The sequence below is a fragment of the Longimicrobiales bacterium genome (genome assembly GCA_029245345.1).
Lineage (GTDB): Bacteria > Gemmatimonadota > Gemmatimonadetes > Longimicrobiales > Gaopeijiaceae > CALFPJ01.
Genome location: JAQWPM010000021.1, coordinates 515,796 through 573,466, shown reverse-complemented (window position 1 = coordinate 573,466; position 57,671 = coordinate 515,796). Strand labels below are relative to the sequence as shown.

The 57,671-nt window shown below is 62.2% G+C and carries 46 protein-coding genes (2 of these 46 cut by a window edge); 28 read left to right on the top strand and 18 right to left on the bottom strand.

Annotated features, from left to right (window positions below; translation table 11 throughout):
• Together P8L30_13610 and P8L30_13605 are read left to right on the top strand one after the other, a co-directional pair.
• Positions 1–1,434: the 3' portion of a DUF5916 domain-containing protein gene (locus P8L30_13610; protein ID MDG2241234.1), read on the top strand. It extends 942 nt beyond the left edge of the window; 1,434 of the gene's 2,376 nt are visible here — the last part of the coding sequence; its start codon lies beyond the left edge, outside the window; the stop codon is at positions 1,432–1,434.
• Between the two features lie 206 nt (positions 1,435–1,640).
• Positions 1,641–1,850: a hypothetical protein gene (locus P8L30_13605; GenBank protein ID MDG2241233.1), complete on the top strand. Its 210-nt coding sequence runs from the start codon at positions 1,641–1,643 to the stop codon at positions 1,848–1,850.
• 18 nt (positions 1,851–1,868) lie between these two features.
• Here the strand turns inward: P8L30_13605 and P8L30_13600 are convergent, their stop codons facing one another.
• Positions 1,869–4,133, bottom strand: coding sequence for a DUF5916 domain-containing protein (locus P8L30_13600; protein MDG2241232.1), 2,265 nt, complete (start codon positions 4,131–4,133; stop codon positions 1,869–1,871).
• 286 nt (positions 4,134–4,419) lie between these two features.
• On the opposite strand from P8L30_13600, the gene P8L30_13595 reads away from it, so the two are divergent.
• Both P8L30_13595 and P8L30_13590 read left to right on the top strand, forming a co-directional pair.
• Positions 4,420–7,689, top strand: a complete 3,270-nt coding sequence (locus P8L30_13595; protein MDG2241231.1) for a hypothetical protein — start codon at positions 4,420–4,422, stop codon at positions 7,687–7,689.
• Positions 7,653–9,326, top strand: coding sequence for a DUF885 family protein (locus P8L30_13590; protein ID MDG2241230.1), 1,674 nt, complete (start codon positions 7,653–7,655; stop codon positions 9,324–9,326). The genes P8L30_13595 and P8L30_13590 overlap by 37 nt, the downstream gene beginning before the upstream one ends.
• Before the next feature lie 90 nt (positions 9,327–9,416).
• Here P8L30_13590 and P8L30_13585 read toward each other — a convergent pair whose 3' ends face one another.
• Positions 9,417–11,678 carry a transferrin receptor-like dimerization domain-containing protein gene (locus tag P8L30_13585; protein MDG2241229.1) on the bottom strand — a complete coding sequence of 754 codons (2,262 nt, stop codon included), beginning with the start codon at positions 11,676–11,678 and terminating at the stop codon, positions 9,417–9,419.
• Positions 11,679–11,880: 202 nt separating this feature from the next.
• On the opposite strand from P8L30_13585, the gene P8L30_13580 reads away from it, so the two are divergent.
• On the top strand, positions 11,881–13,491 hold the full coding sequence (locus P8L30_13580) for a sodium-dependent transporter (GenBank protein MDG2241228.1): 1,611 nt from the start codon (positions 11,881–11,883) through the stop codon (positions 13,489–13,491).
• A gap of 218 nt (positions 13,492–13,709) precedes the next feature.
• Here the strand turns inward: P8L30_13580 and P8L30_13575 are convergent, their stop codons facing one another.
• Positions 13,710–14,021 carry a hypothetical protein gene (locus P8L30_13575; protein MDG2241227.1) on the bottom strand — a complete coding sequence of 104 codons (312 nt, stop codon included), beginning with the start codon at positions 14,019–14,021 and terminating at the stop codon, positions 13,710–13,712.
• Positions 14,022–14,197: 176 nt separating this feature from the next.
• Between P8L30_13575 and P8L30_13570 the strand changes: the two genes are divergently transcribed.
• A complete protein-coding gene (locus tag P8L30_13570) occupies positions 14,198–15,988 on the top strand; it encodes a creatininase family protein (GenBank protein ID MDG2241226.1) in 1,791 nt (596 codons plus the stop codon).
• Positions 15,989–16,006: 18 nt separating this feature from the next.
• On the opposite strand, the gene P8L30_13565 is transcribed toward P8L30_13570, so the two are convergent.
• The 4 genes from P8L30_13565 to P8L30_13550 all read right to left on the bottom strand — a co-directional run bounded on the left by P8L30_13565 (position 16,007) and on the right by P8L30_13550 (position 23,054).
• On the bottom strand, positions 16,007–17,551 hold the full coding sequence (locus tag P8L30_13565) for an amidohydrolase family protein (GenBank protein MDG2241225.1): 1,545 nt from the start codon (positions 17,549–17,551) through the stop codon (positions 16,007–16,009).
• 73 nt (positions 17,552–17,624) lie between these two features.
• Positions 17,625–18,311: a sugar transferase gene (locus P8L30_13560; GenBank protein ID MDG2241224.1), complete on the bottom strand. Its 687-nt coding sequence runs from the start codon at positions 18,309–18,311 to the stop codon at positions 17,625–17,627.
• Positions 18,312–18,321: 10 nt separating this feature from the next.
• Complete coding sequence (locus tag P8L30_13555) at positions 18,322–21,474, bottom strand: hypothetical protein (GenBank protein MDG2241223.1); 3,153 nt, start codon at positions 21,472–21,474, stop codon at positions 18,322–18,324.
• 155 nt (positions 21,475–21,629) lie between these two features.
• Positions 21,630–23,054: an amidase gene (locus P8L30_13550; GenBank protein ID MDG2241222.1), complete on the bottom strand. Its 1,425-nt coding sequence runs from the start codon at positions 23,052–23,054 to the stop codon at positions 21,630–21,632.
• A 152-nt stretch (positions 23,055–23,206) separates the two neighbouring features.
• Between P8L30_13550 and P8L30_13545 the strand changes: the two genes are divergently transcribed.
• Together P8L30_13545 and P8L30_13540 are read left to right on the top strand one after the other, a co-directional pair.
• Positions 23,207–26,446 carry a carboxypeptidase regulatory-like domain-containing protein gene (locus P8L30_13545; GenBank protein MDG2241221.1) on the top strand — a complete coding sequence of 1,080 codons (3,240 nt, stop codon included), beginning with the start codon at positions 23,207–23,209 and terminating at the stop codon, positions 26,444–26,446.
• 1 nt (position 26,447) lies between these two features.
• Complete coding sequence (locus P8L30_13540; GenBank protein ID MDG2241220.1) at positions 26,448–27,125, top strand: Ig-like domain-containing protein; 678 nt, start codon at positions 26,448–26,450, stop codon at positions 27,123–27,125.
• Between the two features lie 21 nt (positions 27,126–27,146).
• Here the strand turns inward: P8L30_13540 and P8L30_13535 are convergent, their stop codons facing one another.
• Positions 27,147–27,692: a DUF411 domain-containing protein gene (locus P8L30_13535; protein MDG2241219.1), complete on the bottom strand. Its 546-nt coding sequence runs from the start codon at positions 27,690–27,692 to the stop codon at positions 27,147–27,149.
• Positions 27,693–27,814: 122 nt separating this feature from the next.
• On the opposite strand from P8L30_13535, the gene P8L30_13530 reads away from it, so the two are divergent.
• Positions 27,815–28,057, top strand: a complete 243-nt coding sequence (locus P8L30_13530; protein MDG2241218.1) for a hypothetical protein — start codon at positions 27,815–27,817, stop codon at positions 28,055–28,057.
• A gap of 45 nt (positions 28,058–28,102) precedes the next feature.
• Here P8L30_13530 and P8L30_13525 read toward each other — a convergent pair whose 3' ends face one another.
• Positions 28,103–29,497 carry an amidohydrolase family protein gene (locus P8L30_13525; GenBank protein MDG2241217.1) on the bottom strand — a complete coding sequence of 465 codons (1,395 nt, stop codon included), beginning with the start codon at positions 29,495–29,497 and terminating at the stop codon, positions 28,103–28,105.
• A 128-nt stretch (positions 29,498–29,625) separates the two neighbouring features.
• Between P8L30_13525 and P8L30_13520 the strand changes: the two genes are divergently transcribed.
• On the top strand, positions 29,626–29,919 hold the full coding sequence (locus P8L30_13520) for an AIM24 family protein (GenBank protein ID MDG2241216.1): 294 nt from the start codon (positions 29,626–29,628) through the stop codon (positions 29,917–29,919).
• A gap of 21 nt (positions 29,920–29,940) precedes the next feature.
• Positions 29,941–30,147, top strand: coding sequence for a hypothetical protein (locus P8L30_13515; GenBank protein ID MDG2241215.1), 207 nt, complete (start codon positions 29,941–29,943; stop codon positions 30,145–30,147).
• Between the two features lie 14 nt (positions 30,148–30,161).
• Here P8L30_13515 and P8L30_13510 read toward each other — a convergent pair whose 3' ends face one another.
• Positions 30,162–30,386 carry a hypothetical protein gene (locus tag P8L30_13510; protein ID MDG2241214.1) on the bottom strand — a complete coding sequence of 75 codons (225 nt, stop codon included), beginning with the start codon at positions 30,384–30,386 and terminating at the stop codon, positions 30,162–30,164.
• 93 nt (positions 30,387–30,479) lie between these two features.
• Between P8L30_13510 and P8L30_13505 the strand changes: the two genes are divergently transcribed.
• From P8L30_13505 to P8L30_13475, 7 genes are read left to right on the top strand one after another with little or no spacing between them, the layout of a single operon-like run.
• A complete protein-coding gene (locus P8L30_13505) occupies positions 30,480–32,084 on the top strand; it encodes a hypothetical protein (GenBank protein MDG2241213.1) in 1,605 nt (534 codons plus the stop codon).
• Positions 32,084–33,289: a dicarboxylate/amino acid:cation symporter gene (locus P8L30_13500; protein MDG2241212.1), complete on the top strand. Its 1,206-nt coding sequence runs from the start codon at positions 32,084–32,086 to the stop codon at positions 33,287–33,289. Before P8L30_13505 ends, P8L30_13500 begins: the two co-directional genes overlap by 1 nt.
• Complete coding sequence (locus P8L30_13495; GenBank protein MDG2241211.1) at positions 33,286–34,476, top strand: aminotransferase class V-fold PLP-dependent enzyme; 1,191 nt, start codon at positions 33,286–33,288, stop codon at positions 34,474–34,476. Before P8L30_13500 ends, P8L30_13495 begins: the two co-directional genes overlap by 4 nt.
• Positions 34,473–35,639: a serine hydrolase gene (locus P8L30_13490; protein ID MDG2241210.1), complete on the top strand. Its 1,167-nt coding sequence runs from the start codon at positions 34,473–34,475 to the stop codon at positions 35,637–35,639. Before P8L30_13495 ends, P8L30_13490 begins: the two co-directional genes overlap by 4 nt.
• A 31-nt stretch (positions 35,640–35,670) precedes the next feature.
• Positions 35,671–36,786, top strand: coding sequence for a membrane dipeptidase (locus P8L30_13485; protein MDG2241209.1), 1,116 nt, complete (start codon positions 35,671–35,673; stop codon positions 36,784–36,786).
• Positions 36,786–37,685 carry a hypothetical protein gene (locus P8L30_13480; GenBank protein MDG2241208.1) on the top strand — a complete coding sequence of 300 codons (900 nt, stop codon included), beginning with the start codon at positions 36,786–36,788 and terminating at the stop codon, positions 37,683–37,685. The genes P8L30_13485 and P8L30_13480 overlap by 1 nt, the downstream gene beginning before the upstream one ends.
• Before the next feature lie 59 nt (positions 37,686–37,744).
• Entirely contained in the window at positions 37,745–39,052 is a 1,308-nt protein-coding gene (locus P8L30_13475; GenBank protein MDG2241207.1) for a M24 family metallopeptidase, read from the top strand.
• A 1-nt stretch (position 39,053) separates the two neighbouring features.
• Here the strand turns inward: P8L30_13475 and P8L30_13470 are convergent, their stop codons facing one another.
• The gene (locus tag P8L30_13470; protein MDG2241206.1) at positions 39,054–40,046 is read right to left on the bottom strand and encodes a DUF72 domain-containing protein; all 993 of its coding nucleotides are present in this window, start codon (positions 40,044–40,046) and stop codon (positions 39,054–39,056) included.
• A gap of 94 nt (positions 40,047–40,140) precedes the next feature.
• On the opposite strand from P8L30_13470, the gene P8L30_13465 reads away from it, so the two are divergent.
• From P8L30_13465 to P8L30_13455, 3 genes are all read left to right on the top strand, one after another.
• The gene (locus P8L30_13465) at positions 40,141–40,473 is read left to right on the top strand and encodes a PadR family transcriptional regulator (GenBank protein ID MDG2241205.1); all 333 of its coding nucleotides are present in this window, start codon (positions 40,141–40,143) and stop codon (positions 40,471–40,473) included.
• Positions 40,474–40,613: 140 nt separating this feature from the next.
• Positions 40,614–40,958 (top strand): ArsC/Spx/MgsR family protein, encoded by a 345-nt coding sequence (locus tag P8L30_13460; protein ID MDG2241204.1) that lies wholly within the window; start codon positions 40,614–40,616, stop codon positions 40,956–40,958.
• Positions 40,959–41,019: 61 nt separating this feature from the next.
• Positions 41,020–42,519 (top strand): sulfatase-like hydrolase/transferase, encoded by a 1,500-nt coding sequence (locus P8L30_13455; GenBank protein MDG2241203.1) that lies wholly within the window; start codon positions 41,020–41,022, stop codon positions 42,517–42,519.
• 91 nt (positions 42,520–42,610) lie between these two features.
• Here P8L30_13455 and P8L30_13450 read toward each other — a convergent pair whose 3' ends face one another.
• From P8L30_13450 to P8L30_13420, 7 genes are all read right to left on the bottom strand, one after another.
• A complete protein-coding gene (locus tag P8L30_13450; protein ID MDG2241202.1) occupies positions 42,611–43,006 on the bottom strand; it encodes a MotA/TolQ/ExbB proton channel family protein in 396 nt (131 codons plus the stop codon).
• A 1-nt stretch (position 43,007) separates the two neighbouring features.
• On the bottom strand, positions 43,008–43,787 hold the full coding sequence (locus tag P8L30_13445) for a hypothetical protein (protein ID MDG2241201.1): 780 nt from the start codon (positions 43,785–43,787) through the stop codon (positions 43,008–43,010).
• A complete protein-coding gene (locus P8L30_13440; protein MDG2241200.1) occupies positions 43,784–44,137 on the bottom strand; it encodes a helix-turn-helix transcriptional regulator in 354 nt (117 codons plus the stop codon). Before P8L30_13440 ends, P8L30_13445 begins: the two co-directional genes overlap by 4 nt.
• A 115-nt stretch (positions 44,138–44,252) precedes the next feature.
• Positions 44,253–45,056, bottom strand: a complete 804-nt coding sequence (locus P8L30_13435; protein MDG2241199.1) for a hypothetical protein — start codon at positions 45,054–45,056, stop codon at positions 44,253–44,255.
• Positions 45,057–45,065: 9 nt separating this feature from the next.
• A complete protein-coding gene (locus P8L30_13430; protein MDG2241198.1) occupies positions 45,066–47,111 on the bottom strand; it encodes an Ig-like domain-containing protein in 2,046 nt (681 codons plus the stop codon).
• Between the two features lie 23 nt (positions 47,112–47,134).
• Complete coding sequence (locus tag P8L30_13425) at positions 47,135–48,055, bottom strand: hypothetical protein (protein MDG2241197.1); 921 nt, start codon at positions 48,053–48,055, stop codon at positions 47,135–47,137.
• Positions 48,055–50,010: a hypothetical protein gene (locus P8L30_13420; protein MDG2241196.1), complete on the bottom strand. Its 1,956-nt coding sequence runs from the start codon at positions 50,008–50,010 to the stop codon at positions 48,055–48,057. Before P8L30_13420 ends, P8L30_13425 begins: the two co-directional genes overlap by 1 nt.
• Before the next feature lie 167 nt (positions 50,011–50,177).
• Here P8L30_13420 and P8L30_13415 point away from each other — a divergent pair, with 167 nt between their 5' ends.
• From P8L30_13415 to P8L30_13385, 7 genes are all read left to right on the top strand, one after another.
• Complete coding sequence (locus P8L30_13415; protein MDG2241195.1) at positions 50,178–50,732, top strand: DUF6174 domain-containing protein; 555 nt, start codon at positions 50,178–50,180, stop codon at positions 50,730–50,732.
• Positions 50,733–50,988: 256 nt separating this feature from the next.
• On the top strand, positions 50,989–52,407 hold the full coding sequence (locus P8L30_13410; GenBank protein MDG2241194.1) for an isochorismate synthase: 1,419 nt from the start codon (positions 50,989–50,991) through the stop codon (positions 52,405–52,407).
• Positions 52,400–54,181 (top strand): 2-succinyl-5-enolpyruvyl-6-hydroxy-3-cyclohexene-1-carboxylic-acid synthase, encoded by a 1,782-nt coding sequence (gene menD, locus P8L30_13405; protein MDG2241193.1) that lies wholly within the window; start codon positions 52,400–52,402, stop codon positions 54,179–54,181. The genes P8L30_13410 and menD overlap by 8 nt, the downstream gene beginning before the upstream one ends.
• Positions 54,174–55,013, top strand: a complete 840-nt coding sequence (gene menB / locus P8L30_13400) for a 1,4-dihydroxy-2-naphthoyl-CoA synthase (protein MDG2241192.1) — start codon at positions 54,174–54,176, stop codon at positions 55,011–55,013. The genes menD and menB overlap by 8 nt, the downstream gene beginning before the upstream one ends.
• A 113-nt stretch (positions 55,014–55,126) precedes the next feature.
• Complete coding sequence (locus tag P8L30_13395) at positions 55,127–55,690, top strand: peptidylprolyl isomerase (protein ID MDG2241191.1); 564 nt, start codon at positions 55,127–55,129, stop codon at positions 55,688–55,690.
• A complete protein-coding gene (locus tag P8L30_13390) occupies positions 55,681–56,577 on the top strand; it encodes a 1,4-dihydroxy-2-naphthoate polyprenyltransferase (GenBank protein MDG2241190.1) in 897 nt (298 codons plus the stop codon). Before P8L30_13395 ends, P8L30_13390 begins: the two co-directional genes overlap by 10 nt.
• Positions 56,577–57,671: the 5' portion of an AMP-binding protein gene (locus tag P8L30_13385; GenBank protein ID MDG2241189.1), read on the top strand. Its footprint extends 243 nt past the window's final position; the window shows 1,095 of its 1,338 coding nt (coding positions 1–1,095); the start codon lies at positions 56,577–56,579; the stop codon falls past the right edge of the window. The genes P8L30_13390 and P8L30_13385 overlap by 1 nt, the downstream gene beginning before the upstream one ends.

Below are 57,671 nucleotides of genomic sequence, written 5' to 3'. Positions count from 1 at the left end.
GAAGCGGATGCAGGGCAGATCGTGGTGAATGAGCGCTTCGCGCTCTTCCTGCGAGAGCAGCGCCCCTTCTTTCTGGAAGGTGCGGATATCTTCTCGATGCCGAAGCAGTTGGTCTACACGCGTTCGATTGTAAATCCAGTGGGCGCAGTGAAAGTCTCGGGCAAGGTCGGGGCGTTCAACGTGGCCTACCTCGGCGCAGTCGATGAGGTGAACGCCGGGACGTCGAACCCCATGGTGAACCTGCTGCGGGTCAAACGGGACATGGGACAGAGCTCGACCATCGGCGCGGTCTATACGGACCGGACCGAGAGGGGCATCGACTTCAACCGCGTGTTCGGAGCGGATGCACGGCTCGTCCTCGGTGGCCGCTACACGGTCAATCTTCTGGCTGCGGGTAGCGCGGACGGAGCGAGTGGGGCCGCTACAGATTGGGGCTCGATGGTCACCGCGAGTGTGAGCCGTGCGAGTCGCAAAGTCTCCATGAGCGCATCGTTCGAGGATGTCGACAAAGACTTCCGAGCCGGCAGTGGGTTCATTCGCCGCACAGGCATCACGCAGCTCCAGGCGCGCACGGGATACACGTATCGTGGTAAGCGCGGCGCGTTCGTCGAGAGCCTGAGCTCCTCGGTGGAATTACAGGGCTACTGGGACCGTGAGGACTTCTGGGCGGGTCGTGCCACTCAAGAGAATCAGATGACGGCCACCTTGAGTGGGTCGCTCCGCGGTAACATCGGTGGCTTCCTGAATTATCGGCGCACCAACTTCGACTTCGCGCCGTCGTACTACGATGGATTCTTCAGCGGCCCTTCCGAGTCAGCCCTCGTACCGGTCTCCTCAGACCAGTCGCGTTACTCGGGCCTTCAGTCCTTCAGCGTGCGCTCCTGGGTCAGCACGTGGGAGCGGGTGCGTCCCTCCTTCGGCGGTTCGTGGGGGGAGACACCGATCTTCTCGAGCGGGGTCCCGGTGGGCCTCGGTACGAGTTGGAGTGGTGACGCGTCGCTGACACTCGCTCCGAACGGCTCCATGCAGGCCGTGCTCGGCATGCGACATGTGAAGATCTTCCGTCAGCGTGACGGCTCCGAGTACTCCTCGGCGACCATCCCGCGGCTCCAGCTTAGGTATCAGATGACGCGATCGATGTTCATTCGCGGCATTGGTGAGTACTCGAGCCAGGAGCGCGGCGACGTGCTCGACCCAGTGACAGGCGCTCCGGTGTACCGATGTTCCTCCGCGGATTCGTGTTCGCTCCGGCAGGGTTCGGACTCGCACGATTTCCGCGTGGAGACGCTGCTGGCCTACGAGCCGTCTCCCGGGACGGTGTTCTTCCTGGGATACACGCGGCAGTGGGCAGACACGTCGGGCTTCCGCTTCGAGGACGCGCGCACGGAGGCCGATGGGGTCTTCGTGAAGCTGAGTTACCGCTTCCGGATGTAGGCACATGTCAGTCATGGTTTAAATCCGAAATGTCCCCGAGGCGCTCCATCGGGAGTTGGTCCGCCGTGCTGAGGCGCGCGGCTTGACGCTGACCGCCTACATCCAGTCTGTACTCGAACGTAACGTGGCCCGAACGTCCCGAGAGGAGGTGTTGCGGCGTGTCGGTGCCGAGTTGCTCCGGATGGACAGAGGGCCGCTGCCAGGAGATGAGTAGCGCCGTAGTCGTGGATGCGTCGGCGGTCGTAGGGTACCTGCAGTCTGCCCAGGCGCGGACCGGGCTGGACTCGATCTTCGACGACAGGAATCGCCTCCTCTTCCTTCCGCTGCTGGGCCGCATCTTCGAGTTGCGCCACAATGTCTCGCCCTACGATGCCGCGTACGTCGCGCTAGCGGACGCGGAGACGCGAGTCGCCTGATCGGTCGGCTGTGCGCGCCTACCGCCCCATGTTGAACAGTCGGCTGTACTTGATCACGAGCTGCCGCTGCTTGGGTCCCGCCAGAATCCCGGTACGCTCGAACATTCCGTGGTGGTTCGTGTCGTTCCACACGATGAAGAGCCCGGTGCCCGCTGTATCCAGCCAACCCAAGCGGATGTTTGTACCCACGTCTTCCGTGTCGTCGTTGTACTGGACGTTGGCCTGCAGGTAGATGCGCGGAGTAAACGAGTAGGAAGCGTTCATGCCCACGACGGCGGTCTTGAAGCTGCCTTCATCCAGACGCACGTCGAAGTAGTTGAGCCGCAGCGTGGCGGCGATCTTGTCCCCGTATCGGTACGCGATGTTCGCGTTTGGTGTGAACCGAGTCCCGGTGTAGAAACTACCCACGGTCCAACCACCGGAGATCGACAACGGTGCTCCGCGGTTCGTGTTGTAGCGGAAGGACCACTCGGCGTTGTTGTACGACCCGGCGGGGATGACGATTCCGTCTCGGATCTCAAAGGGCTCTTCGAGACCTTCACCCGTGAGATTGAATCCTGGAAACTGGAAGAACGCCCCGTTCTCGAACGCGAAGTGCGAGTCGAAGTGAACGAGGTAGTTCTCGCTGAACCCGCCCAGCGTGAAGAATTGGTTGTACGAGATGTGCGGCCTGAACTCGCGGAACCAAGGTGTGCCTTCGGTACGGATGTGACGCATGACGCGAGCGGTCACTTGCCGATACCCGCGCCGGTTCACGAACCCGACCTCAGGGTTGAAGTCCTCGCCGATCTGGCGGTAACCCGTCGTGATCTGCCAGTCGCGGGTGATGTACGTCCCGGTACCCTCGAAGCCATATTCGCCGTTGTTGAAGCCGGCGCGCGTATCGGCCTCGCCAGCCTCCAGCGGGGTGGTCGTGAGCCCGGCCCAGCCATCCAGGGTGAGTGCCTCGCCAATGCCGAGTCGGCCATCGACGCCATAAGTCATGTTGTAGTCGTCGGTATCGCTGGTGTTGAGCCTCGACACCAGGATGGCCCCGAGCTGTGTGCGGTTGCCCATCTCTTTGTAGGCCCGCACCACGCCGAAGTTGTTCGACGGCGCCAATTGTTCCTCGAGCCCTGTGTCTTCGTCTACTTCGAAGACGTCACCCGTCTGGATGTTGAGCAGCCCGATTTGGAAATCGCCGACCTTTCCGGAAAGACGGGCACCGGCCTGGATCGGTACCTCCTGTCCGCCGGAGAGCCCGATGCGTCGACTGAAGAACAGTTCAGCATTCTGGCTGGTCCCGACCGCAAAAGTGCCGGCGTTCTCTAGGAAGAAGGCACGCTTCTCCGGGAAGAACAGGCTGAAACGTGTCAGATTCACCTGCTGGTCATCGACTTCGACCTGAGCGAAGTCCGTGTTGACCGTGAGGTCTAGGGTCATGCTCTGGTTCAGCCCGATCTTGGCGTCACCGCCGACCTGCCGACCGTAGTCGACCTGGGGACTGCCGACCTGGTAGTCCTTGAATCCGTCAGCTAGAACATACGGGCTGACCGTGAACGTGCGGCGCGCGGGTGCATCGACGGAGACCGTGCCCGCCATCGAAATCCGGTAGAGATCGTATTGCCGCGGGATGGGGGCCCACATGGCCTCCTCACTGTTCCGGCGGATCTTCCGTTCGAAGTTCACACCCCAGTCCTGCGTCCCGTTCGATCCGTACCGGAGGGTGGAGAAGGGGATGCGCATCTCGGCATACCATCCCTCGCCGTCGGTGGACGTCGCGACTTCCCAGCTTCCGTCCCAATTCAGATTGAAGCCACCGGTCGATCCGCGCTGCTGGCGGCCGCCGCCGGGGCCACCTGCCTGACCTTCACCCGCGACCTGACCGTCGTACTCGATGCCCGCGGGGCTCGTACCGAACACGAAGCCATTCTGCCGATCCAGGTATGTGTCGAATACCACCACGAAGGCGTCCGACTCGTTCAGCGATGCATCGCGTAGAGTCTGCCCAAATACGATGCCCGAAGCCTCCGTGTCATAGAGCCACGCGGCGATGTAGATGGCTTCGCCGTCTTGGGCCATGCGGACTTCGGTGCGCTGGGAGACGGGCTGCCCTTCACTCGGCTCGCTCTGCACGAACCCTGTGAGCGCGATAAGGCCACGCCATGTTGCGTCGTCGAGGCGACCGTCGATGACGGGAGCTGACGAGATCTGAGCGGCGGTGGTGGTGGGAACCTGCTGTGCCGCGATGGCGACAGGCAGGGCGAACGCGAATGCTGTAAGAAACGTCGAACGAGGGCGCATGAGCCTCGGGATAGGTAACGAGTCCAATGGGCGCCTCGGGGAAGGCCGAGGCCGAGATCCAACAAGATATCGACAACCGGACGCCTCTGTGTGTTGGCGTGGTGTCGGGCCGGGTGGCGACGCGGTGGAAGAGCACAACCATGTGTGGAGGGGGAGTCCCTACGCGATCTCTTGGATCGAGAGAAGCAGCTCCCGGTCCCTATTCTGGCTGCGGACTTCCCTTGCAGCCGCGAAGCCTGGGCGGCATCCTGAGCGAGCTTTTCATCGCTCATGCCACAGGTGTCCCATGCGTTTCGTCTCGAGAGGTCTTCTGGCGCTCGTCGCGCTTGTCTCGTTCTCCGCGTCAGCCCCGGCGGCTGCTCAGTCCGTCTCTCAAGCCCTTTCGGCCATTCCGCTCCGTGAAGTCGGCCCAGCCGCGGTCGGCGGCCGTATCGCGGACATCGCGGTCAACCCGCTCGACAAGTCGACCTGGTACGTCGCGGTCGGTTCTGGTGGGCTGTGGAAGACGACGAACGCCGGTACCACGTGGGCACCGGTTTTCGACGAGCAGAAGTCGTTCTCCATTGGGACCGTGGCTCTCGACCCAAGCAACCCGGACGTGGTCTGGGTCGGCACGGGTGAAAACGTCAGCGGCAGGCACGTTGGCTGGGGCTCAGGCATCTATGTGAGCCGCGACGCCGGGAAGACGTGGGAACACAAAGGACTCGAGCGCTCCGAGCACATCGGGAAGATCCTCATGCACAGGGACTACCCGGGCTCTCTGATCGTGGCAGCCGAAGGGCCGCTTTGGTCCGCGGGTGGGCAGCGCGGCCTCTTCCGCACGAGCGACGGCGGCGACACCTGGGAGCAGATCCTCGAGATCGATGAACACACGGGTGTGACCGACGTCGAAATCGATCCAAGCGATCCGAAGACGCTTTACGCCGCGGCCTTCCAGCGTCGCCGGCACGTGTGGGGCTACATGGGCGGCGGCTCAGGCTCCGGCATCTACAAGTCTACGGATGGTGGCGATTCTTGGCGTGAAATCACGACCGGCCTGCCGTCGGGTGACATCGGCAAGATCGGTATTGCCGTAACCCCTGCGAACGCTGAGCTCGTCTATGCGACGATCGAAGCCGCGGATGGTCAGCAGGGCTTCTATCGATCGACCGACAAAGGTGAGAGCTGGGAGCGCCGCAACGGATACATCTCCGGCGGAACCGGCCCGCACTACTACCAGGAGATCGAAGCGTCACCGACCGAAGAAGACATCGTGATCCAGATGGACGTCTTCTATCAGATCACGACGGACGGCGGTGCGTCGTTTGACAACCTGGGCACGGGTCGTGAGAAGCACTCGGACAACCATGCATTGTGGATCGATCCAGACAACACGCTCCACATGCTCTCGGGCACGGACGCGGGGCTGTACGAAACGTTCGATCGCGGCACGACGTGGCGGCATTTCCCGAACATGCCCATTTCGCAGTTTTATAAGGTCGCCGTGTCGAACCGAGAGCCCTTCTACGACATCCTGGGAGGGGCGCAGGACCTCGGTACGTTGTGGGGCCCGGCCCGTACCCTGAACACGGAAGGCGTCCGGAACTCCGATTGGCTCATCCCCATGGGCGCAGACGGATACGGCGTTCAGATCGATCCGAGCGATCCGGACATCATGTACCTCATGACGCAGCAGGGGAATCTGTTCCGGACCGATGCCAAGTCATGGGAGTCGCTGCAGATCCAGCCGCAGCCGGCGCCAGGCGATGCGCCTGAACGATGGAACTGGGACTCGCCGATTCTGATCAGCCCGCACGACTCGGATCGCCTCTACTTCGCATCGCAGCGCTTGTGGCGCAGTGAAGATCGTGGCGACAACTGGAACGCCATCAGTGAGGATCTGACCACCAACACCAATCGATACGAACTTCCCTATATGGGCCGCGTGTGGGAGCTCGATGCGCTGCACGACAACGGAGCCATGTCCAAGTATTCGACGGTGACATCGATCACCGAGAGCTCGGTCCAGGAAGACCTGCTCTACACAGGGTCGGATGATGGCCTCATCCATTTCACCTCCGATGCGGGACAAACATGGACGCGCGCCGGGGTGTTCCCAGGTGTGCCCGAGCGGGCGTTTATCAACGACGTCGAGGCGAGCCAGCACGACGCGAACACCGTCTTCGCTGCGGCCGACGCGCATAAGATCGGCAACTACACGCCGTACCTCTTTCGCTCGGACGACAACGGGCAGAACTGGACGAACATCACGGGCGACCTGCCGGATGAGACGATCGTGTGGGCCGTGCAGCAGGATCACGTAGATCCGAATCTGCTCGTGATCGCAGCGGAGTGGGGCATCTACTTCAGCCCGAACGGTGGGACCAACTGGCACAAGCTGGCTGGCTCCCCGACGATCGCGTTCCGCGACGTGAAACTGCACCGCCGCGACAACGACATCATTGGTGCGACGTTCGGGCGTGGCTTCTACATCCTAGACGACTACTCGCCGCTCCGTGAGATCGCTTCGGGCGCACTCGATGGCCTGGGTGGAGTAGCTCCGGTGCGTGACGCATGGTGGTATGTGCCGCATCCGACGAACCAGGCCGTCGGCCGGCCGACGTTGGGCAGCAGTGCTTACGCCGCGCCGAACCCGGACTTCGGGGCGTTGCTCACGTACCTGGTTCCGGAGATGCCGGAGACCGCCCAGGACGCGCGAGAAGGCCGCGAGGCCGAGGTCAGAGAGCAGGGTGGAGACGCGCAGTTCCCCGGGTACGAAGCTCTCTTCGATGAGTTGACCGAGAGCGGCCCTCAGGCGCTCATCCGGATCGACGACGTGTCAGGGACCCCGATCCGCTGGATTGAAGGATCCCCCCGGGCTGGTCTTCACCGTGTGGCGTGGGATCTGCGTCGTGCGGCACCGAACCCCATGAATCTCTCCACCCCGGGGTTCCGGCCGCCGTGGGTGAGTGACCCACAGGGTCCGCTCGCACCTCCAGGAGAGTATTCGGCTCAGTTGGTGGTCGTGAGCTCGGCCGGCGCCGAGGAGATTGGACAGGCGCAGAGCTTCGAGGTGAAGCCGGTCGCGAGTGCACCGGGCGTCGATTTCATCGCGGTCGCCGAGTTTCAGTACGACGTGAGTGAACTCCAGCGGCGCGTTGGCGTCGCCGGGGCCGAGATGGGCAGGCAGCGCGACCGGCTCCCCTTCATGCGTGCCGCGCTTCTACGGACCCCACGGGCGGATCCAGCGCTCTTCAACGAGATGGACGCGGTTGAGCGGGCCTTCAACGAGATCTCGGTCCGGCTTCAGGGAGACCGCGTGCGTGGCTCGCTAAACGAGTCGACGTCACCGGCTATTTCGAGCCGGGTTGGCAACGTGGTGGGCGGACACTGGTCCACGCGTCAGAATCCGACGGGGACGCAGAGGCGTAACATCGAGATCGCGCAGCAGGGTCTGGGTGCTGTGGAGGCTGATCTGGCTGGATTGATCGGTGGGCGGTTGATGCAGCTGGAAGAGGCGCTCGCGGCCGCGGGTGCCCCGTGGACGCCCGGAAGACGGATTGGGGGAAGGCCGTGATCGTGCAGCTGAGACGGGCCCTCGCCGCCGTTGCGGTAGCCCTAGCGACCACCGGCGCGGATTCCGCGGCCCAGACGACCCACGCAGAGCTCGTCGACTTCTACGACGCGTGGCGCGCGTTCGAGATGCCGGCGTTCGAAGGCGGCGTGCCGGACTACACGCAACGCGCCATGGATCGGCAGCACGCCGAGCTCGAGGACTGGATGGACCGGCTGTACGCCATGAATGTGGACGGCTGGCCCATCGCGCAGCAGATCGATTGGCACCTGATTCGTGCCGAGATGAACGGACTGGACTTCGATCATCGTGTAAGGCGACCCTGGGCCAGAGATCCGGCGTTCTACGCGACGGTGTTCATGGCCGAAAGCGACGTGCCGGCGCATGAGGGAATGTCCGTGCACGGATTCGTCGACACCTGGAAGTACGACTATCCGTTGTCGGCTGCAGACGCGGCAGAAATCACCGAGAAGATCGGTGCGATTCCTGGGTTGCTCGAGCAGGCCAGGGGCAACCTGGATGACTCCAACGCTCGCGACCTGTGGCTCGCGGGTGATCGTTCGTTCGGCGGGCAGGCACGCGACCTCGAGGCGTACGGTCGGCAGGTCGCCGGAACGAGCCGCGAGTTGGATGCCTCGATCTCGGCCGCCGCGGACGCGTCTGAATCGTTCAGGACGTGGCTGGAGGCAGAAGCTCCGTCAAAGACCGGGCCATCCGGAGTAGGAGAGGAGAACTACACCTGGTACATGCAGAACGTCCATCTCGTCCCCTACACGTGGTCGGACCAGGTCATGATCATGCGCAGGGAGTTGGCGCGCTCACATTCGTCCATGCGACTCGAAGAGAATCGGAATCGGCATCTTCCGGAGCTCCCACGTATCGACAACGCGAAGGACTACGACGACCTGCTCAACATGTCCGTGACGCGGTATATGAAATTTCTGCGTGACGAAGAGGTTGAGACGCTTGAGCCGTGGATGGACGCAGCGCTTCGAGCCGTGAACGGTTCCTTCTCCGCTGCGGAGCCGGGCGAGGTGCGCAATTTCTTCCTCGAGGTGATCTACCGCAGCCCCGATGCATTCCGTCCGCATATGCACCACTGGATCGAGCTGGCTCGTATGCGTGAGGATCCGCACTCGAGCCCGATCCGTGCGACCCCTCTGCTCTACAACATCTTCGACGCCCGCTCAGAGGGACTCGCGACCGGCGTAGAAGAGATGTTCATGCACCTTGGCCTTCTAGAAGGCCAACCGCGGGCGCGTGAGCTGACCTGGGTCATGCTCGCTCAGCGGTCAGCTCGGGCGCTGAGCGGCTTGAGGCTTCACGGCGGTGTGTACGATATGGAGGATGCGGTGGCGAACGCGATGAAGTGGACGCCGCGCGGGTGGCTCACAGAAGGTGAGCTGGTCCGCTTCGAGCAGCATCTGTACCTACGACAGCCGGGGTACGGAACGAGCTATGTGAGCGGAAAGGTCCAGATCGAGGAGCTGCTGGCGGAGTACGCCATGGCCGAGGGCGACGGCTTCACGGTGAAGCGGTTCTTCGACGCGTATTATGCCGAAGGTGTGATCCCGACGGTCCTCGCTCGCTGGGCGATGACAGGTGAAAAGGACCCGATCCTGGATCTGGGGAGACGCTAAGACGCTGCTGGCTGAATCAGGACACACAAAAGGCCCGGGCGGTGCTGCCCGGGCCTTTTGTGTCTTGGTTGCTCCAAATGCCAAGGCTCGTTAGCCCGGCTCAGCGGCTGAAAGCAGTGCGGCCGCTTGGTCCAATCCGTCACTCACACGGTTGAGCGCCGCCGCGACTTCGTCGACGAACATGTCCACCTCGTCCCAGGCCCGTTCCTCTAGGCCTTCCCGAATACCCGGGAGCGTCTTCACGCCGTACCCGGTCCAGAAGCCCGGCGCGTAGATCATGTGCCGGAACCAAGGGCGGCGAGGTAGACCCTCTTCGCGCGTCATCCGCTGCTCCATGCCCTGCAGCAGGTTGTTCAGTCTTTCGCCTGTGCCGCCGCCTAGAAGACCCTGCGACACAGCCGAGGCCATGAGTTCGTCATACCGGGCCGCTGCGGCTTCGAGCCGCGCCACCGCGTTCTCGACGGGAGCGAAGTTGATGTGCGGCACCGGCTCCTTGGCCTCCGGCGGTACGTACGTCTTCGTCGGGTCCGAGGCGATCTCGTAGGAGTCGTTTTCGACGAGTCGGTTGTGTAGCTCCGTCTCCGTTCGCATGGACGCCGCGAGCTGTTTCACCTCGCCCAAGTACATCTGGACGTTGTCCGCGAAGTTGCCGAAGCGGAACGGAAGCACGTCAGCGTTCGCCATGCGTAGCGTCGCCCGCCCCGCTGTCTTGGCGAGCGTAATTCCGTATGCGAAGCCCGGGTCGCCAAAGCGGGAGTAGTGGTCGTACGAATCGAAGATGGAGTGGTACGATCCGCCTCCGTTCTCACCGCCGAACCCGATGTTCAGAGAGGCGATGCCGAGGTGCTGCAAGAAGGGCGTGTAGTCCGACCCCGACCCGAGCGGGCCGATACGGCGGTCGCGCCTCGTGTACACATCGGCTGCTCCATCGACGGCGCGGGCGTGCTTCAGGCGGTCATTTACCGAGATGCCCGTCTGGGGATCGATGACTTCGTCCCCCAGTTCGTTGGCGAGACGCTCCAGCGTATGCGAGCCGCCCACACCAACAAAGCCACGACCGTTCCCGTCCGAGTTGATGTAAACCACGGCCTTGTCTTGCAGCTCCGCAGCGTGATCCTCGGCCCATTCCGTGGAGCCGAGCAGGCCGGGCTCCTCAGCATCCCATCCGGCATAAACGATCGTGCGCTTTGGCCGCCATCCGTTCTTCACCATCTCGCCAACAGCACGAGCTTCTTCCATGAGCGCGACCATCCCGCTCAAAGGATCTCCTGCACCGAACGCCCACCCGTCCATGTGGTTGCCACGAACGACCCATTCGTCCGGGAATTCAGAACCAGGCAGCATCGCGATCACGTCATAGGCCGGCGTCAGGTCCCAGTTGAACTCGAGTTTCATGTGCACGCGGGCGGGTCCCGGTCCGAGGTGGTACGTGAGTGGGAGCGCTCCACGCCATGCGGCCGGTGCGACTGGGCCGCCCATCGCCGCTAGGATCGGCTGAGCGTCTTCGTAGGAGATGGGAAGCACCGGGATCTTCATGATCGTCGGCGATTCCTCGACGGTGTAGCGCTCCGCGTCGAGCGTGGCGCCGACGCCTGGAGTGAGCGGATCGCCGGGGTACTGCGGCATGTCTTCCACGGAGCCGCGTTGGGCGCCCTGGGCCATGCGATACGGACCGTCCGGGTACACATCACCCTGGAAGTAGCCGTCGTCTCGCGGATCCGAGTAGATCAGTGTGGCGATCGCGCCGTGCTGGGCCGCGACTTTCGGCTTGATGCCGCGCCAGGAACCGCCGTACCGAGCCAGTGCGATCTTGCCCTCGACGCTGATCCCGTGCCGTGCCAGTTCGTCGTAGTCCGCCGGGATGCCGTAGTTCACATAGACGACCTCACCTTCTACGTCGCCGTCCGCCGAGTACGCGTTGTACGTCGGGAGCAGATCCTGGGTGATGCCTGACGTCCGATCTCCCTCGACCTCGGGCTCCTCCAGCTTCAGCACGTACCGATTGGGCGAGACGAGCTCGACCATGCGCTCACGTGGGGTCGGGAACATCACGTGGTAGGTGTCGATGCGGGTTTCAAAACCCCAAGAGCGGAATTTGTCTGCGATCCACTCGGCGTTGGCCTTACCGCCGGGAGAGCCGACGTGAGTTGGGTGCCGCGTGAGGTACTGCAGCCATTCGTCCAGGTTGTCCGCGTTGAGCTGACTGTCGTAGTCGGCCTCGAGGTCGCGCTGCATCGCGCTGCTCTCGTCCGAGAAGCCGAGGAGCTGCGCGTGTGTCGACGCCGGGACGAATAAGATCGCCAAGACGACGCATGCAGCGGAGAACCTGAATCGGGTAATGAGTCGTGACATGAGTTGCTGTCTGGGTTGATCGGAACGATGTCGGCCGTGCAAGTGCCGGCTCGGCACGATCGTACATCGAAGGGCGGGAGACGGCGAGGCGTAGCTGTCGTCCTCCGGTAGATGCCTCGAAGCCGTCTACGTGATACAATGGCGCCCTCAATCGTCCCACTGACAGAACGACCGAATTTACTGCCCACGACTGGAGCACTGAATGTCCGGACAGAAGGAGCAATGGGGATCAAGGCTAGGAGTTATCCTGGCGGTCTCCGGATCTGCCGTAGGACTCGGGAACTTCCTTCGCTTTCCCGGCCAAGCGGCCGCGAACGGCGGCGGCGCGTTCCTGATCCCTTACTTCATCGCGCTGGTTCTGCTTGGGATTCCCATTTGTTGGGCCGAGTGGGCCATGGGACGCTACGGTGGCCGGAAAGGTTTCCACTCCGCGCCAGCCATCATGGGCGTGATCGGGAAGGGGTCCTTTTGGCGGTATTCGGGTGTGATTGGCGTCCTGATCCCACTCGCGGTCTCCTTCTACTACACGTTTATCGCGTCGTGGTGCTTGGGTTACTTCTACGCCTACTTGACCGGCGGCATGACGATCGATCCGTCGACCGCGATTGCGACCCAGACGGCCGCGTCGACTTCGTTCTACAACGACTTCACCGGAACCGCTGGAAACGGGATTTTCTTCGGCGGGCTGGGAATACCGACCATCGCGTTTTGGGCGATCGCGTTCGGGATGAACATCTTCCTGATCATGCGCGGGATCTCGAAAGGCATCGAGAAGTTCGTTTCCTTTGCCATGCCCCTCATGGCTGTCTGTGCGCTCATCGTGCTGATCCGCGTGCTGACGCTGGGAACGCCGGATCCATCGCTGCCCGATCAGAACGTGATGGGTGGCCTGGCGTACATGTGGAACCCCGACTACTCGGCACTGAGGAACCCACAGACGTGGCTCGCCGCGGCTGGGCAGATCTTCTTCAGTATCTCGGTCGGCTTCGGCATCATCTTGAACTACGCTTCCTACGTGAAGCAGGATGATGACGTAGCGCTGTCGGGTCTCACGGCCGCGGCAACGAACGAGGTCTTCGAAGTCGGCTTCGGTGGGCTGATTACGCTGACCGCATCGTTCGTCTTCCTGGGCCTGAGCGGCACGATCGCCGCCGCAGCTGGTGGTACGTTCGGTCTCGGCTTCCAGACGCTGCCGGTCGTGTTCGCTCAAATGGGCGTGTTCGGCCCCGTAGTCGGCGCGGTTTGGTTCTTCATGCTCTTCCTCGCTGCGGTCACGAGCTCGATCTCGATGTACCAGCCAGCGGTGGCGTTCATGCAGGAAGCCCTAGGCGTCGACCGCATACGCGGCACATGGTTTGTGGTCGCAATCTGCCTGGTCGGTTCCTTCATGGTGATCTACTTCACCGAGGGTGCGGTCTTCTGGAGCACGATCGACTTCTGGATCGGGACCTTCTTGATTCTGGTGCTGGCCATGCTCGAGATCATCGCCTTCAGCTGGATCTTCGGGATCGATACCGGATGGAAGGAGATCCACCACGGATCTGACATCAAGATCCCGACCATCTTCCGCTTCATCATGAAGTGGGTGGCTCCGGGGTACCTGTTGATCGTTCTGGGCGCGTTCGCCTGGACGAACCTACCGGCGTCGATCGCACAGATTGGACAGCAGCCGATGGCTCAATTGGCGCTTGGCCTGCTAGCGGCAGTGCTGCTCGTGCTGATGTGGATCGTTCGCCTCGGCGAGAAACGGTGGCGTGACCTGGGGATGGACCTCGACGGTAAAGAACATGTCAGCAGCGGAGGTGCATCATGACGATCGGCGGATGGATTCTACTGGTTGGCTCGCTGAGCTTTGTGTGGGGACTCGCAGGATGGTGCTACTACAAGATCCTGACTGGGCCCGACAAGTAGCGTAGAACGCTGAGCTCGTTGGGGCTCGTGTGAACAAGTGGGGCGGTTCGTCTTCGGGCGGGCCGCCCCGCGTGCGTTTTGGGGCATGGAACCGCGAGGGCTACGTGGGCCCCCCAATAATCAGCAGCCATGAAATGTGTCTATGAGCCACTGCGCGACCGAGGGATTCGCGTGCGCGTATGTGAAAGCGATGTGGGCTTCATCGTCCGAACCCGAAGCGACCCGCAATTCGTGTCCGATAACAAACCAGCGACCCTCCAAGCCGGCGTGTTTCGCATGAGGTAGGTCGAGCTGTAGCGTGCCCCATTTGGACCAGCGCGTCGGGTCCGACATGTCTACGCCCACCTCGTAGAGAGAGCCACATTCCACGAGCCGCCATCCACTGAGGATCGCTCCCAACACCATCACTGCACTCTCCGCGCGCCATCCCATCGGTCACCTCCTCGCCCCGTGTGTTTCTCTGTTCGACGTGCTTTGGCTTCCCACGCTGACTGGAGGTAAAGCAAGTCGATTGCCCGAACCCGTTGCCGGTTTCGTCAGATGGCTGAATAATCAGCAGCCTACGGGGTCACCCAAGCGCCCCGCGACTGTCTTTTGGAGAGATGACCTTGAAGAAGCTCCATGCCTCGACTGTTGTGTTTGCCGGTATGCTCGCCGGACTCGCGCTGACCGCTTCCCCGGCGGCCGCTCAGGGGCGTTCGTGTGGCCCCCAACCCTTGAATCCGTTGAATCCGGTTGAGAATGAGGGCAGCGTCTACAACTGCAAAGACACCCCGAACCCGCTTCCACCCAACACGTCCATCTGGACAGAAGAGATGACGTGGATGGACGTTCGGGATGCCCTCGATGCAGGGAAGACCACGGTCATCATCTCGACCGGTGGCATAGAGCCCAACGGTCCCTGGCTCGTCTTGGGCAAGCACAACTATGTGCTCACCGCCAACTGTGAGGCGATTGCCCGAAAGCTGGGGAATGCCCTTTGCGCCCCGGTTCTGCCTTACGTGCCCGAGGGGAACATTGATCCCCCGTCGAGTCACATGCTGAGTCCGGGTACGATCAGCGCGAGTGGTGAGACGTTCCAGGCGGTTCTCACCGATATCGCGACTTCATACAAAGCCCACGGCTTCGAGAACATCCTGTTCATCGGTGACTCGGGATCGAATCAGGGTCACCAGCGAGCTGTCGCGGAGCGGCTGACTGCTGCGTGGGGCGGGAGTCCGGTCGTGGCTCACATTGGTGAGTACTACGACAACACGGCTATGAGGAACTTCTTCGAAGAGAACCTCATGCCATGGGGTGAGCGGGATGGCTTGCACGACGAGCCGGATATCGCGGTCAACATGTTCGTGGATGACCCATCTTCGATTCGATGGCAGGAGCGAGTCGATGCCGGACTGGCCACGATCGACGGCGTCGACCTTTCCAACCGCGTGCAGACCCTCGAATGGGGCAGGGCTGTGGTCGAGTTCCGCGCGACGAACGCCGTGGAGGCGATCCAGTCCGCCATCAGCAACGGTGGGACGTTACCCGAGCCCCCTCAGCCGCCACGTACCGGTGGTGGCGGTGGCCGTGGGGAGCGTCCAGCCCCTGACCCTCGTACGATGGGCGGAGGCGACTGTCGTGCGAACACGTACAACTGTTCGGACACGCCGAACCCACTCCCAGAAGCGCAGTCCGTATGGCTGGAAGAACTGACGTGGATGGACGTGCGGGATGCCCTCGCGGCTGGGAAGCGGACAGCGATCGTCGCGACCGGCGGAGTCGAGGAGAACGGTCCTTGGCTCACGACCGGAAAACACAACTATGTGCTGGACGCCAACTGCGAATCGCTCGCTCGTGAGCTCGGCGACGCGTTGTGCGCACCCATCGTGAAGTGGGTCCCGGAGGGAGATCCGGAAACGCTCGATGACCCGGGTACGATCAGCCTCCGACAGGAGACGTTCCAAATGCTCCTCACAGACATCGCGATGTCTCTCAAGACACATGGATTCGAGAGCATCGTGTTCATTGGGGACTCCGGTGGGAACCGCCGAGGTATGATCGCGGTTGCCGAGCGCCTCGATGCCGAATGGGCGGGCGAAGCCCGGGCGATCCACGCGGGGGAGTACTACCCGGCGAGCCCCGATCCGGCCAAGAACGTTCTCGTCATGAAGGGCCTCATGAGAGAGGACCAAGAGGGTACAGAGGGGTTGCACGACAACCCGACCATCACACTCAACATGATGGCGTCCGATCCCGAGTCTGTGAGGTGGAGGGACCGAGTCCGCTACGGCCACGCCTCGATTGACGGCTTCGACATTTCGGATCTCGCTCAGTCGCTCCAGCTCGGACGAGAAATTTCACAGGCTCGCGCGGAGCGCACGGCCGCGGCGATCCGGGAGCAGTTGTCCGGGCGGTAGTCTCGGCTGGCTGAGGCCCTAGAAGACCACGCGGGTACCCACGATCGCCCGGCCTGGCCGTGCGCCATCAACGAGGGCGCCGTCTTTTACCACGAATTCGCCGTTCACGAGCACGAACTGCACGCCTTCCGAGTATGAGAGTGTGCCCTCGAAGGTTGCCGTATCGATGATCTTCGAAGGATCGAAGATGGTGACGTCCGCGTCGCTGCCGATCTGGATGCGGCCCTTCCGAGCCATTTGAGCGGAGACCGCGCCAAGCCGCTGAGCGGGCATGATCGTGATCTTCCTCAGTCCTTCCATGAGGCTCGAAATCCCTTCTTCCCGGACGTACCGGCCCAAGAAGCGCGCGAAGGTGCCGGCGCTTCTTGGATGCGCGCCTGGGTCGTAAGGCATTCCGTCTGAAGCAACCATTACCGCCGGGTCCGACATCGCGGCGGTGATCCACTCGGGCTTCATAATGTGGATAATGATGACCCCGCCTCGTTCACGGTATTCGTTGAAGGTCGCTTCGGTCAGTCGCTCTCCGGTTTCCTGCCACTGCAGGTCACCGTAAGAGATCTGGAGCCGCTCCTGCCAACCTTCATCGAAGATGGCGGACTCGATTGAGGTAGAGGCCGCCGTATAGGGGTACGCCTCGGTCGTGACATTCACCCCGGCCCTCCGTGCACCGCGGATGAGGTCGAGATTGGTTTCGATGTCCCATAGACTCGAACTGTTGAGATGCACGATGTGCAGCGGAGCCTGTGTGGCGACCGAGTTCGCGATGACTTCTTGGATCGGGTCAATGCCCATGGACCGTACATGAGTGTAGATCGTGATCGCGTTGTCACCCGCGAATTCCATGACCCGGTAGATCTCGTCGCGGTTGGCACCCGGGTAGTACTGGTGTGGCATACCGATTCCGAGCCCGCCCGCCGTTATCTCCGACTGCAGCCGCTCCCGGAGCGCCCCGTACTGCTCTTTTTGGAGAGGCTCATATGCGGCCGCGCCAATGAGCTCCATGATCTGAGCGTTCTCTTCCGTCGTCAGGTCTCTTGTCCCGGCGGCGTCTACAATGTCCCTCACCTGCCGGTACTGGTCCGCGAAGTCGGGCATGACCGAGATCCTCGCAGAACCGTGCGATACGCTCGCTCCGAAGTTCAGGACTGACCCTCCGCGACGGGGATCCAGGAAGTCCGTCATGGAGGGGACGCCACCCTCCAATTCGAGGGCGGTGGTCACGCCGTCCATGGCCTGGAACTCGTTGGCCCGCACCGTCTGCCCGTGCGCGTGCATGTCGATGAAGCCCGGAGCCACGACGAGGCCCGTCGCATCGATGACGGTGGTGCCTCGCAGCGCCCCTTCACTGATCGAGACGATGGTCTGCCCGCGAATGCCGACGTTACGAATTGCATCGAGGCCCGTCTCTGGGTCCATGACGCGGCCGCCCATCAGTACGACGTCGTAGACTTCTTGGGCCTCCACCGCTTCCGCCCCAATCGGTCCGGGCGTTGGAGCCAGGGTGCCGACCAACATGAGACAGGTTGCTGCTGCGGTCCGGACTAAGCGCGTACGCGTGTGCATATTGAGTTCCGTTCGGGGTCCCTGAGCTACGCCGTCGAAAGTAGGCCGGATGGTAGGCTCCCACCAGAAAAGACTAGAGGCCCTTCCCCTCGGAAACCGTTTTTGTCGACCGCGTCAGCACCTGGAGATCGAACGCGAGCTTTTTCCACCCGCTGGGCTCGTCGTGCATGAAGCCGATGTAGGCGAAGTCGAGTTGCCACTCGCTGGGGCCGTCCTTGATGCCCTTGTTGGCCTGGACTAGTCCGGTCAGCCCGGGCCGTATCAAGCGCTTTCGAAAGACGCCCTCCTCGAGCTCCTCGTAGTACGGCTCGAGCGGCCAGGGGCGAGGGCCGACGAAGCTCATTTCACCCACGAGGATTGTGAACAGTTGGGGCAGCTCATCCAAATAGAAGTCTTTTAGAATCTTCCCCACCTTGGTGACGTTGGCGGGATCCCGTTCCATGGGTTTGATGTGTTGGTACTTCTGAGTCGCCCGGATCTCATGGAATACATCCATGCGAACGATGCGGAACTTGAGGAGGTGGAAGACACGCCCCTCCGAGCCACGCTCTTCGGTCAAGAAGAACGGCCCCCGGTGCCGCGGAATGAAGAGGCCTTCAAGCACGAGCGCGACGAGGATGGCCAGAAAGAGGGGCGAGAAGAGCAGAAGCAGCGCGAAGGACAGGAGAATGTCCAACGCGCGCTTCTGCCAACACACCGGCACGAGCCCATCGAGGCTGCGCCCGATTTTATCGTATCGCTCGAGTTCCTGGGGCGTCACGGGGCGGCCCTCAGCTGATGGTCCTTCTGCGTTCCGGTGGACGGATGATCGCCCCGAAGCCGTGCTCGGCGAGGAGTCGGTTGAACTCATCCAGCCGAGGCCCGAGCAACTGACGTACCGTGGCGTCGTGGCTAGTCCAGCGGACTCTCAGGTCACTCAGTACGTCTTCCGAGCCGCGAGACACACCGGTCTCGGCGCCCTCGGCGTTCCCGTGGAGCACGACGTATTGGAACTTGAGACGAGATGGGAAGTTGATCACGGTCTGCCCATCCACCACGCGTGCCTGATAGAGTGAATCCGCGACGGTGGTGAGCTCTTCCATGAGCGCGTCGGCTGCTTCCCCAACCACGTCGGCTCCGTCACGGCCCTCGATGCGCCCCATGAGCGTCTCGACCTGGTCGTCCACATCATTGACGTCGATGGCCGCGTGATGGATGTCGGTCAGTTCGCGCGCTACTTGGGCTACGAACTGATCCTGCTCGACGTACTCCGCCATTGTCGCGTCAACACGTGGATCCTTACGGACCTCGAGAGACTGCGTCTGCGTGAAGTCACCGGCGGTCAGACGCACCTGGTACGTGCCTGGAATGACACGCCGACCGGCGAGTGAACCGAAGACGTAGGCGCCCGGGATGTTGGGGATCTGCTCGTGGCGCAGGTTCCAAGCCAGACGATTGTGCCCGGCTTCCACAGTTATGGGTTGCGCCCCAGGACTGACGTCTTCATCTGGATGTGTCGAGTACGTGCGGATGATCTCACCCGCCGTTGACATGATTTCGACGGTTACGGAGTCACCCTCCGCGGGTTCTTCTGCCATGTAGTACTGTACGATCGCGCCCGACGGGGGATTCTGACCCACATTCTCAGCGAAGCCCCCAAAGCCACCGCTGGCCAGCCGGTACGCATGGCGGGGGGGCAGCAGGTAGCTCTCGCTTCCCTCAACGTTCGTTGCGTTCTGCATGGGGGTGAGGTCGTCCAAGATCCAGAACGATCGACCCGATGTCGCGGCTACGAGATCGTTCTCGCGACGCTGCACGATGAGGTCGTTTATGGGGGTGTTGGGCAGGTTCAGCTGCATGGGCTGCCAGTTCTCGCCTTGGTCCCACGAAGCGAAGATCCCCGTCTCGGTACCCATGTAGAGCAGGCCGGGCCGGACCGGGTCCTCCCGGACGACTTTCACCCAAGCCTCTTCCGGGATGCCGGTGGTCCGGTCTTCCCAGTTCTCGCCGTAGTCGTTGCTGACCAGCAAGTGTGGGGTGAAGTCGTTGAACTTGTAGCGCGTATAAGCGGCGTACACGGTCGCCGGATCGTGAGGTGAGACCTCCATCGAGTTGATCTGGCCTTCCTCGAGGTCGCCCGGCGTGACGTTGGTCCAGGTCTGCCCTGAATCGCGTGTGACATGAATAAGACCGTCGTCTGAGCCTGTGTAGATCGTCCCGGCCTCGTGTTCCGATTCCACCACGTAGTAGATGGTGCCATAGATCTCACCCCCGGCACCCTCATTTGTGATCGGTCCGCCACCGTAGCCCTGGTGCTCGTCGTCGTCACGTGTGAGATCCGGGCTAATCTCCTGCCACGTCATGCCGCGGTCCTCGGTGACGACCAGGTGATTCGAGGCGTGGTAGATCCTCTCGTAGTTGTGGGGAGAGGCGATGATGGGCGCGTTCCAGTTGTAGCGGTACTTCATCTCGCGGCCCTGAAGCGCAGCTGGCATCACCGGGTAGACACCTACGTCGCGCTGGCCCTTCGTCTGGTGATCGTACTCGCTGATGATGCCCATGTAACAACCGGCATACACGAAGCGTGGGTCGTCCGGATCGAAGGCTGTGTAGGCGCTTTCACAACCGCCCACGGCGTACCAGTCTTTCCACGTCACACCGCCAATCCCCGCGCTCGCGATCGCCACGGAACTGTTGTCCTGCTGGCCGCCGTAGATGTAGTAGGGGAAGCGATTGTCCACGTTCACCCGGTAGAACTGAGAGGTCGGCTGGTTGTCGAGCTGCGACCAGCTGTCTCCAGCGTTGAACGAGACGTGTGCTCCGCCGTCGTTCGCGTTGATCATTGTCTCGTTGTCGTCCGGGCTGATCCACAGATCGTGGGTGTCACCGTGGCGAACCTGGACCCGGTTGAACGTCCGCCCACCATCGATCGACTTCATCATAGGCGCGTTCAGGACGTAGACCGTCTCGTCGTCCTGAGGGTCCGCGAAGATCTCGATGTAGTACCAGGCACGTGCGCGGGCCGACCAGTTGTCACTCGTGAGCTCCCACGAGGCGCCACCGTCGTCCGAGCGGAAGATGCCACCACCGGGATCGGCTTCGACGATCGCGAAGACACGGTCCGAGTTAGCCCGAGACACGTCGATGGAGGTCTTGCCCATCTCGTCGGGCAGTCCGTTCTCCAACTTGTTCCAGCTGTCACCCCCGTCCGTGGACTTCCAGAGCCCGCTGCCTTCTCCGCCGCTCTGGACCTGCCAGGGAAGGCGTCGGTTGTGCCAAAACGCTGCGTACAGAATGCGTGGGTTGTTCATGTCCATAGAAAGATCGGACGCACCTGCGTCCTCACTCACGTAGAGGATATGCTCCCACGTCTCGCCGCCGTCCGCGGAGCGGTAGAGCCCACGCTCGGGGTTGGCCCCGTATGCTGCACCCTGGACTGCCACGTAGACGAGGTCCGGGTTTTTGGGATGGATGCGCACCCGTGAGATGTGCCGACTGCGGGGCAGTCCCATGTTCGTCCAGGTGCGGCCCGCGTCCGTCGACTTATAGACGCCGTCCCCGTGTGAGGTCATCACACCACGTGTGGCGTGCTCACCCATGCCCACATAGATGACGTTCGGGTCCGATTCGGAGACCGCGATCGCACCCACAGACGATGTGCCCAGCTGCCCGTCCGAGATGTTGTTCCATGTGATGCCGGCGTCGGTGGTCTTCCAAATGCCGCCGCCGACGGTGCCCATGTAGTACATCTGGGGGTCACCCACGACTCCGGTACTCGCGACGGAACGGCCGCCTCGATAGGGGCCGATCGAACGCCATGCCATCGACTGGAACGTGGCCGGGTCTACGGCTGGGGTGTCGTCTTGGGCGGTCGCTGGCGCGGGCAGGGAGATGGCCGCACAGGCGACCAATAAGAACAGGCCGGAACGGGACAAACGGGACATATCGGCTCCAGGGGAGTCTGGCTCAGCCGTGGCGGGCGCGAACGAGGGCGCCACGCCGAATCGGCGCAGTGATATCAGGGGATCAGCTTCCGCGCGCGCGCGGGCCGGCGCAAGGGTTTGGCGCGCGCCGGAGCCGTGAGCCGCTACGGCGATCCCTATAGGCCCGGGGGTCTTCCTAGCAAGTCGGTCGCCGGACCCAAGGCGCGTTCCACGGCTAGAGCCGCACCCAAAAGCGCCTCGTCGTGCCCCCGTGGCGCGACGAACTGGAGCCCGACTGGCATGCCTGAGGCATCGAGCCCGACTGGGAGCGTGATCGCACACAGGCCGAGCATGCTCGCGGGGCAGGTGGGCCGGAGCGCGGTGACGTTGGCTGCGCCGTAGGCGTCAAGATCTGCCAGTTCGGCCAGCGGCGCGGGTGTGGCCATGGAGGCAGGAAGGGCCAGGACGTCAGCCTCGGCAAACAGAGCCTCGGTTCGGCTCATGAGTTGAGCCCGTCGTGCCACAGACGATCTGTACTGATCGCCGCCCAGTTCGGGAGCATGGGCAAGGCGAGATCCCACGATCGGGTCCAGAATATCGATCCACTCCGGCAGGTCCCGTTTCAGAAAAGCCATGCACTCTGCGCCCGCGATCCCGCCGTTCATATAGAGGTGTTGGGCCTCATCGAGGAGTGTGCCGTCTACCGCTCCGACACCCCAGCCGGCGGCCCCCAGCCTTCCGATCGCTCCGTGAAGGACGTCAGCGATGTCTGTCTGACAGTCATCCCAGATCGTACACGTCGGCATCGCGACACGCAGCCCGGCAGCGGGGAGGGTGGCGAGTTGGAGCCGGAGTTGCTGTGGATCTCCCCATTCAGGATCGAGTGAGCCGAAAAAATAGATGGCGTCTTCGACGGTCCGGGTCAGTCCCCCAACCGTGTCGAGCGTGGTGCTGAGGGGCACGACTCCTTCAACGCTCCATCGGGCATGCGTGATCTTGTGACCCACGGTGCCGGTCATCGCGGCGGGGATTCGGATGGAACCCCCTGTGTCGGATCCGAGCGCCAGAAGCGCTGATCCCTCCCAGAGACTCACCCCCGCTCCGGACGAGGAGCCTCCGGTGATACGGTGCACATCTGCATCCCAGGGATTCCGAGGGGCACCCCAGTGCGGGTTTGCCCCAATCGCGCCGTAGGCAAACTCGACGGTATGCGTCTTCCCCATGATGACGGCGCCCTGTTCACGCAGCCGTGCGACGAGCCACGCGTCCTGGGTCCACGGCGCTGGAAGTGCTCTGGCACTTCCGGCGAAGGTGTCGAAGCCGCTTACCCCGTATAGATCCTTCACCGAGACTGGGATGCCGCAGAACGGAGGAGCATCCCCTCGCTGGAGACGCTCGTCTGCGGTGCGAGCCGCCCTGCGAGCCGACTCGCTGTCGAAAGCCCTGTAGGCGTGGAGCCGTTGTCCGTGTTGGCCGTGACTGGCGATGGCTGATTCCGCGAGTTCGACGGCGGAAAGATTTCCTGAACGAAGCGCCGCAGCGACTCGTTCGATGGACTGATCGATGGGCTCTTTGGCCACCTTCGCATCGCTCGAATTCATGCCTCATCATCACCATGAACCGTGAATCGCGCCAGCGTTTTGCGGGGCTGCCTTGTCTTAGTGTTTGTAGGTATTACAACAGTCTTGCGGTGATCCGCAGGAGCACCGTAGGTCCGCCGTCCGCCACGACCCACCCGGCCACTCGAGGTCTCATGCAATTCTGTTTGCGCACCTTCGCCGTGGTCGCGGCATTGGCGCTCGCCATTCCTTCGGCCGCTCACGCCCAATCGCGCACGACGTCTGCCATTCGCGGCTTCGTCACTGCTCAAGACGGTTCGATCCTCGTCGGTGGGACGGTCGTCATCCGTCACGACGAGACGGGCGCGTCGCGGTCGGGTCTGACGAACGCGAACGGGGCTTTCCTTGTTCTGCTCCTTCAGCCGGGGGGCCCGTACTCGGTCTCCATCCAGCACCTCGGGTATTCTGAGGGGCGAGTCGAAGGGATTCGACTCGCCGTGGGCGAGACGTTCACCATGGAATATGTCATGCAGGAGCAGGCAGTGGAGCTGCAGGGGATCGACGTCGCGGTCGAGCGCGCCACGATCTTCACGCCGACACAGATTGGTCCGGCGACGCGGCTGACCGAGCGGGTGCTCGACGCGACCCCCATCATGTCGCGTGACGTGATGGAGTTGGCTGTCTTGTCGCCTTTGGTGAAGACCACGGAAGGCGGTGGTTTCTCCGTAGCGGGGCAGAACGATCGCTACAACGCCATCTTGGTGGATGGCCTGGCCAGTAAGGACATGTTCGGCCTGACCTCAGGCGGGGTGCCGGGGGGGCAGGCTGGTGCAAAGCTGATCCCCATTGATGCTGTCGCTCAATACGAAGTGCTGGTGGCCCCGTTCGATGTTCGCCTGTCCGGCTTCACCGGTGGTGTGATGAATGCGGTGACCCGTTCCGGGACGAACGACTGGCGCGTGCGGATCGGCGGTGTTCACCGAGCCGAGCAGCTTATGGGAGACCTTCAGCTTCCGACCGGCCCGGTAGCGGCCTCCGGCGTGGACCGGAGCCTCCTTTCGTTCTCCGTGGGTGGTCCGGTCGTGCTGGACAAGGGCCACTTCTTCGTTGCGGCTGAGTTCGAGCGGCGGAATCAGCCACCGTCGGGTTACAACCTCTTCCGTGATCCCGAGTCACTCGTGCGTATCTCCGGAGAGTCGATGGACGAGTTTGCGTCCCTCATGCAGACGGATCATGGGGTGGATGTTGGGAATGCCGCCGCTTACCCACTCAGCCAACAGCTCTCGAACGTGTTTGTGCGCTCCGACTGGAATTTCGACAACGGGACACGACTGACACTGCGAAACGTGTTCTCACACGCTACGAACGACGAGTCACCCAACCGCTCGGCCTTCCTTCCGTACGAGCTGTCGTCCAACACGGTCCAGCGGACGTCGATGAACAACATCACGTCCCTGCAGCTCTTTTCACCGCTCGGTGATCGGTTCTCGAACGAGTTCGACATGACGGTGCAGATCAGCTCTGACGAGTCTGCGCCGACGACGGACTGGCCGCAGGTCGAGGTGGACGTGAGAAGTTCGATCGGCGATGTATCGCTGAATCGGCCGGTACGCGTCGGGGGGCAGTTCTTCGCCCAGGACAATGGCCTGGACCAGACGAGTATCAGGGCCACGAACAGTCTGGATATTCGCAGTGAGGGTGACGACGTCGTCACCCTCGGAATCACGGGGTCGTACTACGACATCGCACATCGCTTCCTGCCCGGTGCGGCCGGTGAGTACTACTTCCCGTCGATGGCGGACCTTCGGGCCAACGCGCCGGAGCGCTACCAACGCGCTGAGTTGGCGCCCGGCCAGGATCCAGCCGCAAAGTTCGAGGTCGTCGAGGTCGGGGCGTTCGTTCAGCACCTCATGAACGCTGGGAAGGGCCTCACGATGCGGTTCGGCATTCGAATGGACGCGCCTTACGTCCTCTCGTCTCCGGAGCAGAACACCGATGTACTCGATTTCTTCGGATACGACACGTCTAAGCTACCCAGCGGTAATTTCTTGTTCTCCCCGCGCTTCGGCTTCAACTGGCAGAGCGACGGTCTGCGTGTGACGCAGGTACGCGGTGGCTTCGGCTGGTTCGCCGGCCAGGTGCCCTACGTCTGGCTCTCCAATGCCTTCCACAACAACGGCATTCGTTCGACAACACTGACCTGCAGCGGAAGGCATTACGTCGAACCGCTGCCGGCGCGTCCTGCACCGCCCTTGAACGTCGGCTCTCAACCCGCGGGTTGTTACGACCCAGACGGCGGGACGATCCCGTTCAACCGCGTGAGCAGCGTGGTCATGTTCGAAGACGGCTTCAAGTATCCGCAGGACTTGAAGTTCTCAGCTTCGGTCGATCACGAGTTGAGCGACCGCACGAGCTTCACGATCGGCTTCCTGTTTAACAAAGCGCTGAACCAGGTGGGAATCGAAGAACGCAACCTCGAGGGCGGCAACACGTCGCTCTCGCAGCTGGGTGGCACCGAGCGGAAGTATTACTCAGACATCACAAGCGAATTCGACCAGGTCCTCCTCGTCACCAATGAGGGTGAGGACTGGGCCACGTCACTGAGCTTGGAACTTCGCGGCCAACTCACGGACCGAATCGGAATCCAGTCCGGCTATGCCTTCGCGCGTTCTTGGGACCGTACGAGCCTGACCTTCGCGGATATGGCATCGAACTTCGGGTTCAATCCGAGTGAGTTCGATGTGAATCAGCCGCCGTTGCGGACCTCGAATTTCGACCGTCCACACAAGATCGTCCTGGCCATGTACGGGGCTCCCTTCGAGTCTCTCCCGGATACGGAACTGTCGCTCCTCTACACCGGACAGTCGGGCCTCCCGTTCTCCTACGTCTACGACGGAGATGTGAACGGGGACGGCTACCCCGGCGTTGGTGGAGCCCTCGATCGATTCAACGATCTCGTGCATGTGCCAGCGACGCTCAGTGGGCTCGGGGAAGGCGCTCCGTACTCGCTGGTGACGCAGATTCTGTTGGCGGATGCGATCAAGAACAACGATTGCCTCAAGAAGTACGCGGGGACGCTTGTGGCTCGGAACGGCTGTCGGGCTCCGTGGGAGAACCGGTTGGATCTGAGGTTGGCCCACACGGTTCACATGGGTGATCGCGACATTCGCTTCGAGGGTGACCTGATCAACGTGCTCAACATGGTCAACGGAAGCTGGGGCAAGATCGAGACGACCAGCCCTGTCGTTCCGCTGCTAGAGCTGTGTCAACTCGGTTGCGAGAGTCCTCTTCCCGCCAGGTGGGGTGGGGCGGTGCTCCCTCAACGCAACGAGGACGGTCAGCTGACGTCTCCGGACCCGTGGACGGTGATCACACCAGATTCCCAATGGCAGATGCAGTTCGGGGTTCGCGTGACGTTCGGCGGAGGGCGATAAGATGACGAAGCGCATGAACCGAGTCCTCGGACTCCGGATGATCGTTGGTGCCTCAGTCACGCTCATGGTGGCCGTGGCGTGTCAGGAAGTCACCGGCCCGATCTGGGTCGACTCTCTCCAGCTTGAGCCGGATTCGATCTTCTTGATCCCAGGTGAAACGGCTCAGTTCACTTCAGTGCCGTTGGATCAGCGGGACAACGAACTGCCGGAACGCGCGGAGCGCACAGAATGGATTGTGAGCAACTCGACGATCGCGACCCTTGAGCCGCAGGGCGGGGTCGCTACGGTCACCGCAGTGAAGGTCGGCTCAACCAACGTGCGCGTGTCGCTTGGGCGTGGTACCGGGACGGGCCGCGTCTACGTCGAGCCGTTCGAGTTGCGGGAGATCAGGATCGACCCAGTACCGGGTGGTGGCCCCATTGAACTGAGTCAGACGAGCACCTTCGGAACGCGAACGACGGTGCGGCCGATCCTGATCGGTATGGATGGCCAACAGGTCTCTACCGAGGGTTATCGGATCTCTTGGCGGACGTCCAGCACCCAGATCTTCATCATGGTCGGAAACCAGGAAGTCGTCACAGGTACTTCGATCAGCATCCGCGGACGGAACGCAGGGTCGGCGACGCTCACGTTGGTTGTAGGGGATAAGTCGATCTCAGTCCCCGTGATCGTCAGCTAAAGGGCGCCTGACAACGGACTCTTACCGCGGGTCGATGTCGGCGAAGACAGCCGCGTTCCCCTGACGGTCCCATGAGATGACCTGGTACGGCTTTGCACCGGGGCCTTCCATGCCTGGCGAACCAGTCGGCATGCCTGGCACTCCGATGCCGGTGATCGCGGGACGACTGGCGAGCATCGCCTTGATTTGTTCTGCTGGCACGTGGCCTTCGACTACGTATCCGTCGATGAGCGCCGTGTGACACGACATAACGGCTCCCGGAACGCCCGCGTCTCTTTTCACCACCATCAGGTCCTGGACGTTACGTGCATCGACGTCGAAGCCCGCAGCACGAAGGTGGTCGACCCAGCCCTCACAGCATCCGCAGGTCGCGGCCTTGTAGACTAGGATCGAGGGAAGATCCGCATCGGCTATTGCAAACATGACAGGTGTCGCTTCGCCCGCGGCATTGGCTTCGGCGGCATCGCCTGAGCCACATCCCGTGAGAGCGACGGTCAGAAGGGTCAGGGCAGTGGTCGAGTACTTCATCTGAGCAGCCTCTTCGAGCGTGACGTGTAAACGGCCCATGGGAGCCGGCACCTAAAATATACGGCATCAACGCCAAGGGGTGCACAGTTGGACGCGCATGAAGCAGGATTGTGTTGCCGCTCGTAGGTGCATGCGAGCACCAAACACAACAGGACCGCCCGATGGAATGGGAAATTATTGCGCCGATGATCGTTTCGATCGTCTTCATTCTCACCGTCGGGGGAGTTCTCGTCATCCGGCCCATCGCGAAACGGATCTCGGGATTGTTGGAGCTCTACGCCCGTGACAAGACGACAGGCATCGAGAACGATGTGCACCAAGTGCGGGAACTACTGGAGACGATGAATACTCGGCTTCAGTTGATGGAGGAGCGGCGGGACTTTACGGAAAAGCTGCGGCATTGAGGGGTGGATAGAGCGAAGGGCGAGACAACCGAAGGGTAGTTCGCCCTAATCGTTCCCGACTGCGGACTCGAGCATTCGGTCGAGCGCGTCGCGGCTGAACCACCGTCCTCGCACCATCACACCGGTTGGGTGGCGGAGTCGGTCCAAGTCAGCGAGCGGGTCCTCTTCAACCAACACCAAGTCGGCGCGGGCTCCAGTCGTGATGGTTCCAAAACTGGCGGTCGGGTCCACGTGCTGCTGCACGAAGCGGCCTGCGTTCCGGGTGGCAGCTGCGAGCGCCTCGTATCGACTCAGTCCGGCGTTTCTGAGTACTTCGATTTCGTTGTGCAGCGAGAAGCCCGGCACGAGCACGGGCAGCGGAGTATCCGTGCCGGTGAGCATGGGGATGCCCGCTTGGTTGAAGGTGCGAATCATGGGGTGCTGGAATTCGTACATGGCTTCGATCCGATCCCGTCCCGTGGGATCGCGTCCCATGTAGGGGTTGTCGTCCAGCCAGTCCTCGCGGAGGGACTCAGGGAGGTAGCGGGCCATATCCGATCCTAGCCCGGCGTGTACGCCATCCGCGGAGCCCCACTGCGTCACGATGTTGCCGAACGTAGACAGGGTAGGTGTGAGCCACGTACCCGCCCGAGCCATGTCGGCTGCGACGCCGTCCAGGTCTCGGGTGTCCAGCGAATTGAAGTGCGTGTAGATCAACTCTTCGGCGTGCGCGACGCCCGCCTGACCACTCTCGATCACCGCAGAGAACGGGAGGTTACGCGGGGCGTGTCCGAGCACCGCGATGCCCTCGTCACGGCCGGCTTGAACGAGCGCGTTGTACGTCTCTGCTGAGAGATCTCCGTGGATCTTCACGAAGTCGTAGCCGCTACGGACATGGGCCTGGACCGCATCGACCGCGTCCTCAGGGGTGTGGACACCGGGCTCATTCGTGAAGGGGCCGGACGTATACACGGTCGGACCGATCACTTCGCCGGACCGGATGCGGTCTCGGAGTTCAAGATGGCGCTCTTCTCCGCGCAGATTGAACACGGTTGTCACGCCGTTCGCCAGGAAGACGGGCAGCCAATTTTCGGCTCCGTCCGGGAGGTGCACGTGGGCGTCGGTCAGGCCGGGCACGAGGTACCGAGTGCCGTCACCGTTCACGATCAGTGCGCCTGCGGGCGGCTCAAGAACTCCGAGCGGGCCGATTTGGCGGATGAAGCCGTCTTGCGCGATTACCACTTGCCGGTGCAGCACTGCGTCGCCTTCCATGGGCACGACGTTGACGTCCACGAAGGCGACGGGCGTGCTCGCTGCGGCGCTTGTCATCGCACTGCCGGCATCCGCCACGGACGTGGGATGCCGAGCCTCATGCCCCGACGGTCCGATGTGGACCACCAAGGCACCGAGGGTGCCGGCTACCAACGCCAGCCCGACCGAATCTTTGATGCTGAGCTTCATGCGGGAAGATACCCTCGGAGGTGAGAAGGTGCCCAATACATGATTTCCGACTTCTGGAGGTTGATCTGATCGAAGAGTTTTACGCAGAGTTGTAGAGGATTCATCGACTGCGAAAGCAGGAACACCTCATGTCAGGTGTTCTCGGCCACGGCATCCACGGCGACGACATGCAGTTGGTTGAAATCGAGCTCGATCCGGGCGAAGGCGTCCGTGCCGAGGCGGGTGCCATGATGTTTATGCAACCCGGCATCGAGATGCAGACCAGCACGGGCGGTGGGATATTCAAGGGATGCGAGCGGATGGTGACCGGAGAGTCGTTCTTCCTCACCAACTTCATCTACCAAAGGGGCGGGGCGGGGCAAGGTGGCGTTCCGAGCATCCTACTCCTGACAAAGTCATTCCGCTCAACCTGCGTGCGTTGAACAGAGAGTTCATCTGCCAGCGTGACTCGTTCCTACTGCGCTGTCCAAGGCGTTGAGATCGAGGTCGCCTTCACGGAGAAGCTCGGGGCCGGTCTCTTTCCGGGCCAATCGCTTCGTGTAGACACGGGATGTATAATCGGAATGAGCGGCAGCGTGAACTATGACCTTCAAGGTGCGGCAGGCCTCGGTGCCGGCATCATTGGTGGGCTCACTAGCGGAGACCGTTAAGCGCGCAGCCGACCCTACCGAATCGTGTCGTGCTGCTCCACGCGTGCGTTGGCGCGGTCCACAGCCTCCATGGCCCCAGCAATACCGTGCGCGCCAGGGATGGGCAGATTGGATACGATGCTGTCCTTCTGACGCCGTGTGAGGGTGTCGGTGGCTGCGGCGGCGTCTGAGCCACCCTCGCCAGCTCCACATGCCCACACGCCGACCAAGGCGACCATAACGACGAGGAATTTCTTCATTTGATTTGTGCCTCGTGGATCGATGCCGCCGGGGAGTCCCACGGCCGCCTAGCTCACTCTTGCGTGCCTGAGAGGGCCGCGCAAGTTGCGCGAATGAAGATTAAGAAATGGTTCCGGCCCGTTGTCCTCGTCGCGGTAACGTCACTAGGTGCCTGCAGCGAGGCGCCTTCGGGAAAAGTCGGCACGCCAGAGCTGCGTGCGGCCCTATTCGACACGATCATGGCCCGCACAGAGCGGCGCGAAGCGTGGTCACCCGTGAAGAACGAGAATCTCGGCTTCGACCCCGTAGCGGCCATGCGCGGTGTGCGTGACAAGGTGGTAGCGGCTGAGACCGAGGAAGACCTCTACTACGCCATAGCGGAGTTGAGCCACGCGCGCCGGGACCGCCACCTCGACCTATACCTCGTCGAGGGCGGACTCGAATTGGTGGACAGTGCGGGCCTCGACGTTATGGACGGAGATTCTCCCGAGCCTGGACGAGCTCCGGTGCGCGTCTTCCCGGACTATTCGGTGGACGGACCCTCCTACTTCGTGGGTGATTTGGCTCCCCTCGCTGGTATGGGTGAGCTCCCCCAGATCGGCGACCGCATCGTTGCGGTAAACGGAATCCCGATCGCCGAGTGGGAGACCATGGCGACTGCCTTCACACGTCACTCGACGGTCGCCGGACTCAAGTGGAAGATCGCGGACATGATGACTCTGGCGACCGCGTCGTATCCTCCCGCGATGAGGGGTGAGAAGATCTTTCTGACTGTCGCATCAGATGATGGTGGAGAAGCCGTCTTCGACCTCGCGACGCAGCCCGAGGCGTCCTTGGTGTGGCAGGGCACCGCAGGACCCGCCTACGATGGCTTCGAAGTCGTACACGAGACCGTCACCTACGACCTCCTTGTAGATGATTCCCGTCGGATCGCGATTCTGATTTGGACCGGCTTCCGGGAGACGATGGTGGAGGATGTCGACGCGCTCATGGTGTTGGCCCAGGAACGCGGGCTCCTCGACTACACGATGATTGTGGATGTCACTCGGAGCGGCGGCGGCTCCCGGGGCGCTTACGCGGTTCGGCGGCTCCAAGGGAAGCCGTTCAAGACCACCTTCGGCAACCTGCGCATTAGCGATATCATCGAGCCGTTCGTCGAGGCGCGGCGCGAAGGTTATGCCCGCCGCCAGCAGGCAACGGACGGCGGCGTCCGCGAGCTGGACGATGACGGCTCATGGCTCATGGAGTGGTTCGACGAAGACGTAATGCCGGCGCTCGAGCGAGGGGACGCCTACACGACGAGCGTGCCTTTCAAGTCGGCTCATGCCTCCAAGGACTCGGACGGTGTGCTTCAGCCGGCGCCGGTGCACTTCACGGGGCCTTTCGCCGTGATCTCTGGCCCGGACGGTGGCTCGCACCTGGACCAGTTCATCCACCAGGTCATCGACAACGATCTGGGCCCCGTAGTGGGGATGCCGCCGGGCGGCTACTCCAACACCTGGGAGTGGGAAGAGGTGTTGTACTTCCCGGGCACGGATCAGCCGGTGGTCGCGTTCATGTGGGATGTGGGGCATACGATTACGCCCGCTGGTGAGATCGCGGAGGGCAACCCGGCTGAGATCGATGTGTGGGTGCCGTTGTCTGCGGAGAACGTCCAGACGTACTACGCCTCCTTGCTGGAGGCCGCCCTGCGAAGCCTCGAGGACTCGCGACGCTGATGGGCGATACGACCACCCGTAAGCGGTGGGGGTTAGGGACCCAAATTTTGATTGGGATGATGGTCGGGAGTGCGCTGGGTGCGGTTTTTGGAGAGAGCGTGACGATCGTGCAGCCCCTCGGGGACTTGTTCATTCGTCTGCTCGTCCTCGCCGCAGTGCCGTTGATTTTCTTCAACCTGTTGGCAGGCCTTACCACTCTGTCGGACGTCCGTACCTTCGGGCGTTTGGCCACAAAGACGATGAGCTATTTCGTCGTGACCGACCTGGTCGCGCTCTCGCTGGGGATGGGCGCCATGCTGCTGCTCAAGCCAGGTGTGGGTATGCAGCTCACAGAGGAGGTCGGCGAAACCGTGGGAGAAGTGCCGGCGATCGCCGACGTACTGCTTGGCATGGTGCCCACCAACATCTTCGAGGCGTTCGCTGCCGGGAACGTGGTCCAATTGGTGGTCGTGTCGGTGTTTCTGGGCGTCGCGACGCTCATGCTCAGGGGCCCCGTGAAGAATCGCTTGAGTCAGGGGTACCAAGATTTAGCTGCGCTGTTTAGACGTCTCGTGGATCTGATCCTGCTGATTGCTCCAGTCGGAATCGCGGCGCTCATGGCCGTCACGGTCGGTCGATACGGGACGCAGCTCATTGGACCGATGACCAAATTCCTCGTCGGCGTCTGGGCCTGTCAGTTCATTGTTGTCTGCGGGTACATGATCCTTCTGCGTGTCTTCACCGACCGACGGCCTCTAGCTTTCCTCCGCGACACCGGCCTGCTCTGGGCCACAACTGCCGCGACCACGTCGAGCCTTGCTTCGCTCTCCGTGGGACTCGAGATGGCAGAGAAGATCAATCTGCCGCGCCAGATCTATTCGTTCACTCTGCCTCTGGGCGCTCAGCTCAACAAAGACGGCACCGCCGTGATGCTCGGTGCGGTACTGATCTTCACGGCCCAAGCTGCCGGGGTGTCGTTCTCGCCAGCTGCCTTTGTCACGATTCTGCTCGTAGGTTTGCTTTTGTCCGAAGGCTCGGGCGGGATTCCAGGCGGAGGCTTTGTGATCGCGCTCATTTTCGTACAGGCTTTTAATTTGCCGATCGAGATCGCCGCCATCGTGGGCGGCATTTATCGGCTCGTCGATATGGGAAATACAACTGTCAACATTATGGGTGATATGGTCGGCACATCTCTGGTGGCTCAGTCCGAAGTAGGTCGGGCATGAACCCCGACATTCGAGCGTTGTTTCCGGGCGCAGACGAGCGCGTCTACCTGGACACTTCGGCGCGCTCGCTAGTACCTGACCCGGTTCGTGAGGCGGTCGAGGCCCACCTGCGCGTCAGGCAGTTCGAGGGGGGCGACAAAGACACTCTTTGGGCCATGGTGAATCGAACTCGTGAAGCCTTCGCTAAGCTCATCAACGCAGATGCCGACGAGGTCGCGATCACGAAGAATGTGTCCGAAGGCCTGAATCTTTTCGGTGCGAGTCTGCCCTGGCAGGCCGGGGACAACGTCGTCCTCTGTCCTGACTTAGAGCATCCCAACAACATCTATTTGTGGTACAACCTGAAGGAGCTCCACGGGATCGAGGTGCGGAGTGTCGCAGCGGAAAGCGGGCACCTCTCGGTGGCGGGTATGGCGGCTGCCATGGACGATCGGACCCGTCTGGTCACACTCCCGACGATCTCGTTCGCCCCTGGATTCGTTTCGGATGTGCGAGGTGTCGTACAGGCCGCGAAGCGCGTGGGGGCGCTCACGATGGTGGATGCCGCCCAGTCCATTGGCGCGATTCAAACGGATGTGCGGCAATTGGGACTGGATGCGCTCACCGTGGCCACACAGAAGTGCATGATGGGTCTGTACGGCAGTGGCTTTCTCTACATCCGCCGTGAGGTCGCGAACCAACTCGTCCCCGTGCACGTCGCCCGATATGGCATCGACCTGGACGGCGCGCACGAAACGGCCTTCTCGGAGGGAGAACTGACGTACAAGTCCGGCGCGCTGCGCTTCGATCTAGGGAACTATAACTACTTGGGCATGGCCGCCGCTGGGGCAGCGATCGACCTCCTGGAAGAGTGGGGAATGGACGCTGTGGAGGGGCACCTGCGCCGGTTGTCAGCTGGGTTCGCGCAAGCGCTCATCGAGCGAGGACTGCCTGTGGCGGGCGGTACTCCGGGCCCGCATCTCGCGCACATCGTCTCAGTAGGGCAGAGCGGTGGTGGGCGGCATTATTCGGCGGATGATCCAGCGATGAACTCTCTTCACCAGTCTCTGTTGTCGCAAGGAATTCAGCACTCCATCCGAAGCGGCGTGCTGCGCTTCTCCGTTGGCATGCACAACAATCAGTCGGACATCGATCGCGCGCTCGAAGCGGTGGATCGGTGGATCCTCGAAACAGGGTATGCACCATGAGATGTCTTGCGCGTCGGATCGTGACCTCGGCGTTGGCCATACTGGTCCTGGGCGTGTTCCTCGCCGCTCCGGCGAGCGCCCAGGTCGGGTCGGCCGATTGGGAGCGTGCGATCTCGAACTGGGCCGAGAGCGTCACGGATCAAGTATCCACGGATGCGGTCGGCGGGATCGCCGCGGGTGTGGTCGTCGATGGCGATCTCGTTTGGGCGAGGGGCTTCGGTCTCGCGGACCGTGCTTCCCGCGCCACGATGGAACCCTCTGCGATCTCCCGGACAGGGTCGATCTCGAAATCGGTCACGGCTGTTCTGATGATGCGACTCGTGGATCAGGGCGTGGTGGATCTGGACGTGCCGGTGGAACGGTACCTGCCTGAGTTTGGCCAGCTGACAGATCGCAGGCCGGGAGCGGATGCCGTCACGCTTCGTCACCTCGCGAGCCACACGGCGGGGATCATTCGCGAGCCCAGGAATCTTCCGGCGGCCGTTTCTGGCCCCCTTGAAGCGTGGGAGGAGAGGATCTTGAGCGCCCTGCCGGAGACTGCATACGACAGTGTACCGGGCGCGCGCTATCAGTACTCGAACATCGGCTTCGGCACGCTCGGTCTGGCACTGTCGAGAGCAGCTGGGCGTCCGTTCATGGAGATGGTCCGCGAGGAGGTCTTCACACCCCTCGGAATGATTGGGTCGAGCTTCGTGGTGGAGGGGACCGAGTTAGAAGCGCGTCTCGCGAGCGGGTATACCAACGGACGAGACGGAACGATCGACGGATCGATGCCGGCACGGGAGCATTCCGGCCGGGGCTATAAAGTGCCCAACGGCGGAGTGTATTCGACGGTGGCCGATCTCGGACGGTTCCTTGGCGCGGTAGCTGGGGTGCCGGGGCTTCGTATTCTCTCCGAAGAGAGCCGCCTTGAGATGATCTCCGTGCAGACACCTGAGAATCCGGACCGCGGATATGGCCTCGGCTTCTCAGTCCAGAGGACGGAAGGCGGGTCGCAGATCGTGAGCCACGGAGGCTCCGTGGCGGGGTACACGGCCTATATGGCGGTGGACACCGAGACGGGTGTGGGAGTCGTACTCCTGCGGAACTACAACCAAGGCGAGACGAACCTAGCCCGGGCAGCTCAGAGTTTGATTCAAGAGCTCGCGCCGGTGCTGAGGTAGTCCTCTCCAATGTCTTTTAGGAGCATCAACCATGGATAGACGCACATTCATTCGTGGCACGGCGGCCGCAGCAGCGCTTCCCGGGCTCCTTCCAGGGCTCGCGAGCGGCGCGCACATTCCAGCGGCAGCTCTGAACGGAGACCGACCGGGGCCATTGCGAGACCCCCGCGCTCTCATCATCGATGCAATGGGTGAGCTCCGTCCCATCTACGAGCCGCCCCTCGTCCGGCAGATGCTGCAGAGTGGCACCGACTCGATCACCGTCACCTTGTGTGATCCCAAGTTTGTCGGTGCCGAGGCCCTCGACACTGCGGTTGACGGCCTGATGGAATACGACCGGTATCTCGCGGCACATCCAGACCTATTCGTGAAGGCGACCAAGGTCGCGGACATCGACGAAGCACGTCGGTCCGGGCGCATGGCGGTCTTCTATCTCTTCCAGAACGCGACCCAGTTCGACGACGACCTCGATCGGGTCCAGATGTTCCACAAACTCGGTCTGACGAGCTGCCAGGTGACGTACAACGAGCGGAACCTGGCGGGAGTTGGGTGCCGCGCTGAGGGAGACGAGGGCGGGCTGACCGAATTCGGCCGAGAGATGATCGATCGAATGAATGGGACCGGGGTGTTGGTGGATCTAGCACATGCAAACGAACAGACGATGGCAGACACCATCGAGCATTCGCGCATGCCGGTCATCAATTCCCATACGGGCTGTGATGCGGTGCACGCGCACGAACGGAACATGTCCGATGCGAATCTCAGAGCCATGGCAGAACGCGGTGGCGTCGTAGGGGTGTGTCAGCTCCGGCCGTTCCTGACAGAGAAGAAGCAAGACAATCTGCACGCCTATTTCGACCACATCGATCATGCCGTTCAGGTCTGCGGCACGGATCATGTAGGGATCGGTAGTGACAGAGATCACCGAGTGATCGAGATGACGCCTGAATACGAAGCCGAACTCCGCGCGGAGGAAGGCAGTCAGGTGAGCAGCAGCGAATTGCCCTACTACATCGACGAGCTCAACGGGCCCACACGGATGACTGTGGTCTGGGACGGATTGGTGCAGCGAGGGTACTCGGCTGAGGCCATCGAGAAGATCATGGGTGGCAACGTGTACCGCATATATGAAGAGGTCATCGGTTGATGAGAGCTGCAGCGAAGCACGGTGCTTGGATTTGCACGTTGGCCGCAGTCGCCGCATGTGGCGGGCAGGCTGAAGCTCCTCCCGCGGACGAGGCGGAAGCTCAAGATGAAGTTGTCGCCGACTTCATTCACGAGGGCGTGTGGTCACCTCGGGGCCATCGCCTCATGGTGACGTGGGAGCAGGGTGGCAGATCGCGGCTCTATGGTGTGCTCAGCCCTGACACGACTGACTCGGCTCAGGAGCCGGGATCGGGCCTGCGTGTTTCTGACGGGCCCGACGGCGGCGCCACGTGGTCCCCGAACGCAGACTGGGTAGCGTTCGCTTCGATGCGGGACGGACAGAGTGAGATCTATCGCATGCGGCCTGACGGTATGGGATTGGTCCGCCTCACCAATGATGAAGCGTACGATGCCGACCCGACATACTCACCCGACGGGCGCAGGATCGCGTTCGTATCCACTCGGACGGACGGCGCGGCTCGCCTCCACCTGATGGACGCGGATGGTGGCAACGTCGAGATGGTGTCGGGCGGTCCGGGGATTGCCCACTCGAAGCCAGAATGGGAGCCCGGAGGGGGTCGCATTGCGGTTCAGGTGACCATGGACGACGGCGAATACGTGTTTGTGGCGACTCCTGGGGGTGGTTGGGGACGTGTGAAGGGTGGGGCGTCCCCGAGTTGGGGCTTCAATGGAGACGACATCTATTTGGAGCGGAACGACTCCGTTTTGGTGGTGCGTGTGAGCACGGGGTCTCTGCGCTTCTTACTCGCGAACGGGTCCGCACCGCGAGCCTCGAAAGACGGCCGGTGGATCTCATTCGTCCGAGGCCAATATCCGACTTCTTCGCTGTTTGCCCTAGATCTCGTGACTGGGGCTGAGCACCCGATCACGCGGGAGTAGTTCTCGCCGCACGGACCGGACCCCGCCATCTTGTAGGACCACCCAACTGTGAGGAATCCATGCGTCGTCTAGTCCTGTGCCTGCTCGCCCTACTGCTCGTCGCGCCTCTCGATGCACAGACGCGTAACTCTCGTGATCGTGACCTCCGTGAATGGCGCGTGAAGGCGGACAAGATGCGCACCCATCTGTTACCGACCATGCGCGAGCACGGCGTCGACATGTGGATCATCATGAGCCGGGAGAACAACGTGGATCCGGCGCTGGCACTGTTCGGGGGGTACGGAATCAGCGGGTGGTATGGCCACCGGAACGCCTATCTGTTCTACGACAACGGGACCCGCCTCGAGACGACGGTTATTGGCACACATCTGTCGGGCCATCTCGAGCTCTTTTACGACGACATCCAGAGCTACGGCGAAGAAGGGCTCGCACCGCACTTACGCCGCTATGTCATGGAGCGGAACCCTGATGCTATCGCGATCAATCAGTCTTATTCGATCTCGATGGCGGACGGCATTTCCGCTGAACTCGCGGACTACCTCTTCAATGTGTTGGGTGATCAGTTCGGTCCGCGGGTCGTCAGCTCAGAGCCGATGTTCATCGACTATGTGAGCACGCGCACTGCAGCCGAGACCGAGATCGCGATCGAGGCCGCTGAGGAAACGTGGGACATCCTGCGCACGGCGTTCTCGTCTGAGGTGATCACGCCAGGTGAGACGACACTGATGGACGTCTACTGGTGGGTGAAGGACGAGTGGATGTCGCGCGATCTGGAATTCAACTTTCCAGGATCGTTTGATTTGCAGCGCCAGGGGCTCGATGGTGCTTTGGACGATCATGATGACCCTGTCATCCAGGGGGGTGACCTGCTCCACGTCGACTTCGGCGTAAAGTTGAGCGGCATCGTGACCGACCAGCAGAAGATGGCTTACGTGCTACGCCCGGGTGAGACGGATGCCCCGGAAGGATTAAGGCACGTGTTTGCCCAGTCCGTCCGCCAGGGAGAGATCATCACCCAGACGATCGTCCCGGGTGTCTTGGGGCGCGATATCGTTCCCCGAGCGCAGGACCTCGGGCAGCTCGAGGGCATCACCAGCCGCGTCTATCCGCACGTCCAGGGCAACTGGGTGCATGGGGTCGGCGCGTGGGGGAGCTTCGACTGGCCGGAGCGTTACGGTCGGCACCCCCAAGAGCCCGTGCGACTGACCGAGTTCTGGTCCATCGAATACAACGTGAGTGGCTCGATCCCGGAGTGGGGCGGCCAGACCGTCACGATGTCACGGGAAGAGGACGCACGCGTGACGGATGAGGGCGTCGTGGAGTATCTGGTCGGGCCGCAGATGGAGTTGTGGCTGATCGGGAACTGACTCAGGCGGGCTCAGGCGCTTCCCAGTCGGCGATTCGTTCGGCGAGTCGGGAGATCGATAGAGGTGCCGAGCCCTCCGCCTTGTTGTTCGCGATCACGAAGACCCCCTTCTCCGCGATCAGAGCATCCAGTGAAGCGATCGCGATGCGTTCGCGAGAGTCACTGTCCTCGTCCACGATGCGGTCGAACGGCTCATACTTTTCCTTGGCCACTTCGTAACGCAGGCCCGCATGCAGCATCCAGCGCATGACGAGCGCGGGCTGCTGATATGCCTGGACGAGTTGGAGCTGGCGTTCCAGAGATGCCATAGCCGGATGCACTGTGTAGCAATGAGCCACGCCCGCAGATAGGAGCGCGTCCGCGTAGGCTTCGGTAAGGAAGGCGGCGGTCCGGAGTTCGACCGCGTACAGCGGGCCCTTGGGCAGCGCATCTAGGAATGTGAAGAGCCGGTCGACGAAGTTTCCGCGCCCCCCGACCAGGTTCGGTGGGATGGGGGAAAACTGGAAGAGCAGGGGCCCTGCTTTCGAGCCCAGCCCGTCGATCATCGGCCCGACGACTTCGTTGGCCGCATAGGTCGGGTCCAAGAAGAGCGGGTTGGCCCCGCGCACCGACGACCCATCCGGCTTCATGGGGGACGTGATGAGTCGGTCGGCCTTCACCAGAAAGCGAAAGTCGTCCGGGACCGCGTCCGCGTAGCCGCGAAAATCCTCGACTCCAATCGATTGATAATACGTCCGGTCCATGCCGACGGTGCGTAGCAACGGGTGTTTTGCGTATGCAGAGAGCCCGTGCTGGGCGAGGACCCTCTGTGAGACCCGCCGATCATACACAATGCCATCCCAGCCTGGAAAGCTCCAAGACGACGTCCCAAGCCGGAGCGAAGCAGGCAGCTTCTCAGCCACTGCCAAGGTGTGTGGCGACGCCTCTGCAGCGGCTACCGGCGTCATGGGCTGCGTCGCTGGCTCGTCGCCGAAGAGTCCCAGTTGGAGATCCATGGTGACAATCTCCTTGCAACCATTGACCCCGCATAGTCATTTCATAAATGTATAAATGAAATATACATATACGGATTAGATACATGGAGGGGCCATGGCGGGCATGACGCCGCTGACCTACCAGATCTTGTTGGCGCTCGCTGACGGAGATCGGCACGGGTACGGAATCATCAAGGATATCGAGGAGCATTCTGGAGCCGGCGCAGCCCCGAGCACGGGTGCTCTGTACCTCGCGCTGCAGCGTATAGCAGGGGACGATCTCATTGCTGAGTCGCCCGAGCGGCCCTCTGGCGAAGACGACGCTCGCCGCCGGTACTACCGGCTGACCGGGTGGGGGCGCTCCCGTGCAGAACAGGAGTCAGTCCGCCTCGCGGCTCTGGTGGCCGTAGCCCGGGACAAGAAGCTCATCCCGGGTGGGGCCGCGTGACACGCGGACTGATCGCACTCCTCCTGAGGTTCGCACCGCGCTGTTCGGGTGCGCCACAGGCGCTTCGAATGATGCTGCGGCAGGGGCTCATAGTGATCGGGGCGTAGATTCACTGCGGTCGGAATAGCTATTTTGCCCGCATGGAAGTCCAAATCTTTGGCGTCAAAAACCACAAAGACGTCCGGAAAGCTGAGCGCTTTTTCAAAGAGCGCCGCATTAAGGTCCATTTCATGGACTTCAAGCAGCGTAGCCCGTCCAAGGGTGAGCTTACCCGTTTTTTCCAGAAGTTCGGGGAAGAGAAGCTCATTGATCGGGACGCGAAGCGCTTCCATGCGCTCGGCTTTCAGACCGCATACTACGGGAACGAGCGGTGGCTCGAGATCGCGCTGGACGAGCCGTTGATTTTGAAGGTCCCGTTGGTGCGCTGTGGTAAGAATCTATCCGTTGGCCTGGACGAGGCTGCCTGGAAGGAGTGGCTCGGCTAGGGCACTCAAGGCCTCGTCATCATGGTCGCGATGCCCGGGCCTCTTTCGTACAATGGGCGCCATGAACAAATCGACACGAACGGCGTTCGGCGTTCTCACGCTGATCGTCACGGCATGCGCTCCACAAGCCACGGATGACGCGGCTTCGACGAACGCACAGGCACGGGATCTTCCGGACAACCCGAACTTCGTGGTGGTGGTCGTAGACGACCTACGCTTCGACGAGTTCGGAGCCGCGGGGCATCCCTACTTGGAGACCCCGAACATCGATCGGTTGGCTGCGGAGGGCGCGATGTTCATGAATTCCTTTCATGCCGTGCCGTTGTGTTCGCCGAACCGGGCCTCGCTGCTCACGGGCCAATACCCGTCCCAGCACGGCATCGTAGACAATGTGGCTCGAGTGCGGACCAGCTTCGGGTTGCAGACGTTTCCGCAGGCCCTGCAAACCGTGGGTTACGAGACGGCTTTCCTCGGGAAGTGGCACATGGGGAACGACCCCACGCCACGCGACGGATGGGACTACTGGGTTGGGCAGCCAGGGCAGGGGCGGTCCATTGACCCCGAGCTGTATGAGGACGGACGTGTTCATCTCGTGGAAGGGTATACAACCGACATCCTGAACGACCGCGCGATCGACTTCATCCGTCAGGAGCGTGATGGGCCTTTTATGATCTACATGGCCCACAAGGCGATCCATCCGGATGTGGAGCAGCTCGATGATGGGTCAGTGCCGCCGGGTGCCCCGATGGGGTATGTAGCTGCCCCACGCCACCAAGGTCGTTATGCGGATGAGGTGTTCCCCAGGCGCCCCAACACGATCGAGACGCTTGCGGACCTGGACGACAAGCCCGCCATACAGGGTGCGCTTGCGTGGCGCGCGACGGGCAGTCGACAGGCCGACTTCGCGTCGATTCCATCGCCGGAGATCGGCGAAACGGCGATCCGCGACCGGGCCGAGATGATGCTCGCCGTGGATGAGGGGGTAGGTCGCGTACTGGATGTGCTGGAGGAAGAGGGCATCCTCGACAACACCGTTGTGATCTTTACGAGCGAGAACGGCTTTTTCTACGACGAACACGGCCTCACCACGGAACGGCGTCTCCCGTATGAAGAAGGGATCCGTAACCCGTTCATCGTCCGATACCCGGCCGCCGCGTCCGCTGGCTCGACGCCAGAGGCCCTCTCGAGCACGATCGACTTGGCGCCGACGATCCTCGATTTGGCCGGGGCCCCCATTGGGGACCACATCCAAGGTCGGTCACTCGTGCCGGTGATGTTCGGAGACACAGAGGGGTGGCGTGAGTCGATCTTTGTGGAGTTCTACACGTACGAAAACCCGTTCCCGCATCTCATGGACATGGACTACCGCGCCATCCGCACGGACCGGTACAAGTACATCCACTGGGTCCGACATCCGGACTTGGATGAGCTTTACGACCTAGAGTCAGATCCGTATGAGGTCGAGAACCGAGTAGGCGATCCTGCCCTGGCAGAAGTCCGGACTGAGTTGCGAGCTGAACTCGGCGAGCACGTCCTCGGAGCTCTTGGATTGGGGAACTAGCGGGGGGACTTCAGCGCCCCCGATCCAAACGGAAACGCCCCGCGGGCCGAATAGCTCGCGGGGCGTTCTGCGTCTGGTGTTTCTTCCGACGCTAGTTCTCCTGCGCTTCCTTCGCCTGCAGCATGCGCCAGCGGAACTGAAGCGTGAACCAGATCAGGGACGCGACGGCCAAAATGAGGAGACCCGCTGCGCTGCTCAGCGTTGCCACCTTGATGCCGCCTGCCATGATTGTAGGCGACACCGCGCCAGCCTGTTCGATGGATTGGAAGGAAATGATGACCCCGAGGACCGAGCCGAGCAGGCCGGCGACCACTGCGAAGCCGCCCCAAAACAGTACGCCGTCAATGAACACCTTCGTCTTCAGATTCGCCCACGCACCGGGCTTGTACACTTGGGCGGTCGAATAAAGGCTTAATGCTGCGATCATCAGCGCCGCGAACGAAATCGGCCAGCGGATGAACCCCATCTGTTCCCAAAGCATTTCCATATCATGCGTCTCCATTTTTGTAAGAGCCCGGACCGGTCAGGCCGAGGACTTCTCGATGTGCACTTTCGATGTGTGTCACCCAGTGGTCGATCACGAACCACGCGAGCGTCCCCGCTAGAGCGAAGAGGAGTCCCGTCGCCATGAGCAGGGAGGAAGCGAAGATCCATCCGAACATGGTCGCTTCGGCTAACGCCGGGGTCGATTCGACCGTTGATGCTGCGACGTAGAGGTCGACCATGACGCCGAGCGTCACGATCGCGAGCTGGGATAGTGACAAGAAGAGGATTACGCTGAGGCCACGCCGGATCCTCGAGTGGTCGCCCTTGATCCAAATCTCGAAGGCCTTGGCCAGGCCCGCAGCGAACGTCAGGCCGCCGACGATCATGACGGGCCACTGGAACCGTGACACTGCGTTCACGACGTCGACACTGGCGAGTGCAAGGCCGCTGGCACCCACCATGAAGACGGTCGCCGCGACCAACCCTCGGCGCTCCAATGTGCGGAGTCGCGAGGGATCGATGCGTCGCGTGAGGCGCACGTAAAGCGGCTCGTGGAGGCGCTCGAGGGCTCGCAGCGTCTGCTCGTCGGGAACGAGGGCCTGGGTGGCCCGCCGCCTTGCTTCATCCGGAGTGACACCGTCTGCGACGAGCCGTTCGGTGAGTGCGTGCAAGTCCCCGGACAGCTCGCGGAGGATCCGGACGCGATCGGGGATCGGTACAGTGAGCTTTTCGCCGAGGGTTTGGAGTTCGGGCGCGAAGGCCACCTCTGCCCGGGCACTCAAGCGAGGGACCGCCCGGGACCTTGCAATACGTCCATGAGCCGAGCGACGACATCGCCGACGCGGTCTGTCTCGCCTGAAAAGTGCTTCTGACCGGTAGGGGTGAGTCCGTACTCCTTCCGGCGGCGGCCGCCGTCCTTAGACCAGGAGCCCTTGATGAGCCCCTCACCCTCCAGCCGATGCAGAATCGGGTAGAGCGTTCCGTGGCGGAACTTGAACAAGCCGTTGCTCTCTGTTTCTACGTCGAGAGCGATCTGGTACCCGTGCTTCGCGCCTCCTTGAAGCGTAGACAGGACCAGCAGCTCGTTGATGTCCCGCGCGAAGCCTTGCACGTCGAAGTCTTCTTCACTCATTCGGATCTCCCTGAGGCCCGTATCGCCACTCTAAATATCGACAGTCTTTATATCGACGATCTTTATATAGGGATACGCGACGAGTCCCGCAAGAGTTCCTGCGAGTGAACTTCCGCTAGCTGCGGCCCTGAAGTACTCCAGCCGCGAGCGTCGCGGCACGGGTCGCCGCGTTGACTGCGCGCCCGAATTCCTTAGCCGAGTGTGCGTCTCGCGCAACGTTCAGAAGGCGGAAGGCTTGTCGAAGCGCCTTCACCTCTTCTTCTGTCGGTGCGTCTCCAACGGCGACTCGAGCCGAACGGAAGAGTCGGCTCGCCTCTGCGATCCACTTCCGGGCTACGTAGTTTGGTGAGAGATGCCGGATCGCCTCAGCGGTGCCAAGCGCGTGGTGAAGTGCGACCACAGCCTCACCTTCGCCCAACTTTGTCTCACCGAGAGTAATGCGGGCACCGATGCGCTCGAGATATGCCGTGATACGTGCAGGGACCTCGCGGTCTGCGAGCCGGTCATTGATGCGTGCTAGGCCTGCGGCAGAGCCTGCGAGGGCCTCTGACACTGCACCGGCGCCGAGGGAGGAAACGACCCCCTGGAGAGTCCGGCGGTAACTCGCTTGGTTCAGCCGCCGTGCTGCTTCTTCTGCCCCTGCTGTAGCGGAGTCTTCCGCAGCGACGGCTAGGCGCCTCGCCTGGCGAAAGAACCGCACTGCTTCTTCATGTCCGCCGTCGCTCGCTTGAATCGCTTTGCGAGACGCCCGGATCAGCGCGCCCAGGTGGGGCAGCCTGACATCGGCTGCTTCCGCAACTTGCTCGGCGAATTGCGCGACGATTTGGTCGTCGATCGCCTCGAGCGTGGGCGCGGTGGCATCCGAACAGGCACCGACGAAAAGTAGGGTGGGGGCGAGTATGAAGAGGCGTTTGATCATGGGAGAAGGTTACGAGATAGGCCGCGTCTTTGGCAACAACCTTACGGACCAGAGGCCGGAGTTGGTATCGCTGAAGAAGACGTGACCCTTGAACGGCTGCGTGCCCCACACCATGGTCGCGTTAGGTGTATATCCAACGGGGGAGGCGGACTTGAAGACTGCGATCTCACGGCCCTGGGTATAGAGGTTCCCCATGAGTTCACCGCTGACGTCGACGACTCGGACCCCGCCCTCGTAGTACGCCTGGTACAGCTTGTCGTCCTCGACCCACAGGTTGTGTGTCCCGAACTCAGGGACCTCGTAGCGCGCGACCATCTCAGGGTTTTCCGGATCTGTGAAGTCGACGATCTGGATGTAGCCACGGGTCACCAGCGGGATCCCGCCCGTCCCGTCCGTCGGGTCGTACTGGCGCTGGTATGAACCCATGGAGCCGGGATATCCGGCCCAGGCGAGGCCGCGACGGTTCATGATCTCGTCACCCAAGAAGAGGTACGTCTTTCCGGTGGATTCCGAGTAATAGGGGAAGGTCGCGTGGGTCCTGCCCGACGGCGTCGCATAAGAGTTCACGAACACCGGGTTGTTCGGAGACCCCCCCCAACGGCCATTGCCCACGTCTACCACAACGACGCCGGTGCCCCATTCGGACGAATACGCGAGTCCGTCGTTGACCCATACATCGTGGAGTCGGCTGTCAGGATGGTTGTATTCCGACAGGTACTTGGGAGCGTAGATATCCGTCATATCGATGATGACGTACTTGTCGCCACCCGCGAGTGCGAAGAGCAGGTCGTCTTGCGCGTACATGTTGTGAACCCCGCCCGTGATGCCCTCATCAAAGATCGAGGCAACGGTGGGGTTCGTCGGGTCGGCCATGTCGAGAATCACGAATCCGTCACGGCGGTTGGTGGCGCCCTCACGAGAAATGACCGCGTACCGACCGTCTGGTGACGCCTTCACGTCGTTGATGGTGCGGGCGTCCACCTGGACCGAGTCGTACTTCATGATCGCGGCCGGATTGGTCACATCGTAGAAGAAGGCGAACCCTCCAGAGAGTTTCGAACCCGTGATGGCGTAGTCACGGCCGTCTACACCTTCGAACACCCAGATGTCCGTCGTGCGATACCAGTCTTCGAGCCCGTGTCCCACGACCTCTACCTCTTGAACCACGTCGCGAGGGTTGGCTTCGAACGTAGCGCGTGCTTGGAGCGATCCGACCGTGGCACTCACGGTGTGAATTCCCGGGACGTCAGCCACAAATGCGCTGCCATGCATCTGCCCGGTCGCGGACACGCCCAACATGCCGGCGGTCGCCGTGTATCCGTGGGACCAAGCCACGGGGGCATCCTCGACCACGGATCCGTTGGCGTCGCGGACCACTACCTCGAAGCGAATCACATCGCCCGTCCGGGTGGGCTCGTCGGGAGCACCCATGAGTTCGATCTCGACCCCGGGGAAGGCCTCGACCTCGTGGGCCACAGAAGAGGAGACGCCTTCGAAATCAGCGGTGATCGTCACACGACCTACACTGTGGGCCGTGACATTTCCGAATCGGTCGACCGTCGCTACCGCGGGGTTCGAGGTCTCCCATGAGATCTGCGGGTCCGGCCGCGTTGAACCATCCGCATGGTGCACCGACGCCGAGTGCGTCACAGTCGTTCCGTCATAGAGCGTCGCGGCCGGCACGACCTGGACGCTGCTTGGCAGAGGCCACGTGACGACCAACGGCACACGGATCGTGAGTGGCGCGACCTCAGAGTTTGCCTCGACGACCATCGTGACAACGATTTCGTACTCGCCCGGCTCAAGACCGGTGACCACGCCGTCTTCGATGTCTACCGCGTCCCGCGGCCCCGTGACACGCAACGGCACGTGGATCGTCGTGCCGCTCGCGTCTACAGCCTGCACTGTGAACGGGACCTGATCCCCAGCGGCAACGGTGACTGTGGCGCTGCTAGGGACGAGTCGTGTGACCTGATCGGCGGTTTGTTGGGCCGCCAGTGGGGAATACACGAGTACGAGAGACGCGACGAACGCTTGGGCGATGCTACGATACATGAGTTTTCCTACCTTCGGGTTCGCTAGTTGGCCTCTCCGACGATGGCAATGTGGCCCCCGGTGGGACTCACCGCGAGACGACTGATCGCGATTCTCTGATCCGCGAAGTCGGCGACTTCTTGCCAGCCGTCCGAGTCTGCGGTCCATGCGAACAACTTGGTCTCGTTGCCCTGCAGCAGGACGCCGGCCGGTGTCCATGCATGGAAGTCACCACCGTCCACTGCGTCGACGATCGACTCCACCGTTCCAGTCATCGGATCGAGCCTCATGATGGTGCTCGAACCATCCTCGTGTCGCTGCACGAAGCTGAGGTCGGCCGAGCCCGGGATTAAGTGGATGGAACGACCGACGGACTCGGCGATTGTCTCCACCGCTCCCGTGTTCACGTTCCCCATGCGAAGGGTCGCGGGGCTGCCCAGCACGAACATCACCAGCGTTTGATCGTCCGCCCATTTGTGGTAACCGACCGGTGCGAGCTCCGGAAGAAGCACCTCACCGTTGGAGCCGTCGGCGTCGAGCCGCCACAGGCGCTGCAACGAGTCGGCTTCTACTCGGATCACAGAAAGACCCGATCCGTCGGGGAGCGGGGTCGCCGAGTATTCGCTCTCGGGATTGGTCGACGTGATTTGTGCGACCGTTTCCGGCTCCATGTCATACCGGTAGATGTCGGCCTGACCGGTATGGTCATCCACAACCGTATACCAGAAGCCAGAGCCATCCGGCGTGAAGTAGGGCTGATTGTCGTAACCGGCTCGATTGGTGGCGTTGTCGAGCGCCCCCATCTCCGGCATCCCTTGGGCATCCACTGAGAGTGTAGCCAAGAACACATCCGTTCCGGGTGGAAGGGTCGGACCGGCCGCGACCGTGGGCTCAGCTTCTTCTCCACCAGCGCATGCGGCCACAACAACCGCCAGCGCCAGGACGCCCCACTTTTGGTAGTTCATCAACCGCCTCCCAGCGATACAATCAGAGATGCGCAACTGCCCGGGGCTCCGCGGCTTCCGAGCGTGAGGCTCAGGAAGCGAGGCATGAACCCGTCCATTTCCACGGCTCCAGCACCCAGTGCACCACTTTCTGCAAGTTCGTAGAGATCACGCTCGCCCCTCACGCGCACCAACGCCTCGCGCGCGTCGTCAGACCATTCGTCGTAGGTCTCGTCCGGACCGAACACCATTTTGTGAAGGTTGATGCACGGTGCCAGCATGTTGAACGTCGCGAAGTACTCCCAGCGAAGTCCGCGCAGCGCGTCTTCTGCCTGAATCAGATCTGGGACTCCCTGTAATAACGAATGAATGTCCTCGGGAATCACGCCGGCACGGGCCTTCTTCGCGGCACTCAGCGCAGCTTCTCTCGCCCATTCGAGGGCGTCCCCGTCACGATCCCGACCGACGCGGTGGTAGTACGCCGTCAAGGCGTCGCCCCCCATATTCACAAGAACCACGCCCATGAGGTTGTCGATGAGCGTCGGGCCCTGATCGATGAGTAGGAATCCGGTCGAAATCAGCTCTTCAAGGGTGTGCTCTGCCGCGTCATAATCTCCATCTGCCACCTCGACGGCAGCCTTGGATATCTGCGCGAGCCCGGCAGTGCGGTACGCCTGGAAGCGCGGCCAGGGCAGGTCCTGGAAGGTCATCGTGTCAGGGAAGGGCAGCACCCAACGACCACTCACGATGTCCACGAGCGCAGCACGAGCCAGTGTGTGGAATTCCGCGTGCGCAGGATGGGCAGCAGCCTGACGCATGGCAGCTTTTTCCTCGTCGGTAAAGTCGTCCAGACGTCGGGTCATGAGGTCTGAGGCGACGGTCTCCGAGAACGCATCAGGGAAGAAGTCGGTCGGGAACCAACCGGTCTCGTATGTGGAACTAGGAGCGTTCTCCCACGCTTCTGGTGTCCCTCCTCCCACGAAGGCGATGCTGTGCAGTGCCTCTCCGGCAACGGAGGGAGTGATCGACGGATCGGGATCGACCTGATTGCGCCGAAGGACTTCGGTCCCGCCGGCCATTTCCTGAACCGATAGGAAGGCCGGGACGGCGATCTGCGCGAGTATCGGACCGATGGATGTCGTTATCGCAAGCGTCATCGTGGGCACGAAGGCACCCATGAATAGTAGGACGACGACGGTCGCGCCCACGCGGAACTTGGCACCTTCACCCTTGGGCCCTGAACCTAGGACAACAGCGTCTCCGGCCTGATCAAGCGCCTGACCCCATGAAGCGCTCTCCCTCGCGACCCGGTCGGCCCCTTCTTGCGCGTTCCAGGACTGTCGTGCGGTGCGCACCGTGCCAGCCTGCATGAGCAGAATCGCCGATCCAGTCACGAACATGAAGCCGGTCGGGCCCAACGTCATGAGCCAAATCCCGGACGGCGTGACAAAGCCACGAGCCGCCAACATCACGGAGAGACCAAACCCCACCACGAACCAAAGCGCGGCTGCGAGAACGAGCCCTGCGCCTCGCAGGCGTGCTCCCACTACCGCCGCACGCCGGCCCGAATCGATAAGACCGAAGTGCCGCTTGCCCTGAATCAAGAAACCCGCGTCGCGCGATAGGTCCGTGACCACCTCTGCGATGGTCATCGTTCCGTACCCGAGGTCGGCCGCCTGACCTGCCGCCCTCATGACGCCGAAAAACGTCCCGAACGCAAACAGAATGATGATGCCGCCCAGGACCGCAATGCCTAAGCCGACTCGCCAGTTGCCTTCAAACGGGCCGAGGCTGTAAAACGGTTGCTCGACGGCGAGCGCCCACAACAGCGGCAGCACGAGAATCACACTTCCGGTCCAACTGATGCCGATGGCTCTCCACAGCTTGCCCTGCAGGGGTTCCAAGCCCGGAGGGGGCCAAGAAAGTGGGCGTGGTGCGGCCTGGAAGGCTGCGGGTTGGGCCTCGTCGTTACTCATGGGTGCTTCTCTAAGAATTGGGCGGAGCGACACGAAGTCTGGATCCGGTATGCCGCAAGATGGGCGTTCAGGACAGGCCGGCGAAACCCCTTTCGAAGCCTTATGTCACAGTGAGGCCCACAGAAGCGTTCCAATATGAAGACGGCGATGACAAACGGAGGGATCAGGTGAATAGACATTGGATGGTGGGGGGGTTGTACATGGCAACGGTCTCGGAATTTCGAGCGTGCACCGTGAGCAGAGCTACGCGTCGGGCGAAGGCATGGCGTGGCATGGCCTTCGTCGCGGTGGCACTCCTCGCCGCGGCCTGCTCGAACACAGGACCGATCACCGGCATCGACGACTTGGCCGATGCGGTCTCGTTATGGAACGACCTGGGCCCGAACAGCTACGCTTTCGCGATCGAGCGGCAGTGCTTCTGCTCTTCCGAGGCTCGCGGTCCCGTACGGATCACGGTGATCAACGGCCAAATCGTCGCTCAGATCTATGTGGACTCGGGCGCATCGGTCACGGGAGACGCTCGGGGTTGGTTCCCGGACGTGGACGGTCTGTTCGACGTGCTTCGCGATGCCATGAACGAGGGAGCCCACGAGATCCGCGTGACCTACAATCCCGTCAACGGTGTGCCCATCGATTTTTGGATCGACTATTCGGAAAACATGGCAGATGAAGAACTTGGCTTCATCGTGACGGAATCGGTGCAGCCGGCTTTCGCCAGATAGGGAGCTGCGAGACGGGTCTCGACTTCGCGGGAACGCGTCGAATCGGGATGCGATTGTCTGAGGATGCGGCGGCAGGGGAGCTCAATCCAGGCTCGAATGCCGTCTTCATTCGCCGATTCGGCAGAGAAGTCGAACCAGGCCCCGACGGCGGCTGATTCCGGCGTCGGCTAGAAACACCTTCATCCTTGCCGTAGGCGACCTATATTGGTGGCCCGGCCATTAAGCCGGTCCGTCGTGCTTTCAGCGTGGAGATCCGTTGAACCGAACGCCCATGCGGCGCCTGGCCACCGTCACTATTCCAGCTCCCGACCTACGACCGGACGCCTTCCTCAGGCACGCGTCCGGCGAAGCTCGTGGCTTCTGGGCGCGCGGGCATCACTGGGTCGCCCACCGTGGTGTGGCGGTGGAGCTACGTGCCCCGGATGGCGACGCCGGAGATCGGTTTGACCTGGTCGCGAATCAGGCCAGGGAAATATCAATGGCGCCGGTGCTGCCGGCCGGAGCGGCGAGGGCCCCGCGGATCCGGTTTTACGGAGGGTTTTCCTTTCGGGCGGACCACAAGCCGGAAGGCGTCTGGGAGTCCTTCCCGTCTTCGCTTTTCCACGTGCCGCTCTTCGAGCTGGAAGGTGACGCCAGTGGCGACGCCTGGCTGACGGCTCGGGCCATCGTGGAAAAGGGCGAAGAAGAGGACGTCTTCGTTCGACTCAGGCACCGAGCCGAGGCACTACGTGCGGAGTTGGCCAGCATGGCGGAGACTTCGCCGCCTCGCCGCGCGCAGGTGATTGGGAGGCGGATCGACACCGACCGCAGGAATTGGGAAGGCGCTGTAGACAAGTGTCTTGCCGCGGTCCGGGCGGGTCGGGTGGCGAAGGTCGTCTTGGCCCGCATCCGCGACGTCGATCTGGATGATGCCGTCGATGTGGTCGATGTTGTGGCGCACCTGTGGGAGGCGAACCGCGGCAGCCATGTCTTCATGTTCGAGCCCGAGCCGGGTGCTGCCCTCGTCGGCGCGGCTCCCGAGACTGTGGCGACGCTCCGTAATGGCGTTTTCCATGCGACTGCCGTGGCCGGATCGATCCGGCGTGGAGCATCGCTTCGGGAACAGGCCGAGCTCGCTGCCACATTACTGGCGTCTGAAAAAGACCGAGTGGAGCAGCGGATCGCGCTCGACGACATGGTCAGTCGGCTGGAGACGGTGAGCCGTCAGATCCGGACCGACCCACAGCCCCATGTGCTGACTCTAGCTCGTATTCAACACTTAGAGACCGAAATCAGAGCCAGTGTCCCCGGAGATGTCGGCGTTCTCGACTTGCTCAGGCTTCTTCACCCGACCCCCGCCGTGTGCGGGTTGCCCCGTGATGCCGCCATGGAAGTGCTTGCCGAGGAGGAACCCTTCGAGCGTGGCTGGTATGCGGGTCCCGTGGGTTGGTTCGATGCAGAAGAGAACGGAATTTTCGCCCCTGCTTTGCGCACGGGTGTCTCGGTAGGAGGAAGCTGGCGGTTATTCGCCGGGGCTGGGATCGTCGAGGGCTCCGTTCCAGCGCTCGAGTGGGGCGAGACTGCCATCAAGTTTGAGCCGATGCTCGGAGCGCTGGAAGAGAGTGGGGTGGTGCTGGAGCAGAGCGACGAAGCAGCTGGCCTGAGCGGAGCTATCGGGTCTTTCAAACATGAATAGCGGCGTTACGACAACGAGCTGGGTCAGCGCCTTTTGCGACGAACTTGCGCGCTGTGGCGTCCGCGAGGTCGTCGTTGCTCCGGGCTCTCGGTCGACCCCGTTGGTCATGGCGTTCGCCGGCGACGATCGGTTCAAGTGTCGAGTCCATCTCGATGAGCGCTCCGGAGCTTTCTTCGCATTGGGCGTCGGCAAGGCTACGGGATGTCCGGCGGTCATCGTGACCACTTCGGGTACCGCGACAGCCAATGTGTTTCCGGCGGTCATCGAAGCGTCGGGTAGCGAGACCCCGCTCTTGGTACTGACGGCGGATCGGCCGCATCATCTGCGTGACTCTGACGCAAACCAAGCGATCGACCAGATCCGGCTGTTCGGCCCTTTTGTGCGCGACTTCTTCGAGGTGGCGCCGCCTGTGGCGAGCGAGCCCGCGTTCAGTCACCTGCGCGGCCTCGCCGCACGTGCCGTCGCCACGGCTTCCAGTGACTGGAAAGGACCGGTCCACCTGAATTTCCCATTCGACAAGCCGCTCGAACCGACTCGTGCCATGGATGCTTCTATGGTGGTTCAGGGTCGTCCGGACGAGGCGCCCTTCGTACGGATCGATTCAGGACGACGAGAGGCGTCTCCCGAGGCGATCGAGTCGCTAGTCGGAGCACTCGACACGCCGCGGGGTGTGATCATCGCAGGGCCAACGCGCGGATGCGCTCGGCTCAGATCAGCAGTCCTTGCATTGGCGGACGTGACGGGTTTTCCGGTCCTGGCGGATCCGCTCTCGGGTGTCCGGTATGGTCCGGCATCAGACGCGCATGTCGTCGCGGGGTACGACCTGTTCCTGCGAGACGAGGACGTCCGCAGGATTGTCAGTCCTTCCCTGATCGTGCGCGTCGGGGCGTCACCCACATCTGTTGCTCTGCAGAAGTGGATGGCCCAGCACAACGGAGTCCGCCACGTCGTTGTCGACGGGGGTGGTCGCTGGAAGGACCATGGGGCCGGTGCGACGGACTACATCCACGCCGATGCCGCGGATACGCTCGACGCGGTCGCAGAATTGGTTGATCGCAGCGCCGAAGACACATGGAGCAACTCTTGGCGAGTCGCAGAAGCGACGACGCTCGCGGCACAGGCGGCGGACCAAGGCCCGCAACACGAAGGCGACATCGCGGGGGTCCTCAGTGCGATGCTCCCCGAGGGCGCCTGCCTGTTCGTGTCTTCCTCCATGCCGGTTCGGGATCTCGACGCGTTCGGGCACCCAAGACAGCAAGCGCTCCACGTCTTGGGGAATCGAGGGGCAAGCGGCATCGACGGGGTGGTGTCTACCGCCTTTGGTGTTGCTGCTGCGTCTGAGCGCCCCACGGTATGCCTTATTGGCGATGTGGCGTTCTTCCACGACCAGAATGGCCTGCTGTGGAGTCGTGAAGACGACGCCCCGGTGGTGTTCGTGCTCGTGGACAATGACGGCGGCGGGATCTTTCACATGCTCCCGATTGCGGACCACGAGCCTGATTTCACTCGCTTCTTCGCCACGCCGCACGGTCTGGACTTTCAACACGCGGCTGCGATGCACAACATTCCCTTCCGTGACTGCGATATCGAAGCGCTCGACGAGGCGGTCGGACAAGCGCTTGACTCAGCCGGCAGCTGTGTGATTCGCGTAAGGACGGAACGCGCCGAGAGCACCAAGCGACGCCGCGACGTTGCAGACGCGGTCCAACGCGCCGTCCGCGAGGCGCTTGGCTCAGCCCAACAAACACTCAACCCAATACGACTCGATGAGTAAGCCCGACTGGAAAGAGGTCAAGCAGTACGAGGACATCACCTTTCATAAATCGAATGGTGTGGCTCGTATCGCGTTTAATCGTCCTGAGGTGCGGAACGCGTTCCGTCCGGACACGCTTCTGGAGATGCAGGAGGCCTTCAAGGACGCCGGGGAAGACCCCGAGATCGGGGTGGTGCTTCTCACTGGGAATGGTCCGTCCGAAGACGGAAAGTGGGCGTTCTGCGCTGGTGGTGATCAAAAAGTGCGCGGCGCCGGAGGATATGTGGGGAAGAGCGGAGTGCCCCGCCTGAACGTCCTGGAACTCCAGCGTTACATGCGCTCGATGCCCAAGCCGGTCATCGCGCTTGTCGCCGGATACGCGATTGGCGGCGGACACGTCCTCCACATCGTGAGCGACCTGACTCTTGCTGCAGACAACGCGGTATTCGGGCAAACGGGCCCCATCGTCGGCTCGTTCGACGGAGGTTTTGGCTCGTCCTATTTGGCGCGTATGGTTGGGCAGAAACGGGCTCGCGAGATCTGGTACCTCTGCCGTCAGTACTCCGCGGACGAGGCGTACGAGATGGGCATGGTCAACAAGGTCGTGCCGCTCGATGACCTCGAGGCCGAGGGATGGAAGTGGGCCCAGGAAATCCTGGACATGAGCCCACTCGCCATCCGACTGTTGAAGAGCGCCTTCAATGCCGACCTAGATGGCCAGGCAGGGATCCAGGAGTTGGCAGGCAACGCGACTCTGCTCTACTACATGACTGAACAGGGCAGCGAGGGAAAACGAGCGTATCTAGAGAAGCGCAAGCCGAACTTCCGGCAGTATCCTTGGTTGCCTTGGTAGACGCGCCTGATCGGTCGATGCGTATCGTGCGGTCGTTAGGGGCACTCGTCGTTGTCGCCCTGGTAGGCGTCAGCGGGTGCGCGACATCTGCGTCCGATCCGTTGCGGGGTCCCATGCCTGAGCTGACACAGGCACCCGATTCGTTCGTCGCTGAAGTCGTGACGAGCGAGGGCGCGTTCGAGATCACCATGATTCGCGCATGGTCCCCGTTGGCCGTAGACCGAGCGCATTTTCTCATGGCGAACGACTACTACGCGGGCGCGCGCTTCTACCGCGTGGAGCCGGGCTTTGTCGTGCAATGGGGCTTCTCCGGAGATCCAGCCCTCGATTCGATTTGGCACCCCAATGGGGTGGCCGATGAGCCGGTTGTGGAGAGCAACGCGAGGGGGACGGTCACCTTCGCTCGCAGTGGCCCGGAGACTCGGTCCATCCAAATGTTCGTGAATCTCGCTGACAACGCGCGCTTGGACGCCTACGCGTCCTCCGGCGTGGTCGGCTTTCCGCCTGTCGGTCGCATCGATACTGGCGTCGAAGTCGTGGACGGGATCTACTCGGCGTATCGTCCGAGTCCGCCGCGGCAGGACTCGATCCGCGCAGTAGGGAATGCCTATCTGCAGAGGCACTTTCCGCAGCTGGACTCAATCGTGAGCACGCGGGTTGTGCGGTGGTGGAACTGATCGACATCTCTCCAGTTCAGGCCTGGATACTCGCGGCGCGACCCAAAACGCTGACTGCTGCTCTTGCACCTGTCGTGACCGGAACGGGTCTGGCCGCGTTCCATGGAGTGTTTGCGCCGCTTCCGGCGTTGGCCGCGCTCATCGGCGCGGTTTTTATCCAAATCGGGACGAACTTCGCGAACGACTATTACGACTTCGTACGCGGCGGTGACACGGACGCGCGGGTGGGGCCCATTCGGGTGACGCAGGCAGGAATTCTTCCGCCTGCGACGGTGAAGCGAGGGATGTACGCCGTTCTCGGAGCGGCGCTGTTTGTGGGAGTCTATCTGGTGTGGGTGGCCGGCTGGCCCATCGTTTGGATCGGACTAAGCTCGGTGGCGTGTGCGGTGTTATACACGGGCGGGCCGTTTCCGCTGGCGTACCACGGGCTCGGCGACGTCTTCGTGTTTGTCTTTTTCGGGCTTGTGGCCGTGAGCGGGACCTTTTTCGTTCAGGGTCTCTATTGGCCACCCGACGTTTGGATTGCTGGTGCCGCGCTTGGCACTCTGAACACCGCGATCTTGGTGGTGAACAATTTGCGCGATGTCGATACCGACACCTTAGCCGGCAAGCGGACGCTCGCGGTCCGCTTGGGAGCTACGGGTACCAAGATCCAGTACGTCTTGATGTTGCTCGTCGCCGTCGTGGTGCCCGTGATCGGGTGGCGTGTGTATGAATGGCCGTTGGCCACGCTCGCCGCTTTGCTTGTCGCGCCTCTGGCCGTCGCGCCCTTGAAGAAGGTGTTGGGCTTTGCGGATCCGCGAGAGCTGCTTCCTGCCCTGGGCGAGACGGCACGGATCGTAGCGATTTATGGCGTGCTTCTCGGAGCGGGGCTCGCGTTCGGCTGATGGCGACGGACGTCCTTCAGGCAGTTCTGGACAGGGGAGCGGACCCGGAGAGTCTCGCGCTGGTGTCGCCGGATACCGGTTGGACCCTAGCAGGTCTCCAGGTCGCAGCTCGCCAGAAAGCCACCGAATTGAAGGGGTTGACCGAACAGGGCCAAGTGTTTCCGCTGGTGGTTCACCAAGACGCCGACTCGGTGATCGACATACTGGCGTTGTGGCAGTTGGGGGTGACCCCTGCGCCGCTGAATCCCAAATTGACCCCGGCAGAGCTTGCTGCGGCCAAGGCAGGACTCTCTGGCGTGCGTTCCAAGGCACAGGCGATCGTGTGGACCTCGGGCACGGCGGGTCACCCCCGTGGGGTCGAAGTATCGTTTGCGGGGCTGTCGGCTAATGCCGAAGCATCTGCCGCTCGGTTGCTGCTCACGGATGACGACGTGTGGGCTGCGTCACTCTCATTCGCGCACGTGGGCGGCTTGGCGTTGCTCGTCCGGGCCCTGCTGCTCGGGAGCGACCTTGTTGTCCTGGGTGCGTTCGACGCTCGGCGTTTAGACGAGGCCCTCGAGGGGAGAGGACTGCCCCTTGGATACAACCGGCCGGTCACACACGTGTCGTTGGTGCCCATTCAACTGAAGAAGCTCCTGGACCAACGGGGAGATGAACCGGCCCCAGAGACGGCTCGGTGTGTTCTGACAGGGGGAGCTCACGCGCCAACGGCACTCGTGGGCCGCGCCGGCCGCCTCGGTTGGCCGATCGCCCTCACGTATGGAATGACCGAGATGACGTCTCAGGTGGCAACGGCGGCCCCGGCGCTCACCCGACTCAAGCCAGGAACGGTGGGCGCGCCTCTGAACGGTACAGAACTACACATCGCACCGGACGACGAGATCATGGTTCGTGGGGCCACGCTGGCAGAGCGGTACGTGGGAGCAGATGAGGAGCGCATCCTCGGCGACGATGGCTGGTACCACACGGGCGACCTAGGGCGGATCGACGAGGATGGACACCTATGGGTCACAGGCCGCCGGGGGGAGAGGATCATCTCAGGAGGTGTGACCGTTGATGCGATTGAAGTTGAAGAGGTTCTACGTGCCCACCCC

What these genes read in the sequence shown, in the direction of transcription:
- P8L30_13605 (MDG2241233.1), top strand. Translation starts at nt 1,641, where the DNA reads ATGAGTAGCGCCGTAGTCGTGGATGCGTCGGCGGTCGTAGGGTACCTG.
- P8L30_13600 (MDG2241232.1), bottom strand. Translation starts at nt 4,133, where the DNA reads ATGCGCCCTCGTTCGACGTTTCTTACAGCATTCGCGTTCGCCCTGCCT.
- P8L30_13595 (MDG2241231.1), top strand. Translation starts at nt 4,420, where the DNA reads ATGCGTTTCGTCTCGAGAGGTCTTCTGGCGCTCGTCGCGCTTGTCTCG.
- P8L30_13585 (MDG2241229.1), bottom strand. Translation starts at nt 11,678, where the DNA reads ATGTCACGACTCATTACCCGATTCAGGTTCTCCGCTGCATGCGTCGTC.
- P8L30_13580 (MDG2241228.1), top strand. Translation starts at nt 11,881, where the DNA reads ATGTCCGGACAGAAGGAGCAATGGGGATCAAGGCTAGGAGTTATCCTG.
- P8L30_13575 (MDG2241227.1), bottom strand. Translation starts at nt 14,021, where the DNA reads ATGGGATGGCGCGCGGAGAGTGCAGTGATGGTGTTGGGAGCGATCCTC.
- P8L30_13565 (MDG2241225.1), bottom strand. Translation starts at nt 17,551, where the DNA reads ATGCACACGCGTACGCGCTTAGTCCGGACCGCAGCAGCAACCTGTCTC.
- P8L30_13555 (MDG2241223.1), bottom strand. Translation starts at nt 21,474, where the DNA reads ATGTCCCGTTTGTCCCGTTCCGGCCTGTTCTTATTGGTCGCCTGTGCG.
- P8L30_13550 (MDG2241222.1), bottom strand. Translation starts at nt 23,054, where the DNA reads ATGAATTCGAGCGATGCGAAGGTGGCCAAAGAGCCCATCGATCAGTCC.
- P8L30_13545 (MDG2241221.1), top strand. Translation starts at nt 23,207, where the DNA reads ATGCAATTCTGTTTGCGCACCTTCGCCGTGGTCGCGGCATTGGCGCTC.
- P8L30_13540 (MDG2241220.1), top strand. Translation starts at nt 26,448, where the DNA reads ATGACGAAGCGCATGAACCGAGTCCTCGGACTCCGGATGATCGTTGGT.
- P8L30_13535 (MDG2241219.1), bottom strand. Translation starts at nt 27,692, where the DNA reads ATGGGCCGTTTACACGTCACGCTCGAAGAGGCTGCTCAGATGAAGTAC.
- P8L30_13530 (MDG2241218.1), top strand. Translation starts at nt 27,815, where the DNA reads ATGGAATGGGAAATTATTGCGCCGATGATCGTTTCGATCGTCTTCATT.
- P8L30_13525 (MDG2241217.1), bottom strand. Translation starts at nt 29,497, where the DNA reads ATGAAGCTCAGCATCAAAGATTCGGTCGGGCTGGCGTTGGTAGCCGGC.
- P8L30_13520 (MDG2241216.1), top strand. Translation starts at nt 29,626, where the DNA reads ATGTCAGGTGTTCTCGGCCACGGCATCCACGGCGACGACATGCAGTTG.
- P8L30_13510 (MDG2241214.1), bottom strand. Translation starts at nt 30,386, where the DNA reads ATGAAGAAATTCCTCGTCGTTATGGTCGCCTTGGTCGGCGTGTGGGCA.
- P8L30_13505 (MDG2241213.1), top strand. Translation starts at nt 30,480, where the DNA reads ATGAAGATTAAGAAATGGTTCCGGCCCGTTGTCCTCGTCGCGGTAACG.
- P8L30_13500 (MDG2241212.1), top strand. Translation starts at nt 32,084, where the DNA reads ATGGGCGATACGACCACCCGTAAGCGGTGGGGGTTAGGGACCCAAATT.
- P8L30_13495 (MDG2241211.1), top strand. Translation starts at nt 33,286, where the DNA reads ATGAACCCCGACATTCGAGCGTTGTTTCCGGGCGCAGACGAGCGCGTC.
- P8L30_13490 (MDG2241210.1), top strand. Translation starts at nt 34,473, where the DNA reads ATGAGATGTCTTGCGCGTCGGATCGTGACCTCGGCGTTGGCCATACTG.
- P8L30_13485 (MDG2241209.1), top strand. Translation starts at nt 35,671, where the DNA reads ATGGATAGACGCACATTCATTCGTGGCACGGCGGCCGCAGCAGCGCTT.
- P8L30_13480 (MDG2241208.1), top strand. Translation starts at nt 36,786, where the DNA reads ATGAGAGCTGCAGCGAAGCACGGTGCTTGGATTTGCACGTTGGCCGCA.
- P8L30_13475 (MDG2241207.1), top strand. Translation starts at nt 37,745, where the DNA reads ATGCGTCGTCTAGTCCTGTGCCTGCTCGCCCTACTGCTCGTCGCGCCT.
- P8L30_13470 (MDG2241206.1), bottom strand. Translation starts at nt 40,046, where the DNA reads ATGGATCTCCAACTGGGACTCTTCGGCGACGAGCCAGCGACGCAGCCC.
- P8L30_13465 (MDG2241205.1), top strand. Translation starts at nt 40,141, where the DNA reads ATGGCGGGCATGACGCCGCTGACCTACCAGATCTTGTTGGCGCTCGCT.
- P8L30_13460 (MDG2241204.1), top strand. Translation starts at nt 40,614, where the DNA reads ATGGAAGTCCAAATCTTTGGCGTCAAAAACCACAAAGACGTCCGGAAA.
- P8L30_13455 (MDG2241203.1), top strand. Translation starts at nt 41,020, where the DNA reads ATGAACAAATCGACACGAACGGCGTTCGGCGTTCTCACGCTGATCGTC.
- P8L30_13450 (MDG2241202.1), bottom strand. Translation starts at nt 43,006, where the DNA reads ATGGAAATGCTTTGGGAACAGATGGGGTTCATCCGCTGGCCGATTTCG.
- P8L30_13440 (MDG2241200.1), bottom strand. Translation starts at nt 44,137, where the DNA reads ATGAGTGAAGAAGACTTCGACGTGCAAGGCTTCGCGCGGGACATCAAC.
- P8L30_13435 (MDG2241199.1), bottom strand. Translation starts at nt 45,056, where the DNA reads ATGATCAAACGCCTCTTCATACTCGCCCCCACCCTACTTTTCGTCGGT.
- P8L30_13430 (MDG2241198.1), bottom strand. Translation starts at nt 47,111, where the DNA reads ATGTATCGTAGCATCGCCCAAGCGTTCGTCGCGTCTCTCGTACTCGTG.
- P8L30_13425 (MDG2241197.1), bottom strand. Translation starts at nt 48,055, where the DNA reads ATGAACTACCAAAAGTGGGGCGTCCTGGCGCTGGCGGTTGTTGTGGCC.
- P8L30_13420 (MDG2241196.1), bottom strand. Translation starts at nt 50,010, where the DNA reads ATGAGTAACGACGAGGCCCAACCCGCAGCCTTCCAGGCCGCACCACGC.
- menD (MDG2241193.1), top strand. Translation starts at nt 52,400, where the DNA reads ATGAATAGCGGCGTTACGACAACGAGCTGGGTCAGCGCCTTTTGCGAC.
- menB (MDG2241192.1), top strand. Translation starts at nt 54,174, where the DNA reads ATGAGTAAGCCCGACTGGAAAGAGGTCAAGCAGTACGAGGACATCACC.
- P8L30_13395 (MDG2241191.1), top strand. Translation starts at nt 55,127, where the DNA reads ATGCCTGAGCTGACACAGGCACCCGATTCGTTCGTCGCTGAAGTCGTG.